Source organism: Streptomyces sp. CNH287 (genome assembly GCF_000424825.1).
This window is the reverse complement of the sequence record NZ_AUKQ01000017.1, coordinates 1-57,671: the sequence shown is the minus strand read 5'-3', so window position 1 is coordinate 57,671 and position 57,671 is coordinate 1. Positions and strand designations below refer to the sequence as shown.

The 57,671-nt window shown below is 72.3% G+C and carries 48 protein-coding genes and 2 rRNA genes; 19 read left to right on the top strand and 31 right to left on the bottom strand.

Annotation, left to right across the window (positions count from 1 at the left end):
* Positions 1-23 precede the first annotated feature (23 nt).
* The gene (locus H299_RS0118345; RefSeq protein WP_037759587.1) at positions 24-1,904 is read left to right on the top strand and encodes a CoA transferase; all 1,881 of its coding nucleotides are present in this window, start codon (positions 24-26) and stop codon (positions 1,902-1,904) included.
* Positions 1,901-3,613 (top strand): class I adenylate-forming enzyme family protein, encoded by a 1,713-nt coding sequence (locus H299_RS0118340; protein ID WP_027749581.1) that lies wholly within the window; start codon positions 1,901-1,903, stop codon positions 3,611-3,613. The genes H299_RS0118345 and H299_RS0118340 overlap by 4 nt, the downstream gene beginning before the upstream one ends.
* A 142-nt stretch (positions 3,614-3,755) precedes the next feature.
* Here H299_RS0118340 and H299_RS0118335 read toward each other — a convergent pair whose 3' ends face one another.
* The 7 genes from H299_RS0118335 to H299_RS0118305 all read right to left on the bottom strand — a co-directional run bounded on the left by H299_RS0118335 (position 3,756) and on the right by H299_RS0118305 (position 10,013).
* The gene (locus tag H299_RS0118335) at positions 3,756-4,568 is read right to left on the bottom strand and encodes a metal ABC transporter solute-binding protein, Zn/Mn family (RefSeq protein ID WP_027749580.1); all 813 of its coding nucleotides are present in this window, start codon (positions 4,566-4,568) and stop codon (positions 3,756-3,758) included.
* Positions 4,526-5,395 (bottom strand): metal ABC transporter permease, encoded by an 870-nt coding sequence (locus H299_RS0118330; RefSeq protein ID WP_027749579.1) that lies wholly within the window; start codon positions 5,393-5,395, stop codon positions 4,526-4,528. Before H299_RS0118330 ends, H299_RS0118335 begins: the two co-directional genes overlap by 43 nt.
* The gene (locus tag H299_RS0118325) at positions 5,392-6,027 is read right to left on the bottom strand and encodes an ABC transporter ATP-binding protein (protein ID WP_027749578.1); all 636 of its coding nucleotides are present in this window, start codon (positions 6,025-6,027) and stop codon (positions 5,392-5,394) included. Before H299_RS0118325 ends, H299_RS0118330 begins: the two co-directional genes overlap by 4 nt.
* A 103-nt stretch (positions 6,028-6,130) precedes the next feature.
* Positions 6,131-6,643, bottom strand: a complete 513-nt coding sequence (locus tag H299_RS0118320) for a copper chaperone PCu(A)C (RefSeq protein ID WP_027749577.1) — start codon at positions 6,641-6,643, stop codon at positions 6,131-6,133.
* Positions 6,640-8,952: a heavy metal translocating P-type ATPase gene (locus H299_RS0118315; protein WP_027749576.1), complete on the bottom strand. Its 2,313-nt coding sequence runs from the start codon at positions 8,950-8,952 to the stop codon at positions 6,640-6,642. Before H299_RS0118315 ends, H299_RS0118320 begins: the two co-directional genes overlap by 4 nt.
* Positions 8,952-9,131 carry a hypothetical protein gene (locus H299_RS34900; RefSeq protein WP_051262608.1) on the bottom strand — a complete coding sequence of 60 codons (180 nt, stop codon included), beginning with the start codon at positions 9,129-9,131 and terminating at the stop codon, positions 8,952-8,954. Before H299_RS34900 ends, H299_RS0118315 begins: the two co-directional genes overlap by 1 nt.
* A gap of 84 nt (positions 9,132-9,215) precedes the next feature.
* Positions 9,216-10,013 (bottom strand): SAM-dependent methyltransferase, encoded by a 798-nt coding sequence (locus H299_RS0118305; protein ID WP_027749575.1) that lies wholly within the window; start codon positions 10,011-10,013, stop codon positions 9,216-9,218.
* 503 nt (positions 10,014-10,516) lie between these two features.
* Between H299_RS0118305 and H299_RS34895 the strand changes: the two genes are divergently transcribed.
* The 4 genes from H299_RS34895 to H299_RS0118290 all read left to right on the top strand — a co-directional run bounded on the left by H299_RS34895 (position 10,517) and on the right by H299_RS0118290 (position 12,529).
* On the top strand, positions 10,517-10,885 hold the full coding sequence (locus H299_RS34895) for a peptidase inhibitor family I36 protein (protein WP_037759585.1): 369 nt from the start codon (positions 10,517-10,519) through the stop codon (positions 10,883-10,885).
* 204 nt (positions 10,886-11,089) lie between these two features.
* Positions 11,090-11,743, top strand: coding sequence for a hypothetical protein (locus H299_RS34890; protein WP_158692351.1), 654 nt, complete (start codon positions 11,090-11,092; stop codon positions 11,741-11,743).
* A 25-nt stretch (positions 11,744-11,768) separates the two neighbouring features.
* Positions 11,769-12,017 carry a hypothetical protein gene (locus H299_RS37645; RefSeq protein WP_051262606.1) on the top strand — a complete coding sequence of 83 codons (249 nt, stop codon included), beginning with the start codon at positions 11,769-11,771 and terminating at the stop codon, positions 12,015-12,017.
* A gap of 104 nt (positions 12,018-12,121) precedes the next feature.
* Positions 12,122-12,529, top strand: a complete 408-nt coding sequence (locus tag H299_RS0118290; protein ID WP_027749574.1) for a peptidase inhibitor family I36 protein — start codon at positions 12,122-12,124, stop codon at positions 12,527-12,529.
* 114 nt (positions 12,530-12,643) lie between these two features.
* Here the strand turns inward: H299_RS0118290 and H299_RS34885 are convergent, their stop codons facing one another.
* Both H299_RS34885 and H299_RS34880 read right to left on the bottom strand, forming a co-directional pair.
* Positions 12,644-13,648, bottom strand: a complete 1,005-nt coding sequence (locus H299_RS34885; RefSeq protein WP_037759583.1) for a hypothetical protein — start codon at positions 13,646-13,648, stop codon at positions 12,644-12,646.
* Between the two features lie 232 nt (positions 13,649-13,880).
* Complete coding sequence (locus H299_RS34880; protein WP_051262605.1) at positions 13,881-15,614, bottom strand: BCCT family transporter; 1,734 nt, start codon at positions 15,612-15,614, stop codon at positions 13,881-13,883.
* Positions 15,615-15,924: 310 nt separating this feature from the next.
* On the opposite strand from H299_RS34880, the gene H299_RS0118275 reads away from it, so the two are divergent.
* The 5 genes from H299_RS0118275 (at position 15,925) to H299_RS0118250 (ending at position 21,174) form a co-directional block, all read left to right on the top strand.
* Positions 15,925-16,260 carry a YnfA family protein gene (locus H299_RS0118275; RefSeq protein WP_027749573.1) on the top strand — a complete coding sequence of 112 codons (336 nt, stop codon included), beginning with the start codon at positions 15,925-15,927 and terminating at the stop codon, positions 16,258-16,260.
* Positions 16,261-16,283: 23 nt separating this feature from the next.
* Positions 16,284-17,045, top strand: a complete 762-nt coding sequence (locus H299_RS0118270) for an SDR family oxidoreductase (RefSeq protein WP_027749572.1) — start codon at positions 16,284-16,286, stop codon at positions 17,043-17,045.
* Positions 17,046-17,894: 849 nt separating this feature from the next.
* Positions 17,895-18,812 carry a hypothetical protein gene (locus tag H299_RS0118260; RefSeq protein WP_027749571.1) on the top strand — a complete coding sequence of 306 codons (918 nt, stop codon included), beginning with the start codon at positions 17,895-17,897 and terminating at the stop codon, positions 18,810-18,812.
* Between the two features lie 171 nt (positions 18,813-18,983).
* Positions 18,984-19,670, top strand: coding sequence for a DUF3558 domain-containing protein (locus H299_RS0118255; protein WP_027749570.1), 687 nt, complete (start codon positions 18,984-18,986; stop codon positions 19,668-19,670).
* 115 nt (positions 19,671-19,785) lie between these two features.
* Positions 19,786-21,174: a DUF2637 domain-containing protein gene (locus H299_RS0118250; protein ID WP_027749569.1), complete on the top strand. Its 1,389-nt coding sequence runs from the start codon at positions 19,786-19,788 to the stop codon at positions 21,172-21,174.
* A gap of 14 nt (positions 21,175-21,188) precedes the next feature.
* Here H299_RS0118250 and H299_RS0118245 read toward each other — a convergent pair whose 3' ends face one another.
* Together H299_RS0118245 and lysS are read right to left on the bottom strand one after the other, a co-directional pair.
* Positions 21,189-23,477, bottom strand: a complete 2,289-nt coding sequence (locus H299_RS0118245) for a protein kinase domain-containing protein (protein ID WP_158692350.1) — start codon at positions 23,475-23,477, stop codon at positions 21,189-21,191.
* Positions 23,478-23,618: 141 nt separating this feature from the next.
* Entirely contained in the window at positions 23,619-25,379 is a 1,761-nt protein-coding gene (lysS, locus tag H299_RS0118240; protein ID WP_027749567.1) for a lysine--tRNA ligase, read from the bottom strand.
* A gap of 170 nt (positions 25,380-25,549) precedes the next feature.
* Here lysS and argS point away from each other — a divergent pair, with 170 nt between their 5' ends.
* Complete coding sequence (argS, locus tag H299_RS0118235) at positions 25,550-27,325, top strand: arginine--tRNA ligase (RefSeq protein WP_027749566.1); 1,776 nt, start codon at positions 25,550-25,552, stop codon at positions 27,323-27,325.
* 90 nt (positions 27,326-27,415) lie between these two features.
* On the opposite strand, the gene H299_RS0118230 is transcribed toward argS, so the two are convergent.
* Entirely contained in the window at positions 27,416-27,880 is a 465-nt protein-coding gene (locus H299_RS0118230) for a cupin domain-containing protein (RefSeq protein WP_027749565.1), read from the bottom strand.
* Between the two features lie 153 nt (positions 27,881-28,033).
* Entirely contained in the window at positions 28,034-29,242 is a 1,209-nt protein-coding gene (locus tag H299_RS0118225; protein ID WP_199782467.1) for a low temperature requirement protein A, read from the bottom strand.
* A 289-nt stretch (positions 29,243-29,531) separates the two neighbouring features.
* Between H299_RS0118225 and H299_RS0118220 the strand changes: the two genes are divergently transcribed.
* On the top strand, positions 29,532-31,046 hold the full coding sequence (locus H299_RS0118220) for an FAD-binding protein (protein WP_027749563.1): 1,515 nt from the start codon (positions 29,532-29,534) through the stop codon (positions 31,044-31,046).
* 6 nt (positions 31,047-31,052) lie between these two features.
* Here the strand turns inward: H299_RS0118220 and H299_RS34875 are convergent, their stop codons facing one another.
* From H299_RS34875 to H299_RS0118205, 3 genes are all read right to left on the bottom strand, one after another.
* Positions 31,053-35,510 carry an aKG-HExxH-type peptide beta-hydroxylase gene (locus H299_RS34875; RefSeq protein ID WP_158692349.1) on the bottom strand — a complete coding sequence of 1,486 codons (4,458 nt, stop codon included), beginning with the start codon at positions 35,508-35,510 and terminating at the stop codon, positions 31,053-31,055.
* Between the two features lie 119 nt (positions 35,511-35,629).
* Positions 35,630-36,112 (bottom strand): hypothetical protein, encoded by a 483-nt coding sequence (locus H299_RS0118210; RefSeq protein ID WP_027749562.1) that lies wholly within the window; start codon positions 36,110-36,112, stop codon positions 35,630-35,632.
* A gap of 132 nt (positions 36,113-36,244) precedes the next feature.
* Complete coding sequence (locus H299_RS0118205; RefSeq protein ID WP_027749561.1) at positions 36,245-37,162, bottom strand: LysR family transcriptional regulator; 918 nt, start codon at positions 37,160-37,162, stop codon at positions 36,245-36,247.
* Positions 37,163-37,262: 100 nt separating this feature from the next.
* Here H299_RS0118205 and H299_RS0118200 point away from each other — a divergent pair, with 100 nt between their 5' ends.
* Positions 37,263-38,270, top strand: coding sequence for an MDR family NADP-dependent oxidoreductase (locus tag H299_RS0118200; protein WP_027749560.1), 1,008 nt, complete (start codon positions 37,263-37,265; stop codon positions 38,268-38,270).
* A 45-nt stretch (positions 38,271-38,315) separates the two neighbouring features.
* Here H299_RS0118200 and H299_RS0118195 read toward each other — a convergent pair whose 3' ends face one another.
* On the bottom strand, positions 38,316-39,392 hold the full coding sequence (locus tag H299_RS0118195) for an FAD-dependent monooxygenase (RefSeq protein WP_027749559.1): 1,077 nt from the start codon (positions 39,390-39,392) through the stop codon (positions 38,316-38,318).
* Between the two features lie 107 nt (positions 39,393-39,499).
* On the opposite strand from H299_RS0118195, the gene H299_RS0118190 reads away from it, so the two are divergent.
* The gene (locus tag H299_RS0118190; protein ID WP_027749558.1) at positions 39,500-40,072 is read left to right on the top strand and encodes a TetR family transcriptional regulator; all 573 of its coding nucleotides are present in this window, start codon (positions 39,500-39,502) and stop codon (positions 40,070-40,072) included.
* 62 nt (positions 40,073-40,134) lie between these two features.
* Positions 40,135-41,115 carry a pyridoxal-phosphate dependent enzyme gene (locus H299_RS0118185; RefSeq protein WP_027749557.1) on the top strand — a complete coding sequence of 327 codons (981 nt, stop codon included), beginning with the start codon at positions 40,135-40,137 and terminating at the stop codon, positions 41,113-41,115.
* 50 nt (positions 41,116-41,165) lie between these two features.
* On the opposite strand, the gene hemB is transcribed toward H299_RS0118185, so the two are convergent.
* The 6 genes from hemB to H299_RS0118155 form a co-directional block, all read right to left on the bottom strand.
* A complete protein-coding gene (hemB, locus tag H299_RS0118180) occupies positions 41,166-42,200 on the bottom strand; it encodes a porphobilinogen synthase (RefSeq protein ID WP_051262602.1) in 1,035 nt (344 codons plus the stop codon).
* Entirely contained in the window at positions 42,197-43,915 is a 1,719-nt protein-coding gene (locus H299_RS0118175) for a bifunctional uroporphyrinogen-III C-methyltransferase/uroporphyrinogen-III synthase (protein ID WP_027749555.1), read from the bottom strand. Before H299_RS0118175 ends, hemB begins: the two co-directional genes overlap by 4 nt.
* Positions 43,912-44,907: a hydroxymethylbilane synthase gene (hemC, locus tag H299_RS0118170; protein ID WP_027749554.1), complete on the bottom strand. Its 996-nt coding sequence runs from the start codon at positions 44,905-44,907 to the stop codon at positions 43,912-43,914. The genes H299_RS0118175 and hemC overlap by 4 nt, the downstream gene beginning before the upstream one ends.
* Entirely contained in the window at positions 44,904-46,301 is a 1,398-nt protein-coding gene (locus H299_RS0118165; protein WP_027749553.1) for a glutamyl-tRNA reductase, read from the bottom strand. Before H299_RS0118165 ends, hemC begins: the two co-directional genes overlap by 4 nt.
* On the bottom strand, positions 46,298-47,161 hold the full coding sequence (locus H299_RS0118160) for a redox-sensing transcriptional repressor Rex (RefSeq protein ID WP_027749552.1): 864 nt from the start codon (positions 47,159-47,161) through the stop codon (positions 46,298-46,300). The genes H299_RS0118165 and H299_RS0118160 overlap by 4 nt, the downstream gene beginning before the upstream one ends.
* Before the next feature lie 262 nt (positions 47,162-47,423).
* Positions 47,424-47,660: a glutaredoxin family protein gene (locus tag H299_RS0118155; protein WP_027749551.1), complete on the bottom strand. Its 237-nt coding sequence runs from the start codon at positions 47,658-47,660 to the stop codon at positions 47,424-47,426.
* A 139-nt stretch (positions 47,661-47,799) separates the two neighbouring features.
* On the opposite strand from H299_RS0118155, the gene H299_RS0118150 reads away from it, so the two are divergent.
* The 3 genes from H299_RS0118150 to H299_RS0118140 all read left to right on the top strand — a co-directional run bounded on the left by H299_RS0118150 (position 47,800) and on the right by H299_RS0118140 (position 51,662).
* Positions 47,800-48,798: an HAD-IB family hydrolase gene (locus H299_RS0118150; protein ID WP_027749550.1), complete on the top strand. Its 999-nt coding sequence runs from the start codon at positions 47,800-47,802 to the stop codon at positions 48,796-48,798.
* Between the two features lie 469 nt (positions 48,799-49,267).
* Positions 49,268-50,074 carry an ECF subfamily RNA polymerase sigma factor, BldN family gene (locus H299_RS0118145; protein WP_027749549.1) on the top strand — a complete coding sequence of 269 codons (807 nt, stop codon included), beginning with the start codon at positions 49,268-49,270 and terminating at the stop codon, positions 50,072-50,074.
* Between the two features lie 202 nt (positions 50,075-50,276).
* Positions 50,277-51,662 carry a DUF5667 domain-containing protein gene (locus H299_RS0118140; RefSeq protein ID WP_027749548.1) on the top strand — a complete coding sequence of 462 codons (1,386 nt, stop codon included), beginning with the start codon at positions 50,277-50,279 and terminating at the stop codon, positions 51,660-51,662.
* Between the two features lie 84 nt (positions 51,663-51,746).
* On the opposite strand, the gene H299_RS0118135 is transcribed toward H299_RS0118140, so the two are convergent.
* The 8 genes from H299_RS0118135 to H299_RS0118105 all read right to left on the bottom strand — a co-directional run.
* The gene (locus H299_RS0118135; protein ID WP_027749547.1) at positions 51,747-52,790 is read right to left on the bottom strand and encodes a lysophospholipid acyltransferase family protein; all 1,044 of its coding nucleotides are present in this window, start codon (positions 52,788-52,790) and stop codon (positions 51,747-51,749) included.
* A complete protein-coding gene (locus tag H299_RS34870) occupies positions 52,783-53,916 on the bottom strand; it encodes an NAD-dependent epimerase/dehydratase family protein (RefSeq protein WP_078512846.1) in 1,134 nt (377 codons plus the stop codon). Before H299_RS34870 ends, H299_RS0118135 begins: the two co-directional genes overlap by 8 nt.
* Before the next feature lie 115 nt (positions 53,917-54,031).
* Positions 54,032-54,130, bottom strand: a complete 99-nt coding sequence (locus H299_RS38445; RefSeq protein WP_003948845.1) for a 30S ribosomal protein bS22 — start codon at positions 54,128-54,130, stop codon at positions 54,032-54,034.
* Positions 54,131-54,425: 295 nt separating this feature from the next.
* Positions 54,426-54,635, bottom strand: coding sequence for a helix-turn-helix domain-containing protein (locus H299_RS0118125; protein ID WP_027749546.1), 210 nt, complete (start codon positions 54,633-54,635; stop codon positions 54,426-54,428).
* 681 nt (positions 54,636-55,316) lie between these two features.
* Positions 55,317-56,498 (bottom strand): acetoin utilization protein AcuC, encoded by a 1,182-nt coding sequence (locus H299_RS0118120; RefSeq protein ID WP_027749545.1) that lies wholly within the window; start codon positions 56,496-56,498, stop codon positions 55,317-55,319.
* A gap of 49 nt (positions 56,499-56,547) precedes the next feature.
* The gene (locus tag H299_RS0118115) at positions 56,548-57,195 is read right to left on the bottom strand and encodes an HAD family hydrolase (protein WP_027749544.1); all 648 of its coding nucleotides are present in this window, start codon (positions 57,193-57,195) and stop codon (positions 56,548-56,550) included.
* A 134-nt stretch (positions 57,196-57,329) separates the two neighbouring features.
* A 5S ribosomal RNA gene (gene rrf / locus H299_RS0118110) occupies positions 57,330-57,446 on the bottom strand.
* Between the two features lie 111 nt (positions 57,447-57,557).
* Positions 57,558-57,671, bottom strand: a 23S ribosomal RNA gene (locus tag H299_RS0118105); the annotation flags it as partial.

The following is a 57,671-nucleotide window of genomic DNA, read 5'->3' as shown; positions in this document are numbered from 1 at the left end:
GCGCTTCGGGAAAGGAAAGAGGCATGGCACTACCAGCCATACCGGTCTCACCAGCCACCACATCAGCAAGACGGCCACTCGACGGGCTGCGCCTGGAAGCCTCCGGTGCGCCGGGGCCCGGTGGCGGACTCGTCACGGAGCACCTGCGGCTCCTCGGTGCGGAGGGGGACACCGAGGAGGACGCCGAGGGGAACGCCGAGGGCGGCGGGCACACCGGCGGCCGTATCGCGCTCTGCGGGCCGGAGTACCCCAAGATCACCGTCCGCACGAGCTGGGTCGACGGCCCGGGCCTCGGCGGGCCAGTCGCCGACGAGGCGACCGTCCAGGCGGCCGCCGGCATCATGGCCGTGCACGGCCGCCGCGACGGCACCCCGCGCGGACTGGCCGCCGACTACGCGGCCACCGCCACCGGCGTCCTGGCCGTCCAGGCGCTGCTCGCCGGACTCCTCGCGCAGGCGCGCGGCGGTCAGGTCACCAGCGCCGAGGTCAGCGCCGAACGGGCCGGCCTGCTGGCCGTCTCGCAGTATCTGGCCGCCGCCGGGGCGGAGGAGGCCGAGGCCGCCGAACTCTCCCCGGGCGGACCGCCGTTCACCTCCGCCGACGGGACCGCCTTCGAGCTGGAGACGCTCGACCCGGGCGCGTGGGCAGCGTTCTGGCAGGCCCTGGGCACCCCGGGAGAGGCGGTACGGCGTGGCTGGCGCCCCTTCCAGTTCCGCTACGCCACGGCCTGCGCGCCCTTCCCCCAGGCACTGCACGAGACCACTCGGGCCCACAGTTGGGAGCGCATCCGGGACGCGGCCCGCTCCGCCGGTGCCCAGGTGTGCCCGCTGCACACGCTCACCGCGCGGGCCACCGAGCACGACGGGGCCCCGCCCTGGACCCTGAGCACGCACGGCACCGCGTACGCCGCCGCGCACGCCGCCCCCAAGGCCCCCTCGGCGGCCCCGACCCCCGCGACCCCGCTGGCCGGACTGACCGTTCTGGAGGCGGGCCGCCGGATTCAGGCACCGCTCACCGCGCACCTGCTGGGCCTGCTCGGTGCGGAGGTGGTGCGCATCGAGCCGCCCGGCGGAGATCCGCTGCGCGGCATGCCGCCCTCCTGCTCGGGCGTCTCGGCACGCTGGCTCGCGCTCAACCGGGGCAAGAAGGCCGTCGAGGTGGACATCAAGTCCGCGGCGGATCGCGTACGGCTGCGCGCGATGGCGGCCGGCGCCGACGTCTTCCTGCACAACTGGGCGCCCGGCAAGGCCGCCGAACTGGGCCTGGACCACGTGCACCTGGCCGCCGTCAACCCCGCGCTCGTCTACGCGTACACCAGCGGCTGGGCCGGGCGGCTGCCCGGAGCGCCGATGGGCACCGACTTCATGGTGCAGGCCCGCACCGGGGTCGGCGAGGCCGTGCGGCCCACAGGCGAGCCCCCCGCACCGTCCCTGATGACGCTGCTCGACGTGCTCGGCGGGCTCCTCGGGACCGAGGCCGTCCTCGCGGGGCTGCTGCTGCGGGAGCGCACGGGATGCGGAGTCCGGGTGGACTCGTCCCTGCTCGGCGCCGCCGACGTGCTCACCGCACCCGCCCGAAGGCGCGCCGCCCAGGGGCTCGACCCGCGGCGCCCGGCGGGGTTCCGCCGGCCGCTGCCCACGGCCGACGGCTGGATCGCCCTGCCGGACGATGCGGAGCCTCCCTCCGACCTCCCCGGCATCCCCGACCTTCCCGGCATCCCCGACCTCCCCGGCATCCCCGACCTCCGCCAACTGCCCACGGCACAGGCGCTGGAACGGCTGCGCGGGCGCGGCCTGTCCGCCGTGCCGGTCGTCACCGACCTCGCCGACCTGCTCTCCACCGGCTCGATCAGCCGCGACGCCCACGGCGCCCCCGCCGTACCCGCCCCTTGGAGATTCGCATGACCCTCGCCCTGCACGACCTGCTGCCCGCCACCCTGCGCCGTACCTGGGCCGTGGAGGGAACCTGCCCCGACCTGGACCTCTACAGCCTCTACCGCGCCCACCAGATCGCCGACCCGCACCGCACGGCGGTCCTCGACGCCAAGGGGAAGCTCTGCTACACCGCGCTGGACCGCAAGGCCCGATGTCTGGCCGCCGGGCTGCTGGGCCTCGGCGTACGCCCCGGTGACGTGGTCGGCGTCCAGCTGCCCGACAACCGCAACGCCGTCATCGCGGACCTGGCGCTGGCCGCCCTGGGCGCCGTCGCGCTGCCCTTCCCGGTGGGACGGGGCGCGCGCGAGGCGGCCTCGCTGCTGGGCAGATCGGAGGCCGCCGCGGTGATCGCGGCGGCCGAGCACCGGGGCAGCATGCCCGCGGCCGAACTGCTGGCGCATGCCGGGGAACTGCCCGCGCTGCGTACGGTGGTGGCCGCGGGGCGGGCGGGAACGGCACCCGCGGGTGCCGTCGCGTTCTCGGACCTGCTGCGCACGGACCCCAAGACGTTCGTCCCGGCCCGCCCCGACCCCGACACCGCCGCCCGCATCCTGGTCTCCTCCGGGTCCGAGGCCGAACCGAAGATGGTGGCCTACTCGCACAACGCGCTGGCCGGCGGCCGGGGCAACTTCCTCGGCTCCCTGATACCGGACGGGCGCCCGCCGCGCTGCCTCTTCCTCGTGCCGCTGGCCTCGGCGTTCGGCAGCAACGGGACCTCCGTCGCGCTCGCACGGCACGGCGGAACGCTGGTCCTGCTCGACCACTTCACCCCACAGGCCGCGCTGGAGGCGCTCGCCGAGCACGAGCCGGACCACGTCCTGGGCGTGCCGACCATGATCCGGATGATGCTGGACTCCCTCGCACAAGGCCCTCCCCGCCCGTTCGCGCCGCCCACGGCCCTGGTCGTGGGCGGTTCGCCGCTGGACGAGGCCACCGCGGCGGAGGCGCGCCGTGCGTTCGGCTGTCCGGTCGTGCACCTCTACGGCTCCGCCGACGGCGTCAACTGCCACACGGGGCTGGCCGGCGGCACCCCCGGCGGTGCCGGGCTGCCGGGCATCGCCGCCGGTCACCCCGACCCCCGGGTCACCGACATACGGATCGCCGCCCCCGGCACCCGTGAACTGGAGGAGGTGCCCCGGGGCACGGTCGGCGAGATCGTCGCCCTCGGTCCGATGTCCCCGCTGTGCTACGTCGCCGCTCCCGACCTCGACGCCCGCTACCGCACGGCGGAGGGCTGGGTCCGCACCGGTGACCTCGGGCTCATCGGCGAGGACGGCACGCTCCGGGTCGTGGGGCGGCTCAAGGACGTGGTGATACGGGGCGGGGAGAACATCAGCCCGGCCGCGGTGGAGATCGGGCTGGCGACGCATCCCGGCGTGCGGGACGTGGTGTGCGTCGGGGTGCCCGACCCGCTGATGGGCCAGCGGCTCGCGGCCTGCGTCGTGGCCCGGGGCGAGGCCGCGCCCACCCTGGCCGAGCTGTGCGCCCACCTGGAGACCCGAGGTCTGGAGCGGCGCCGGCACCCCGAGCGGCTGCTGGTGCTGGACGAGCTGCCCCTGACCCCGGCCGGCAAGCCGGACAGGGCGGCACTGCGGGCACGGTGCGCGCCGGGGGGCACGGACGGCTCCAGGGGCGAAGCCGAGGTCGGGGAGCAGCAGCCCCTGGCTCCGGCCGGCTGAACCACCGAAAGGGGGAGGGGCCGCCCAGCAGCACCAGGCGGCCCTTCGCAGCACGGCGGACCTTCCGTGTGCTCCGGCCCTCGCGGCTCCGGCCCTCGCGGCTCCGGCGCTCCCGGCTCCGGCGCTCCCGGCGACCGCGGGCTCAGGAGGCGGCCATCGCCTTCTCCACCGCCGTCGCCGCGTCCTTGTACACGGACAGCAGATCCAGGTCCTCGGCCGGGTAGTTGACGATGTCCACCTGCCGCGCGCCCGAGCCGGGCAGCACCTTGCCGGACGTCATGTGCACGTTTTCGAGCACCAGCTGCGGCTTCTTCGCGGAGAGGTCGGACAGCTGCCCGGCCGTCACCGCCTCGGGTCCGTAGGTGCCGACCACGTCCGCACCGGCCAGCTTCGCCGACCACTCGCTGAAGACCTGCGAAACGACGGTGGGTGGCTTGCCGTTCGGCCACGCCTTCTTGAGGCCCTTGTGCAGCTTGCCGTACTCGGTCTCGAACGTGGTGATCCACCTGGCGGCGGCGTCCTCGGTGCCGAACATCTCGCCCAGGCGCGTCACCTCGGCCTTGACCTTGGCCGCGTCGTTGTCCAGGGCGACCTCGACGAGTTCGGCGCCGGACCCGGCAGCCTCCTTGAACTTCGCCGCGTACGGCTCGAACGGCGCGTACAGCACGTAGTCGGCGTCCGCCACAGCCGCCAGGTCGGAGGGCTTGGGGTCGTAGTCGGGGGCGTGCTGCACCGACCCCACGACGACCCGCACGTCCTCGGCACCGGCGGCCTTGGCGAAGGCGCCCTCCCAGCTGGTCGTGGCGACCACGACCGGCCCGGCGCCCTTCTCCCCCGGCTTCGACCCGGACGAGGAGGAAGACGACTCTCCGCCGCAGCCGGCGGCCGTCAGCACGAGGACCGTACCGGCGCTCAGTGCGACGAGGGGAGTGCAGCGGGCTCGGATGCGCGCCATGAGGTGATTCTCCGTTCGGGGACGAGATGGGCGGCGAGGACGACCGCACCGGCGGTGAGGACGAGGACGGGGCCGGGCGGCCAGTCGAAGCGGAGCGCGACCAGGAATCCGGTCAGATTCACGACGACGCCGATACAGACCGCCCAGAGGGTGATGGACAGCAGCGAGCGGCCCAGTCGCCGGGCGGCGAGAGCGGGCAGGAGCGTCAGCGCGTCGACGAGCAGCGCGCCGGTGAGCTTGATGGCTCCCGCGACCGACACCGCGACCAGGACCAGCAGCACGAGGGTGAGCCGCTCGACGCGCACACCGGAGGTCAGGGCGAGTTCACGGTCGTAGAGGAGGAGGGCGATGTCCCTGCGGCGCCACCAGAACAGGCCGGGCACGACGACGGCCAGGGCGGCCAGCAGCCACAGGTCGGCGGTGCCGACCGAGAGGACGGACCCCCACAGCAGCGCGAACGCACCGGCCGCGTTCACGCCGGAGACGGCGAGCAGCAGCAGCGCACCCGCGATCGCCAGGCTCATCAGCAGGCCCATCGCGCCGGACAGCCCGTCCGGGGTGCGCGCCAGGGGGGCGACTCCGGCCCCGGCCAGTGCGCACGCCACCAGCGCGCACACCATCGGGTCGAGGCCGGTCAGCATGCCCACGGCGATGCCCAGCAGCGCCACGTGCATCATCGCGAAGCGCACCGGCATGATGTCGAGGCCGACGATGACGACACCGATCACGGGCAGCCCGACGGCCGCGATCAGCAGGGCGAGGCCCGCGCGCCGGACCGGCACGAGCTGGAGCAGCTCGCCGACGTCGGCAGCGGCCAGCGTGTTCACCGGACCTCCCGGAGCCGGCCCGCGGCCATCTCCAGCACCCGTTCGCAGCGCTCGGCCAGGGCCCGGTCGTGCGTGACGACCACGACGGTCACCGGCAGCGCGAGCAGGAGGTCGGCCGCCTCCTCCTGCCCGGCGAAGTCGAGGGCGGCGGTGGGCTCGTCGGCGAGGAGCACACCCGCGCCGGCGGCCACGCAGCCGACCGCCCGCGCCAGGTGCATCCGCTGGAGCTGTCCGCCGGAGAGCGTGTGCAAGGGCCGGCCGGCGAGGTGCCCGACGCCGATGCGCGACGCGGCCTCCGCAGCCGCGGCGCGGGCACCGCTGCTGGCCAGCAGTTCGCCGCCCAGCAGCGGGAACCGGCCGGTCGCCGGCTTCTGCGGAATCCACGCGCACGCGCGCCGCCGCCGCGCCCATTCGGCCGCGCTGCCGGTGTCCCGGCCGCCCACCAGGATGCGGCCCGTGACGTGCCGGTGCAGCCCCAGAACGGCCCGCAGCAGCGTGGTCTTGCCCGATCCGTTGGTGCCGGTCAGCGCCACCCGCTGCCCGGGTGCGATGTCCAGGTCGACGTCACGCACGGCCTCCACCCGGCCGTGCCGGCACCCGACGGCGGACATCCGTACGTCCAGCCCTGCCATGCCACCTCCCTGCCTCGCCACAGCAGTCGGACGGAGGGGGCGGTCGGTTCCCGGCCGGGCGCGGATTTCGCGCTCGGGGCACCGCAGGTTCCCGGTGGCGCCCCTACGAGGCCGGCTGCACCACCACGGCGCTCACCTCGATCGGCCCGCTGCGCTCGAAGTGCAGGGTGAAGGGCACCCGGTCGCCCAACTGCCACCGGGAGCGGGCCCGCAGCGTCACGTCCACGCCGTGCGGCGACATCAGCAGCTCGCCTTCGGCGGGGACGGTGACGTACTCCACGGTCTCCTTGGTGGCCGCTCCCCTGCCGACCGTGCGATGGCGGCTGAGGGCGGCGGGGCCGCTCGACGCCGCGGACGTCACCCGTACGAGCCGGTCGTCGGCGCCGCCGGAATTGAGCACCACGAAGAACGCGGCGGTGTTCCCGGTGTCGCCGTACGGCAGGAAGACCCGCGCGTCCGTGACGTTGAGGCGGGCCGGAGTTCCCGCGTTGCCGGCGCCGGCCCAGGCGGTGAGGCCGCCGAGCGCGACACCGCACGCGAGGACGGGGGCGAGCGCGGCGAGCAGCGTGTCGCTGAGCCGCCGCCGAGTGGGGCGCCAGGGGCGTTGTCCGGTCATCGGGCACGCCCCCGGGCCGGGGGCGACGGCTGCCAGGCGCGCAGTCCCAGGCTGTTGCCCACCACGAGCACCGAACTGAGCGACATGGCCGCCGCCGCGAGCATCGGGGTGAGCAGGCCCACCATGGCGAGCGGCACGGTGACCACGTTGTACCCGAAGGCCCACGCCAGGTTGACGCGGATCGTGACCAGCGTGCGCCGGGCGAGCCGGACCGCGTCCGCCAGAGCCTCGATGTCACCGCGCACCAGCGTCACGTCGGCGGCGCCGATGGCCACGTCGGTGCCGGTCCCCATGGCGATCCCGAGGTCGGCACCGGCCAGCGCCGCCGCGTCGTTGACCCCGTCCCCGACGACCGCGACCCGGCGGCCCCGCTTCCGCAGTTCCGCCACGAGGCCGGCCTTGTCCTCGGGAGTGCAGCGGGCGTGCACCTCCGCCACGCCCAGGGCCGCCGCTACGGCCCGCGCCGGCGCCTCCCGGTCGCCGGTGGCGAGCACCGGCCGCACACCGAGCCGCCGCAGCCGGTCCACGGCACGGTAGCTCCCGGGTCTGACGACGTCCCCCACCTCGATCAGAGCCTCGGCCACCCCGTCCACCCGTACCAGCACCGGCGTGTGCGCGGCTTCCTCGGCCGCCGCCAGCGCGTCGGCCAGCGCGGGGGGCAACGCGCCGTCGGGCGCGCGCACTTCGACGAGCCGGTGCTCCACCCGGCCGCGTACGCCCTGCCCCGGCACGGCGGTGAAGCCGGCGACCTCGGGCAGCGGCTGCTGCGGCAGTACGCGCCGCGCGTGCGCGGTGATCGCCCGGCCGAGGGGGTGCTCCGACCCCTGCTCCACGGCTCCGGCCAGCCGCAGCACGGCCTCCTGCTCCGCACCACCTGGCTTCCCCGCACGGCCCGGCACCGTCGTGATCCGGGCGACGCTCATCAGCCCGGTGGTGAGGGTGCCGGTCTTGTCCAGCACGACGGTGTCGAGGTGGTGAAGTCCTTCCAGCGCCTGCGGTCCGCTGACCAGCACGCCCAGTTGGGCGCCGCGACCGGTCGCGGCCAGCAGCGCCGTCGGTGTCGCCAGCCCCAGCGCACAGGGGCACGCCACCACCAGCACCGCGACGCTGGCGGTGACGGCGGCCTGCGCGTCGGCACCGGCGCCCAGCCAGAACCCGAGGGTGGTGAGGGCCAGGGCCAGCACGACCGGGACGAACACCCCGGCCACCGCGTCGGCCAGCCGCTGGGCCGACGCCTTCCCGGCCTGCGCCTCGGTCACGAGCCGGGTGATCCGGGCCAGCTGCGTGTCGGCGCCCACGGTCGTGGCGCGTACCAGCAGCAGCCCGCCCGCGTTGACGGCTCCGCCGACCACCGGTGCGCCGGGCCGCACCTCGACCGGCTCGCTCTCCCCGGAGATCACCGACAGATCCAGCGCTGAGACGCCCTCCACCACCTGCCCGTCCGTGGCGACCCGCTCCCCGGGCCGCACGACGAACACCTGCCCGACACGCAGTTCTCCGAGGGGAACCAGCCGCTCGGTCCCCTCCTCGCGTACGGCCACCTCCTTGGCGGCGAGCCCGGCCAGCGACCGCAGCGCCGCTCCGGTCCCGCGCCGCGCCCGCCCTTCCAGGAGCCGGCCGGCCAGCACGAACAGCGGGACCGCGACGGCCGCTTCCAGGTAGACGTGCGCCATGCCGTCCGAGGCCGAGGGCAGCAGGCTGAACTCCATCCGCATCCCCGGGTCGCCGGCACCCCCGAGGAAGAGCGCGTACGCCGACCAGGCGAAGGACGCCGCCACGCCCAGCGACACCAGGGTGTCCATCGTCGCCGCCGAGTGCCGCAGCCCGCGCAGGGCCCGCGCGTGGAACGGCCACGCGCCCCACACGGCGACCGGCGCGGCCAGCACGAAGCACAGCCACTGCCAGTTGCGGAACTGCCACGCGGGCACCATCGACAAGGCGAGCACCGGTACCGCCAGCAGCGCCGTGATCAGCAGCCGGTCCCGTTCGGCCCGGTCGGCCTCGGCCTCGGACTCTGCCTCCGCCTCCGCCTCGCCGCCGCCCGCCCGCTCCCGCCCGTCCGCCCCGGGCGGTTCGGGAAGAGCGGCCGTGTAGCCGGCCCGTTCGACGGTCGCGACGAGTTCGCCGGGGCTGATCTGCGGCGGGTGCGTCACCCGCGCGCGCCCGGTGGCGAGATTGACGGTCGCGGTGACCTCGTCCAGCCGGGACAGCCTCTTCTCCACACGCGTCACGCAGGCGGCGCAGGTCATCCCGCCGACGGTCAGATCTGTCGTCACCAGGGAGGTCGCGGGCGCCTGTCCCCCGCCCATCAGTGGCCGTCCCCGTGCGTGCCGTCCGTGTCGCCGCCTCCGCCGGGGGCCCGGTCGGTGTCGTGCATGCCGGGTGCCACCGGGTCGACGGCGGCGCCGACGGCGTACGACGCCGCGAAGATCAGCACCAGCAACAGGAGGAAGCCGCAGAGCGCGGGCGGGGGCAGCAGATTCCGCATGTCTGAGCAGTCGGCCCCGGCCCGTATCGAGTTCCAGGCCTCACGGGTGACCCACGTCACACATCGCGCGTCAGGCGCGGCGCGTCACGGCTTGCGTGCGACGGCACCCCAGCCGGCCCGGTCCGTGGTGCGCCCGGTGGTCGCGTCCGGCCGCCAGTTGGGCCAGGACACCATGCCGGGCTCGACGAGGTCGAGGCCGTCGAAGAAGGCGATCGTCTGCTCCGGCTCGCGGAAGATGTAGGGGATCGCGCCGGAGTTGTTGTACTCCTCCTGCACGGCCCGGTGTTCCTCGTCGGAGGCGGTGGAGTGGCTCAGCGCCAGGAAGCTGCCCGAGGGGAGCCGGTCCATCAGGCGGTGGACGAGCGACAGCGCGTCGTCCCAGTCCACGATGTGCCCCAGCACGTCGTTGATCACCACGGCGACGGGCTGGTCCATGTCGAGGGTACGGGCGGCACCCTCCAGCACGACGTCCGTGTCGCGCATGTCCGCCTGCACGTAGTCCGTGGCCCCCTCCGGCGTACTGGTGAGCAGCACGTGGACGTGCAGCAGCACCAGCGGGTCGTGGTCGACGTACACCACGCGGCAGTCGGGGGCGATGCGCTGGGCGACCTCGTGGGTGTTGTCGACCGTGGGCAGCCCGGCACCCAGGTCGAGGAACTGCCGGACCCCCGCGTCCCGCGCCAGGTAACTGACCGTGCGCCGCAGGAAGTCGCGCGACTCGCGGGCGAAAGTCTCGATCAGCGGGTACTTGCCGCGGTACGCGTCGCCCGCCGCCTGGTCCGCGGGGAAGTGGTCCTTGCCGCCCAGCCAGTAGTTCCACACGCGAGCGGAGTGCGCCACCTTGGTGTTGATACCGGGGGGCAGTTGAGGTGTGTCCGTCATGGTCGTTCCTCTCACGGGCGTGCGAGACGGGTACGGCGGCGCGGTCGCATCCTAACGCTTGGCATCCGCGGCATCACGCAACGGTCGTTTTCCCGGCGGGAGTTGCCCCACGCGGGGATTTCGGGACCGCTGCGCGACGGACCGGACACGCCTGGTGCACCGGCACCCTGAGAGGGAGTCAGCCGTGGCGGGCACCGGTGGATTCACCCGGCCTCCAGATATGTACACCCCTCCCCCATAGTGCTTTAATTTGCGCGTGTGACGGAGACTTCTACCGTAACTCCCTGCTATTGGGTGCTATCAACCTGAATGGTTTTCACATAGCAAACAGAAGGATACGCTCAGTGAGCAGAAGGACCGCCGACGTGCTCGGCACGCCCTCCCCAGGAGCGGCGACGAGCACGTGAGCAGCCCGGCGAGTGCGAACCGTCCGGAAATCCTGGCAATTCAGCACGTCCTCATGAGAAAAGATGATCTGAATGAATCGTCGAGTCGCAGGTGCCGTGGGTGCACTCTCGCTGGGATTCGTCGCAGTACTGGGTTTCGGTTCCGCAGCCCAGGCCGGGGAAAGCCGTTCAGCCGCCGACGTGACGACGAAGCACGACGGTTGCCTCGCGGGCGATTTCTGCCTCTACCAGCACGATGACTACAACGGCACGAAGTTTGCGACCGGCCTGGACCAGAGGAACCTGGCCTACGCCGGATTCGACAACACCGCCAGCTCGATGATCAACAGGACCCCGGACCAGGTGGAGCTGTTCCAGCTCAGTGGCTACACCGGCAGCCGCTACGTCGCACGGGGAAGCAGCTACGACAGCGACTTCACCGACAACGGCTTCGACAACAAGGCCAGTTCGCTGCGTTTCCGGTAACACCACCACACCCCCCGCCTCCCTGGTGGCAGCGGCGGCTGCCATGGCGATCCGTCCGGATGGGGCGGGCGATCGTCGGCGTCGGGGAGGGGCGGGGTACAGGGACGGGCGCCGTCGACGGCGCCCGTCCCGCCCGGTGCGGCACCGAGGGGGTGCCGCACCGCGCGCCCGTCCGGCGGGCGTTCTTCTTGAGGGAGGGTCACCGTGTCTGTTCGTTCGAGGGCTGCCGCCACGCTGGTTCTGGCCTGCGTGGTCACCGGCTGCTCGGGCTCGGCCGACGGCACTTCCGCCTCCGGCTCCTCGCCTCAGGCGCGGCCGTCGAAGGCGGTTGGGCCCACCGGCCCGGTGCCTCTCCCGGGCGAGGAGGCGAAACGGATCAGCGTGCCGCTGGACCGCTACGACCCCTCGCCCCGTGACATGGAGGTCATCAGCGCCGCCGAGGACATACTGACCCGGCGGTGCATGAAAGACGCGGGCCTGGACTGGAAGCTGGCGCCCCGGTCCGCCGCGCCGGACGCGGAGCCGCGCAACCGGCGCCGCTACGGAGTCGTCGAGCCGGAGATCGCCCAGGTGTACGGCTACCACCTGCCCGCCGACCGTCCCTCGGTCGCCAAGCGCTCGGCGGCCATGAAGGCGCGGGAGAAAGGGCTGGACGCGGCCGAGAAGAAGGCGGCCTTCGGCTCCGGGAAGGAACTGGGCGGCTGCGTGGGGAAGGCCAAGGACGCGCTGCTGGCGGACGTGCCGCCGGACGCGGACTTCGCACTCCTGAACGGGACCATCGGCAACACCTACGAGCAGTCCATGAAGGACCCGGCCGTGGTGCGGGTCTTCCGGGCCTGGAGCGCCTGCATGAAGTAAGGACGGCTACCGCTACCCCGATCCGATGCAGGCCATCCAGGACGAGCGGTGGCTGAAGGACGAGCGCGTCACCGCTTCCGAGACACGGCAGGCCGTCGCGGACGTGCGCTGCAAGAAGAAGACAGATCTGGTCGCGGTCTGGAACACGGTCGAGAACCGCGTCCAGCGGAAGGCGGTCAAGGCCGAGCACGACGCCTTCGAGACGCTGGACCAGGCACAGCGGGCCTGGATGGACGCTGCCCACCGGGTGCTCGGCACACAAGACGCGGACTGAACACCCGAACCGAAGACGTACCGCGCCGGGTCGAGCACCGCCCCGCCCGGCGCGGGCGAGTCACCGCACACGCTCAACAGAGACACGACGAAGGATGGGTTCACATGAAGCGCAAGATAGCCGGGGCGCTGGGCGCCCTGTCACTGGGCGGCGTCGCCCTGCTGGGTGCCGGTTCGGGCGCGCAGGCCGCGGACTCGGCGAAGGGCGGTGCTACGGCCGCCGGAGGGTTCCAGACCACGGCCACCTGCACGTCCATGCACCTGTGCCTCTACCAGCACGACAACTTCGGCGGCAGCAAGATAGAGATCGACTGGAATATCGACGTGCCGAAGCTCTCGGCGCGCGGCTTCGACAACAAGGCCAGCTCGATGGCGAACCTGACCAGCCTCCGGCCGGTGCTGTACCAGCTCGACGGCTACGCGGGTATCCGCTACACGGCCAGGGAGAGCAGCACGGACAAGGACTTCACGAACAACAACTTCGACAACCGGGCCAGCTCGATGCACTGGTGACACTCGATGCACCGGTGACAACGTGCGGTCCGCACACCGCGCGAGGGCCCCTGCCGTCATGTGCGTCCTGATGTGCGTCCTGACGCCAGGGGCCCTCGCGCGCTCCGCCTCCGTTCAGTGCTGGTGCTCGCCGCCCTCCGCGGGCCGCTCGGCCTCGCTCCCGGTCTTGCCCTCCGACGGCGCACCGGCGCCGCCCGCGGTGACCGTGAAGGCCGCCGTGCGCACCTTGCCCTCGTGCTTGAAGTCGAGGAAGAGCCGGTAGCTGCCCTCGCTCGGCGCGGTGGCGCTGAAGGACACCTCGGGACCGGGCCGCACGGAGTCGTCACCGATCTCGCCGTCGGGGTGCACGTGCAGGTAGGCGAGGTCCGCGTTCCGGAGGGCGACCAGGTGGCCGTACGCCCCGAGGTAGGGCTCCAGGTCGGTGACGGGACGGCCGTCCTTGCTCACCTTCAGCGAGAGCTTCCCGGACTCGCCCGCGCGCAGTCCGCCGTCGAGGGTGACCGTGTAGCCCTCCGTCCGGGCCGTCCGGTCCGGCTTGGGGAGCGCCTTGGGCCGGTAGTCGCCGACGACCGCGAGGTCGGCGCCCAGGGTGAGGTTCTCGGCGCCCTTCACCTTCGGGGTGAAGTCGGCGAAGAGGCGGTAGTCGCCGGCCCGCGGCAGCTTGGTGCGGATGCTCCAGGTGCCGTCGTCCGCCCGCGTGGGGTGCAGGTGCCGGTAGGTGTTCAGATCGCGGGAGGCGAGGATGAGGTGCAGCTCCTTGCCGTGCTCCTCCTTGTATGCGGTGACGCTGCGGCCCTGCTGGTCGAGGACGCGGAAGCGCAGCGGGCCGCGCTCGTCCGCCTTCGCCGTACGGGTCTCCAGGTCGAGCCGGTAGCCGCCCTCGGCGACCTGGAGGCCGCCGGGGAGGTCGGCGGGCGCCTTCGGGTCCGGCCCGGCCGCGGGGCTCTGGTGGCCCGCCTGGCGATCCCGGCCCTCGCCGCCGTCGCCGCCGTCCTCGTGGCCGCCGTGCCGGGCGGGCTCCGCGCTGACCGGGTCCACGCCGTTGCCCACGCCGTACGCCGCGCCGAAGGCGGCGGCGAGCGCGGCGGTGAACGCTGCGATTTTCAGGCCGTTGTTCATGGCAGTCCTCCCTTGGCGGCAGCCCGCCCGGCGGGCGGCCCAACACCGTGAACTATACCCCCATGGGGTATCCACCACGCAAGTCGGCGCCACTGCCCGGGCCCGCCCGACCCGACCCGACCCGGCCCGGGACAACGGAAAGCGCCCCGTGACGGCCGGTGGCCGTGCCGGGGCGCTTCCCGTGGACGGAGCGGAGCGGGCCTGGTCGCCTCGGACCGTACCCGCCCGTGCGTTACTCCTTCTTCGTCTTGACCGTGACCGTCGTGCCTTCGGCGGCACCCGCCGCGTCGGCCTCGTTGCGCGCGTCCGCGACCGAGACGTCGTTGCCCGGGCCGATGCGGATCTCGAAGTCGCCGTCGTACTTCTCGTGACCGGCGATGACCGCCATCTCGACGGCCTCCTCGCCCCGCTCACCGCGCAGGATGAGCGAGTCGCGGCGCAGGTCGCGCATGAGCGCCACACACAGCCCGATCATGACCAGCATGAACGGCACCGCCACCAGGATGGTGAGGTTCTTGAGGCCGGTGAGCGCGTCGGCCCCGCCGTCCCCGATGAGCAGCATGATCGCGGCGACCGCACCGGTGAGGACACCCCAGAAGATGACCACCGTGCGGCTCGGCTCCATGGTGCCCTTCTGCGAGAGCGTGCCCATGACGATCGAGGCCGCGTCCGCGCCGGAGACGAAGAAGATGCCGACCAGGATCATGACGATCAGGCAGGTCACGCTGGCGATCGGGTACTCGCGCAGCATCGCGAAGAGCTGGCCCTCGGCCGTCGACTCGTCGGTCAGCTTCGCACCCTCGGACTCCAGCCGCATCGCGGTGCCGCCGAAGATGGCGAACCAGACCAGGCTGACCACGCTGGGCACCAGGATGACGCCGCCGACGAACTGGCGGATCGTACGGCCCCGGCTGATGCGGGCGATGAACATGCCGACGAAGGGCGTCCAGGAGATCCACCACGCCCAGTAGAAGACCGTCCAGCCCGACAGCCACTCGGCGATGTCCTTACCGCTGCTGGCCTCCGTACGCGAGGCCATCTGCGGCAGGTCGCCGAAGAAGGAGCCGACCGAGGTCGGCAGGAGGTCGAGGATCACCACGGTCGGGCCGACCAGGAAGACGAAGACCACCAGCAGTGCCGCCAGCACCATGTTGATGTTCGAGAGCCACTGGATTCCCTTGGCCACACCGGACACCGCGGAGGCGATGAAGGCGCAGGTCAGGATGGCGATGATCGTCACCAGTATGCCGGTGCCCACATCGCTCATCCAGTCCAGCTCTTCGACGCCGCTGCCGATCTGCAGGGCGCCCAGACCGAGCGACGCGGCGGTGCCGAAGAGGGTCGCGAGGATGGCCAGGATGTCGATGGCACGGCCGCTGCCGCCGTTGGCGTGCTTCTCGCCGATGAGCGGTGTGAACACGGCGCTGATCGTCTGGCGACGGCCCCGGCGGAAGGTGCTGTACGCGATGGCCAGACCGACCACCGCGTAGATCGCCCACGGGTGCAGCGTCCAGTGGAAGAGCGTGGTGGACATCGCCCCTTCCATCTTGGCCCCGGAGTCCGCGGGGTCCGTGCCGGGCGGCGGAGAGGTGTAGTGCGTGAGCGGCTCGTTCACGCCGTAGAACATCAGACCGATGCCCATGCCCGCACTGAACATCATCGCGACCCAGGAGACGGTCTTGAACTCCGGCTTCTCACCCTCCTTACCGAGGGTGATCTTTCCGTAGCGGCTGAACGCCAGCCACAATGCGAAGATCACGAAGCCCGACGCGGCGAGCACGAAGGCCCAGCCGCCGTTCTCCATGACACTGCTCAGCATTGTCGAGGAGGCGTCCTCGAGGGAGTCCGTCGCCAGTGCACCCCACAGGATGAACGCCAGCGTCAGCCCTGCGGCGACCCCGAAAACCACTTTGTCCGTCTGAGGCACCCGTGGCGTGTGTGGGCTGACTGGATCATCGGCCAACAATGAGTCACCTCTGTTTTCCCTTTCCTCCCGTTTATCCGGCACTATCCCGACCTTTCCTTCAATTCTTATATGGAGATGGACCCTCTGAGCCGCTACCCGACTTCACCGAACACATGCGCTGTTTTCGTCACCCCGCAGGCGGGTGAGGCCGGACGGTACTTCGGAGAATCACACCTTCCTTTTTCGGGTCCTTAAGGCGCTATTGTCCTGATTATCACAGGAGGGCAGCGCCCAGCGACGATAGTGCCGTCCACGCGAGACCCCAAACCGGACGCGGCCCCGGCACGCCCCCAAGCACTACGCTGCCCTCGTGCTCGTCACCCGCTCCATCGCCCTCTTCGTCCTCGCCGCGCTGCTGGAGATCGGCGGCGCCTGGCTTGTCTGGCAGGGCGTCCGCGAGCACCGGGGCTGGGCCTGGGCCGGTGCCGGAGCCCTCGCCCTGAGCGCGTACGGCTTCGTGGCCACCCTTCAGCCGGACGCCCACTTCGGCCGCATCCTGGCGGCGTACGGCGGCGTGTTCGTGGCCGGTTCGCTGGCCTGGGCCATGGTCGCCGACGGCTTCCGGCCGGACCGCTGGGACGTGGCGGGGGCGCTGCTCTGCCTGGCGGGCGTCGCGCTGATCATGTACGCGCCGCGCGGCGGCTGAGCGGCCCCGCGTACGCTGCCCGCATGACCCCTCGCACCGCAGTCATCACCGGCGCCAGCAGTGGTATCGGCGCCGCCACCGCACGCCGGCTGGCCGCCTCCGGCTTCCGCGTCGTGCTCACCGCCCGCCGGGCGGACCGTATCGACGCGCTCGCCGCCGAACTGGCCGGGGCCGGGCACGAGGCCGTGCCGCACGTCCTGGACGTCACCGACCGGGCCGCCGTGGACGCCTTCGCCGCCGGGCTCGACCGCTGCGACCTCCTGGTCAACAACGCGGGCGGCGCCCTGGGCACCGACCCGGTCAGCACCGCGGACCCCGCCGACTGGCAGCGCATGTACGAGGTCAACGTGCTCGGCGTGCTCCACATGACCCAGGCCCTGCTGCCCGCCCTGGAGGCCTCCCCCTCCGGCGAGGGCACCGTCGTCGTGCTCACCTCGACCGCCGGGCACGGCACGTACGAGGGCGGCGGCGGCTACGCCGCGGCCAAGCACGGCGCCCACGTGCTGACCGAGACGCTGCGCCTGGAGCTGTCCGGCAAGCCGGTGCGGATCGTGGAGATCGCCCCCGGCATGGTGAAGACCGACGAGTTCGCGCTCAACCGCTTCCGCGGCGACAGCGCGAAGGCGGCCAAGGTCTACGAGGGGGTGGCCGAGCCGCTGACCGCCGACGACGTCGCCGACACCATCGACTGGGCGGTGACCCGGCCGCCCCACGTGAACGTGGACCTGCTCGTCCTGCGCCCGCGCGCGCAGGCGTCCAACACCAAGGTGCACCGCGAGGGTTGAGCGCGCCCCGAGGGTGACGCCCAGGCCCCGTGGCCGGCGGGGCGGTCGACGCGCGCCCGAGGGCGCTCCGTTTCCCTCTCACGCTCACCATTTCGGGTGACCGCACCCGCTCTCACAGTCGAACTCCGACGAGGGGTTCGACGATGCCGTCATGACCTTCATGAACCTGGAAGAGCCGAGCTACGCCTACATGTTCGGTTTCCTCCAGATGGACGGGCACCTGTCGGCCGGACCCGGGCACAAAGGGCGTCTGGCCGTCGAGATCACCCACGCCGACATCGCCGTCCTGCGCGAGTTCCAGTGCCTGACTCCGCACTACAGCAGCATCAGCGAGCGCACACGGTCCACGAACTTCTCCGTTTCCCACCGGTCGGCCGTCTGGTCCGTCACGGGTCGGGGCTTCCCCTTCCTCGGCCTCACTTCCGCGAGCACCGCCATGGCGGCGTACTTCTGCTTCTACGGAAGGCAGATCACCGGCTTCGAGAGAACCCCGCAACGGCGGCAGCCGAGCTGCGGCGGTCCGTCCACGGCTGCCAACTGCGCCTCCGGCGGCTCCGCACAGGCCGGTCCCGCCCTGCCACTGAGAACCCCTGAGGGGAGGGGCGGTCGGTCAGCTTGCCAGGAGCGCCCGCCCACTCCGTCAGGCTTCAGGGGACATCCCACTCAACTCCCCCTGCCTGAAAAGAACATTTCGCACCGCCGACGCGTCGAACACCAGCAAAAGGAAAAGCTGGACTTTGCGCAACATATCCGTCCCTGGACCGGACGGCTGTGCGGTACGTGCGATAGACATTGTGTTCCGTTGTCCCCCAGTGACAGCAACACGTTTTCGAACCCCAGGAGGCATCGGTGCGGCGGAGGGCAAGGACGTGCGTCACCAGCGCCGTGCTGGCGGTGACACTGGCCGGGGGCCTGAGCGCCTGCACCGGCTCCTCGGACTCCGGCGGCGACGGCGACACCAAGTCCGGCGGCACCAGCGCCTCACCCGCGCCCGCCCCGCCCGGCAAGTACCGCACGCTGCCGGAGCCGTGCGGCGCGGTGAGCCAGGACACCATCAAGGCGATGCTGCCCGGCGCGGCCGGCGCCGAGGGCGACTCCGGCGAGACCTCGGGCGAGGGCTCCACCGAGGGCCCGTACGCGGGCGAGGCGTCGGAGACCTACGACACGGACCGGCGCGCGGGCTGCGCCTGGGAGGGCGCGACGAGCCTCGGCCGCCGCCATCTCGCGGTGGACTTCGAACGCGTGGTCTCCTACGACCCGCAGATCAGCGACGACGAGCGGACCGAGCTGCTCTACATCGAGCGGGCGGACGACGCCGGGATCGACCTCGACGCACCGGCGCCGGAAGAGTCGGAGAGCACGGAGGACCCGGCGGAGACGGAGGACGGGGAGGACGGGCAGAGCCCGGGCCCCGAGGGTGAGAAAAACGACACGGCACCCGACTCCGGCTCCGGCTCCGGAGGCGGCGGGACGGACGAGCCGGGCGATTCCGCGTCCCCCTCCCCCTCGGCCGAGCCCGCACTCCCCTCCCGTAACCTCGACGGCATCGGTGAGGCCGCCTTCCTCGACGACAAGCTGGTCACCGCAGAGAGCGGCCGAGCCACCCACCGGGACATCACCCTCGTCTTCCGGACGGAGAACGTACTCGTGAGCATCGAGTACACCCACTCGGTCACCGACGAGCGGCGTACACCGGAGAGCAACGAACTCCAGGAGCAGGCGCAGAACCTCGCCCGGCAACTGGTCGGGAAGATCCACGACAACTGAGCCCCCGGGCGCCGGGGCAGGGAACGGATTCGTCCGCACGGCCCCTCGGGGCCGCGTACCGTGCCTCCCGGAGTCACCTACCCCGAGCAGTGCGGGGTGCACGCGCCCCCACCGGGCACCGAGCACTGCGCCTGGGCGCCGAGAGCCCAGAACACCGGAAGCGAAGGAACCATGCACCGATTCGACCCGCGTCTGACCCGGATGATCGCCTGCGCAGCCGTAGCCGTACCCGTGCTGCTGGTGACCGGCTGTTCCTCGGGCTCCGACGACGGCGGCGAGGACGACGCGGCCAGCCCCAGCCCCAAGCCGTCGCCGACGGTGGCGCCCGCGAAGTTCAAGGAGCTTCCCGACCCGTGCAAGACCCTCTCGAAGGGCACGGTCAAGGATGTGGTGCCCAACGCCGAGCACGCAAAGGGCAAGAACCTCACCTCCACGGACACCCAGAGCTACGGCTCCTGCCTGTGGAGCGGCGGCCACGGGGAGAACAACGCGAACTACCGCTCCTTGACGGTCTCCCTCAAGCGCTACGAGTCCGCCCCCACGCTCGGGTCCGGCGACAAGCAGGCGAAGGGTTACCTCGAGAAGGAGGTGAGCGCGGTCGCCTCCGACAAGGACAACACGAAGCCCACGGACGAGCAGGTCCCCGGCCTCGGCCAGCAGGCGGTCTCGGTCGGCTACGAGGTGACCAAGAAGAAGCAGGACTTCCGGGTCAACACGACCATCGCGCGCAACCACAACGTCGTGGTCACCGTCGAGTACGAGGGCACCGGCTTCGAGGGCGCGAAGCTGCCCAGCGCGGACGACCTGCGCAAGAAGGCGGAAAAGGCGGCGAAGGAGACCCTGGCGGCCGTCAAGTGACGAACCGGGTCACCGGCTGACGGTCCGGCATACCCGCCGGGCTCCCGGCCCCCGGAAGCCCGGCGGGTGTGCCAGGCTGGGCGCCGCCCGTTGCCGAGTGGTGGGGACAAGTCCAGTGCAGGCCGTACAGCTGACCCGTACGCACCGAATACTGATCGGCGTCGTCATCGCCGGAGCCGTCGTGATCGCTGCGATCGGCTTCGCCGGGTCGTACGCCGCCGTACGCGACCTCGCCGAGGAGAAGGAGTTCGGCAGCTTCGCGCCCTTCTTCCCGATCGGCATCGACGCGGGCATCGTCGTGCTCCTCTCGCTCGACCTGCTGCTCACCTGGATTCGCATCCCCTTCCCGCTGCTGCGGCAGACCGCCTGGCTGCTGACCGCCGCCACCATCGCCTTCAACGGCGCCGCCGCCTGGCCCGACCCGCTCGGGGTCGGCATGCACGCGGTCATCCCGATCCTCTTCGTCGTCGCCGTCGAGGCCGCCCGGCACGCCATCGGGCGGATCGCCGACATCACGGCCGACAAGCACATGGAAGGCGTCCGCCTCTCCCGGTGGCTGCTCGCCTTCCCCTCCACCTTCCGGCTCTGGCGGCGGATGAAGCTGTGGGAGCTGCGCTCCTACGACCAGGTGATCCGGATGGAGCAGGACCGGCTCGTCTACGAGGCCCGGCTGCGCGCCCGCTACGGGCGCGGCTGGAAGCGCAAGGCGCCGGTCGAGGCGCTGATGCCGCTGCGGCTCGTACGGTACGGGGTGCCGCTCGCGGAGACCGGCGCGGCGGGTCTGGCCGCGGCGGGGATCAAGCCGCCTCCGGTACCGGCCGTGGGGGCGGGCCCGGCCGGAGCGGCGGCCGGACCCGTACCGCTGCCCAGCGGGCCGGAGCTGACCCCGGCGGAGGCGGCGGGGACCGGCCCGCAGGCACAGCCGCAGGCACAGCCGCAGCCGGGTTCTGTGCCGGGTGACGGAGTCGCGGGAGCGGCGGTCACCGACGCCGCACCCGTGCGCCTGGGCAAGCCGGCCGGCGGCTACCCGCCTGTCAGAGTGCCCGTAGGGCCCGGCCATGACCGCCACCTGGGCGAAGGCCCGGGCGCCGTCGAGGTGTCCCGCAACGGCCATCACCCCCCGGGCGGGGCAGCGGCTGCGGCCCCGGCGCCGCCCGCCCGGTACACGCAGCAGCAGCGGCTCTTCCTGGAGCCCGAGCCGATGCCGGAGCCGGTACCCGAGACGGTGCCCGAGCCCGAACGGACGCCCGAACCCGACCCCGAGCCCGACGAACCCCTCGGCATCCCCGACGGCGTCCCCCGCGAGGAGGTCTACTTCCGCGCCTACCGCGACTACGCCGCGACCCAGTCCCGCTTCCCCAACGCCCGCCAGCTCGCCCGCACCCTGCACGAGGACTTCGGAGTCACCAACACCGGCGGCGGGCTGCTCAGCGAGGCGTACCTGCGCACCTACCTGCACGAGCTGCGCGAGCGGTTCAACACGGAGATGGGCCTGGCGGGCTGACCCGCCGGGCGGGCTCACCTTCCCCGAAGGGCCTTTCGCGCCGCTTTCGTCGGCGCGGCTCCATAGAGCCGCTTGAGTTCGCGTGCCACCGCCTCGCGGATGGCGGCAGCGCCTTCCAGGCGGCTGAGCTCCCTGCACTCCATGATCGTCAGGTGGTCCTCCGGGCCCTCCCTGCGCGCGACGTCGCGGATGAGCCGCTGTCTGATTTCCGCGGCCCCTCGGAGGTCACCGGCCCGCTCGGTGCTCCGGGCGAGGGAGTTGCGCGCGTTGAATACCTCGTTGCTGTCCTCGCCGTGGACGCGGGCGAGATCGGGGATCAGTTCCTCCCACAGCCTCACCTCCTCAGCCCCCGGTGCCCAGAGGGACTGCTCCGCCAGTTCGCGGCGGGCGCCGAGGGTATCGGCGTGGTCCGTGCCGTAGACACGGGTGAGGTCGGCGACGAGCGCGCGCCAGCACGCGGCGGACCGGCCTGCGCCGCCGCAGGAACTCTGCGCTCGGGCCAGATTCCGGCGGGCGTCCAGGGTGTCCGGAGCATCGGGGCCATGTACCCGCCCCAGTTCGGGGACGAGATCGGCCCACAGTTGCGCGACGGCGAACTTCCCCATCCGTCTGCCACTCGCGACAGCGAGCTCCTCGCGCGCGGCGAGCGTCCGGGAGTGCGCCGGGGCTTCGGTGAGATCCGGCAGGAGCTCCCGCCACAGCCGCACGCCCGCGCCGGGCTGATCGTCGTCGATGTACTGCTGGAGCTGCCGCACCGCGTACGCGGCCAGCCGGCTGTCCGGGCCACCGAGACGCGTCGCGTCAGGGATGAGCCCGATCCAGACCGCCGCGGCTTCATCGTGTTCACCACTGTCCCGGGCGGCTTCGGCGAGTTCCTTGCGCGCGTCGAGAGCCCGCGCGTCCTCCCCGCCGTACGAGCGGACGAGATCGGCGGCCAGCTCGCGGCTCTGGTCCATCGACCCCTTCGTGTCCCCCTGCCGGGCGAGGGCGGCGATGAGCTTGGCTCGGGCTTCGAATGCCTGTGTGCTGGCCGGGCCGTATACGCTCACCAGCGCGACGGTCAATTCCTTCCGCAGCTCGACCACTTGAGGGGCAGCCCCGGACCGGTCGAGGCAGTTGGCGAGCTCCTGGCGGGCGAGCAGGGCGTCAGCGCTGTCGGCGCCCAGCTCCCCGGTCAGCTCGGAGATCACTTCCTGGAGAAGGTCCACCGCAGCGGCGTCCTTCCGGTAGCCCTTCCCGGCCTCCTCGGCGACCCGCAGGGCCCGCTGGAGACGGGCGGCGAGCGCGCCGGTCGCACGCCGCCCGGGGGACGGTCCGGCGGCTGGAGCCGTTTCGAGAGCCGGGGCCGTTTCGACGACCGGGGCCGTTTCGACGACCGGGGCCGTTTCGACGGCCGGGGCCTCCCGCAGGGTGGGGGTCCACACGCGGCGTGCCGCCCGCTCCGCACCGACAGGTGGCGCGCCCGGAGTGGGGAAAGCGTCGGCCAGGGCGAGGAGTCGGCCGCGGACTTCCGCGGCGCGGCTCGGCCGGTCGTCCGGAGCCTTCGCCAGCAGTTGGAGTACCAGGGCGTCCAGTGCCGGTGGAATGCCGGGCCGCAGGCTGCTCGGCGGGCGCGGCGCCTCGTGCACCTGCCGGTACATCACCGGCAGGTGATCGAGATCCTCCGGGAAGAGGCTTTCTCCCGTGAGCATGGCGAACAGCAGGCAGCCCAGCGCGTAGAGGTCCGTTCGGCCGTCGACCGCCGCGCCCGTGCACTGCTCGGGCGCCATGTACTGGGCGGTGCCGATGAGCCGCCCGGCGGTCAGATCCGTACCGGGTGCGGCATCCGTGCGGGTCACTCGGACGATGCCGAAGTCGACCAGCTTCACCAGCCCATGGGTGATCATGATGTTCGCCGGCTTGAGATCACGGTGGACGATGCGCACGTCCGGTGCGTGCAGGGCTTCCAGCGCGTGCGCGACCTGCGCGGCCCAGTGCAGTGCCTGCCGCGGCTCCGGGATGCCGTCGGCAGCCATCAGCTCGCTCAGGGACCGGCCCGGCACGAGCTGCATGACCACGTACTCCGTGGGCCGGCCGTCGACCCTTGTGCTGTTGTGGTCATGCACCGCCACGATGTGCGGGTGCACCAGCCGCCCAGCGGCCCTGGCCTCCCGGCTCAGCCGGGAGGCCATCTCCTCGCTCCCGCCGTCGCGGACGAGCTTGACGGCCACCGGACGGTCCATGGAGCGGTCCAACGCTGCCCAGACGTCGCCCATCCCGCCGCCGCCCAGTCTCCTGAGCAGCTCGTACCGGTCATCAAGCACCACCCCTGCCTGCACACATGCCCCCCATGCTCAACCCGTCGTCCGCGCTGCTGCCCGCCGGCCCGCTGGCTGTCGTCTACCGGACCGGGCGAAGGATGCCCGGAAAAACCCGGCCGAACCTGCCCGGCAGCGGAGCCCCCGTCACGCCCCCAGCAGCTTGCGCACCCGGTCCGCGCCCACCGCGAGCAGCAGCGTCGGCAGCCGGGGCCCGGTGTCACGGCTGACCAGCAGCTGGTAGAGCAGCACGAAGAAGGAGCGCTGCGCGACCTTGAGTTCGGGTGTCGGCTTGGCGTCCGGCGCGAGGCCGGAGCGTACCTTCGGCACGCCGTACACCAGCGCGGTGAGCCCTTCGAGCGACCAGTGCTCGTCCAGCCCGTCGAGCAGCAGCCGCAGTGACGCGCGCTGTTCGGCGCCGAGTCCGGCGAGCAGTTCCTCGTCCGGCGTCTCCCGCACGCGGGTGCGCTGGTCCTCGGGCACCTGGGTGGAGATCCAGCGCTCGGCGCGGTCCAGCCGGGGCCGGGTCTCCGCCAGCGAGCGGACCGGGTCGGCCGGGTCCAGCTCGCTGAGGATGCGCAGCGTCTGCTCCTCGGCGCCCGCCGTGATGTCGGCGACCGAGGCGAGCGTACGGAAGGGCAGCGGGCGCGGCGTGCCGGGCAGCGGTCCGGCGGCGGTGCTGGAGGCGCGCAGGTGCGCGGCGATGTCGGCGGGCTGCGCGGCTCCGTCGGCGATCTTGCGGACCAGGGCGTCCCACTCGTCGTAGGTGCGCTGGATCTCCTGGTCGAAGGCGACCTTGAAGGCCTGGTTCGGCCTGCGGCGCGCGTACAGCCAGCGCAGCAGCGGCACCTCCATGATCTCCAGCGCGTCGGCCGGGGTGGGCACGCCGCCCTTGGAGCTGGACATCTTGGCCATGCCGCTGATGCCCACGAAGGCGTACATGGGGCCGATGGGCTGGATGCCGCCGAAGATCTCGCGCACCAGTTGCCCGCCGACCACGAAGGACGAGCCGGGCGACTGGTGGTCGACTCCGCTGGGCTCGAAGGTCACGCCCTCGTACGCCCAGCGCATCGGCCAGTCGACCTTCCACACCAGCTTGCCGCGGCGATGCTCGCTCAGCAGCACCGTCTCGCGGTGGCCGCACCGGCACTCGTACGACAGCTCGGTGCTCTCGTCGTCGTAGGCGGTGACGGTGGTCAGGTCCCGGTCGCACGCGGTGCAGTAGGGCTTGTACGGGTAGTAAGCGCTGCCGCCCGAGCCGTCGTCCTCGGCCGCCGCGCCGGAGCCCTCGGCCGCCTCGACCTCCGCAGCGTCCTTCGGCTTCTGCTGCTTGCCCTTCTGCCCCTGCTGCCCCGGCTGCTTGGCGCCGGTGGCCTCCAGCGTGCGGTAGCGGTCCAGTACGGCGTCGATACGGGCCCGCTCGCGCATCGCGAAGAGGACCTGCTCGCGGTACTCCCCCGAGGTGTACATCCGCGTCTGGCTGATCCCGCGGTACTCCACACCCAGCTCGGCGAGCGAGTCCTCCATCGCGGCCTTGAAGTGCTCGCCCCAGCTGGCGTACGGGCTGCCGTGCGGCGCCGGGACGGAGGTCAGCGGCTTGCCGAGGTGCTCGCTCCAGGAGTCGTCCGCCCCCGCGACGCCGGCGGGGACCTTGCGGAACCGGTCGTAGTCGTCCCAGGAGATCAGGTGCTCGCACGGGACGCCGCGCCGCTTGATCTCGTCGGCGACCAGGTGCGGGACCATCACCTCGCGCAGGTTTCCCAGGTGGATCGGCCCGGACGGGCTGAGCCCCGACGCGCACACCACCTTCACCGGCTCCGCTTTCCCCTCGGCGCGGCGCTCCGCTTCGGCGATGACGTCATCGGCGATACGGGAGACCCAGTCGGCCTCGGGGGTGGTGTCCGCCACGTCCGGCACTTCCTTCTCTTTCCTCGCCGCCCCGCTGATCGGGCCGAGCGGCTGGCTGAGCGGTCTGACAGCCCCATTCTCCCATTCCGAAAACGCCTGGACGCCCCGTGGGATACTGGCGGAATCCTTTGCGCGCACCCGCGCCCGCCCGACGGAACGGTTAGCTCTTCATGACCTCGGTCCCTTCCCTCGCCGCCACGGTCCACCAGCGCCTCGCGGACGCCCTCTCGGCCGCCGTGCCGGAGGCCGCCGCCGCCGACCCGCTGCTGCGCCGAAGCGACCGGGCGGACTTCCAGGCGAACGGCATGCTCGCGCTCGCCAAGAAGCTGGGGGGCAACCCGCGCGAGCTGGCGGCGCGCGTCGTGGAGGCGCTGCCCGCGGGCACCGGGATCGAGTCCGTCGAGGTGTCCGGCCCCGGCTTCCTCAACATCACGCTCGCCGACGAGGCGATCATGCGGACGCTGGCCGCGCGCGCCGACGACGACCGGCTCGGTGTGCCGTACGCGCAGCACCCCGGGGTGACGGTCATCGACTACTCGCAGCCCAACGTGGCCAAGGAGATGCACGTCGGCCACCTGCGCTCCACGGTCATCGGGGACGCGGTGACGCAGATCCTGGAGCACCGGGGCGAGCGGGTGATCCGGCGGCACCACATCGGGGACTGGGGCACCCAGTTCGGCATGCTCATCCAGTACCTGATCGAGCACCCGCACGAGCTGGACCACGCCTCCGACGCGGCGGCCGGGGGGAGCGGCGAGGCGGCGATGGCCCGCCTCAACCGGCTCTACAAGGCCTCGCGGACGCGCTTCGACTCCGACGAGGAGTTCAAGGCGCGCGCCCGCGACCGGGTCGTGGACCTCCAGGCCGGCGACGCGCGGACGCGGGAGCTGTGGCACAAGATCGTCGACGAGTCGAAGATCTACTTCCGGGACGTCTACGCGCAGCTGGACGTCGAGATCCGGGACGCGGACGTCGTCGGCGAGAGCGCCTACAACGACGAACTCCAGCAGGTCGTGAAGGACCTGGAGGAGTCCGGTGTCGCGGTGCGCTCCGAGGGCGCGCTGTGCGTGTTCTTCGACGACGTCAAGGGCCCGGACGGCAAGCCGACCCCGCTGATCGTGCAGAAGTCCAACGGCGGCTTCGGCTACGCGGCGACGGACCTGGCGGCCGTCCGCGACCGCATCGGCGTCCTGCACGCCGACACCCTGCTCTACGTGGTGGACGCGCGGCAGGCCCTGCACTTCCGGATGGTCTTCGAGACCGCCCGCCGGGCGGGCTGGCTGCCCGAGGGCGTGGCGCGGCAGCTGCCGTTCGGCACGGTGCTGGGCAAGGACGGCAAGCCGTTCAAGACACGTGAGGGCGAGACCGTCCGGCTGGTCGACCTGCTGGACGAGGCGGTGGAGCGGGCGGCGGCCGTCGTGCGCGAGAAGAGCGGGAACCTGGGCCTGACCGAGGCGCAGATCCAGGAGCGGGCCACCGAGGTGGGCATCGGCGCGGTCAAGTACGCCGACCTGTCCAACTCCCTGACCCGGGACTACGTCTTCGACCTGGACCGGATGGTCTCCCTCAACGGGGACACCAGCGTCTACCTCCAGTACGCGTACGCCCGTACGCGGTCCATCCGGCGCAAGGCCGGGGAGGCCGCGCGGCCCGTGGCGCACCCCGAGCTGGCGCTGGCTCCGGCCGAGCGGGCGCTCGGGCTGCACCTGGACGCCTTCGCGGACACCCTGGCCGAGGCGGCGGAGGCGTACGAGCCGCACAAGCTGGCGGCGTACCTGTACCAGCTGGCGTCGCTGTTCACGGCCTTCTACGACAAGTGCCCGGTGCTGAAGGCGGAGGGCGGGCAGGTGCAGACGGAGAACCGGCTGTTCCTGTGCGAGCTGACGGCCCGCACGCTGCGCCAGGGCATGGCGCTGCTGGGCATCCGCACTCCCGCGGAGCTGTGAGCGCCGTGCGCCCCTGACCCGGCCGGGCCGAGGCGGTCCGGCCGGTGCCGTCCAGCCCGGCCGGGACGGAGCGGGGCGCGCGGCAGGCTCTCAGGCGGGCGGCGGGCCGTCCAGGATCACGAGGCCGTACCTGGCCAGGAGGTCGGCGTGCTCCGCGTCGCGGCGCGCGTCGGCGGGTCCGACGGACCGGAAGTAGCCCTCGACGGCGCCGGGGTTGTTGATGACGAGGACCTCCGCGGCCGACGTCACCGGCTCGAAGGTGTGCGGGACGAGACGGGGGCCGTAGGCGTACGCGCCGGCCTCGGCTTCGTGCACCTCGCAGGTGTCGAGCGAGGTCGAGCCGACCCAGAACCGGACGCGGCCGGAGAGCACCACCCAGCTCTCGTCCTCCCGGCTGTGGGTGTGCAGGGGCGGTGCGTCCCCGCGGCGCATGGTGAAGCGCAGGACGGTGGCCGCTCCGCCGGTCTCGGCGGACGTCACGACCTGCTCGTGCGTGGTGTCGTAGTAGCGGTAGGCCGTGCCGTCGCCCGGGTTCCGTATGAGGGCACTGCTCATGTCAGGTTCTCCCCATCCCCTTTCCCGGCGGGCGGTCCGAGGCGGCTGCCGTCGCACCGGGAGAATTTAGTTGACGATTCAATCATTACATCGCGCGGAGAGGCCCCGCCAGAGACGGCGGACACCTTGGCCGGATCTGCCCGCTCCGCCGCGTCAGTGGGCGTGCCGAATCCGGTCGCGGTCCTCGGCCAGGCGCGCAGTCTCGAACGCCACCAGCCCGGCCATCGCCACCGCGAGCACCGCGAGCGTGGCCACCGCCGGGATGTGCGGCCCGATCAGCAGCAGCGGCAGCAGGGCGACGGCCAGCACCCCCCGCGCCGCGTTCAGCACCCGCAGGACCCGCCAGACGAACAGGACGTGCGCCAGCAGATACAGTGTCACGCCGCAGACCAGCGCGATCAGGGGAACGCCCGTCAGCGCGTCGGCGAGGTCGTGGTGCGCGGTGTCCCCGACGTACTCCAGCACCTTCTTCAGCCCCAGCGCGAGCAGCACCACGCCACCGATCAGCGGCAGGTGCAGATAGCTGTACGCGTCCCGCGCCAGCCGTGGCCGCTCCGCCTCCGAGGCAGCCGCGAAGGCCTGTTCGACCAGCAGCGAGGTCACGTCGAAGTACGCCCACCACAGGGCGGAGGCCAGCACCAGACCGAGCACGGCGGCGCCGACGATCGGCCAGGAGATGGGGTGTTCGGCCATCCCCACGCCGATCGCCACGATCGACTCCCCCAGCGCGATGATCAGGATGAGCCCGTGCCGCTCGGCGAAGTGCCCGGCCGAGCGGATGCGCCAGCCGCGCGCGCCGCCCAGCCAGTTGCCCAGGTAGTCGCAGGCCAGCGCGGCCCCCCACAGCGCCGTCTGCGCGTCGCCCCGGTTCTCCGCCGCGATCAGCAGCAGCACCGTCGCCGACAGCATGGCGGGCGAGAACCGCAGCAGCTGCCCGCGGAGCCCCGGGTCCCCGGCGGCGACGAACCAGAACAGCAGCAGGTGCACGGCGCGGAAGAGGAAGTAGCAGACGGCGACGACCACCGGCCCGTCCACGCCGCCCGGGGCGTCGTCGAACGCCTCCGGGATGGCCAGGGCCAGCACGAACATCACGGTCATCCCGGTGAGCATCGCCAGCCGGGCGGCTCCCTCGTCCGCGCGCACCACGTTGCCCAGCCACGAGTAGCACACCCAGCTCCACCACAGCAGCCCGAAGATCAGCGCCCCGCGCAGCACCCCGTGCCAGGTCAGGTCCTCGGCCATGAACGCGGTGACGCCCGTCAGCGCGAACACGAACACCAGGTCGAAGAAGAGCTCCAGCGGGGTCACCCCGCCGCCCTCGTACTGCTCCTCGAAGCGCTTCAGCCCACGGGTCCCGTTCACGGCGATAGCGTGACATACGGTACGGATCGGCGACGCGGGGCGCGTCCGGCCGAGCGGCGGGTCACCGGCGGGCGGGCGGCAGAGGGGGGCAGCCGGGGGGGCAGAGGGGCGACGGGCGGGACGCGCGGCTGTCGGCCGAACCGGTGGCCGCCGCTGGCGTACGGATGACCCGCGAGCCGACCCCGGCGCGCTCGCCCGTGCGAGCCGCGCCGCTGCGTAGCGTGCCAGGCGCCGCCACGGCCCCCGCCAACGGCCCCCACCGCGTCCCGCCCGCCGAGAGGACTCCCGCATGCCCCCGCAGCCGACCCGCCGCACCGCCCTGCACGGCCTCGCCGGTCTCGCGGGGGCCGCCGGACTCGCGGCGGCCTCCACCGCGGTGACCGGCTTCCACCCGGCGACCCGCGCCTGGGCCACCGACCGCGGCACCGACGGCCCCCGGCCGCCCGCCCGGCTCGCGGACCTCCCGCCGCTGGACGGGACGCTGCGCACCGACGACGCCGCCCTCGCCGCCGCGGCCGACGACTACGGCCACCTCGTCCACCGGACGCCGTGGGCCGTGCTGCGGCCCGGCTCGGTCGACGACGTGGTCGCGATGGTCCGCTTCTGCGGCCGCCACGGGATTCCCGTCGCGCCGCGCGGCCAGGGCCACATGACGCACGGCCAGGCACAGACCGAGGCGGGCCTCGTCATCGAGACCACCCCCTTCGCGCACATCGGCCCCGTGCGGCGGGGCACGGTGACGGTCGGCGCGGGCGCCAAGTGGAGCGAGGTCACCCGGGCCACGCTCGCGTCGCACGGGCTGACCCCGCCCGTCTTCACCGACTACCTCGAACTCTCCGTCGGCGGCACCCTCTCCGTCGGCGGGATCGGCGGCCAGACCCACCGGCACGGCGCCCAGACGGACACGGTGACCGCGCTCCAGGTGGTGACCGGGGCGGGCGAACTCGTGCACTGCTCACCCACCCGGCACGCCGGCCTCTTCGACGCGGTCCGCGCGGGCCTCGGGCAGTGCGCGATCATCGTCGGCGCCACCCTCCGCCTCGTCCGCGCGCCCCGCACCGTACGGCACTACCTGCTGCCGTACGCGGACCTGGGCACCTTCCTGGCCGACCAGCGCCGCCTGGTCGAAGAGCGCCGCTTCAGCTACGTCGAGGGACAGGTGGCGCCCGACGGGTCCGGCGCGTACCGCAGCTACTTCATCGAGGCCGTCGCCTACGGGCCGCCCGCCGGGCCGGTCCCCGACGACGCCCGGCTGCTGCGCGGCCTGCGCCACGACCCGGGCGGCACGCAGATCCAGGACCTGGACTACTACGACTTCCTGGACCGGCTCGGCCCCGTCATCGCCGGGCAGCGCGCCGCGGGCACCTGGGACTACGCGCACCCGTGGCTCAACCTGCTGCTGCCCGGCACGGCGGTGCGGCCCCTGGCGGAGGACTTCCTCGCCCGCCTCACCCCGGAGGACGTCGGGCCGGGCGGCGTCGTCCTCCTCTACCCGCTGCAACGCGAGCGCCTGCGCACGAAACTGCTGCGCGTACCCGACGACCCGGCCCCCTACCTGCTCGCCGTCCTCCGCGCCTGCGAGCCGGACGACACGGCCACCGTGCGGCGCCTCCTGGCGGCCAACCGCCAGGCGTACGAGACGGTGCGCAACCGGGGCGGCAAGCAGTACCCGGTCGGCTCCGTTCCCTTCCACCGCCGGGACTGGCGCGACCACTACGGCCGCACGTGGCCGCTCGTAGCCACAGCACGGCGCCGCTTCGACCCGCACGGCATCCTCACCCCGGGCCAGCGGATCTTCGTCTAGGCCCGGTCAGCCCTCGCCTGTCCGCGGAAGGCCGGGCAGGTCGCCCGTACCGTCCCGAGCACCGATCCACGCCGCCAGGGCGACCGGGTCCGGCAGCGTGCCCGTGGCAGCTGAGATATGGGCATGGACGGCTCGGACGACCTCCGGTCGGTGAGTCAGCGCTCGTGCGGCCATGACTGGGTCGGGCATCTCGGACAAGCCCGCAGCACTCGGCCTGCGCAGAGCAAGGCCAAGTCGCGCCCAAGGTTCCTCCCGACGCGGCCACCGCATCACCTGGCCGACGGACAGATCAATCGCGGTGCCGAGATCACCGAGAATGCGCGCCCGGTCGGCGGCATCGATCCCGCCTTCGAGGACGCCACGGAGCAGTGGATCGACCGCTGCGCGACAAAGCATTGACGTGTAGGCGTGTAGCCGGGCGGTAGCGCCGTCACGGTAGAGATCGCCGCCGAAGTTCGAGCGGGGCGGACGGGACGCTCCGGACGCCCAGGCTTCGGCCAGCTCGGCGACGGCCGCGGCGTCCGGTGACAGGTAGTGCAACCGCCAGCGACAGCGGTGGGCCACGACAGCCTCGACGGCGAGGGTCGCCACGTCGTCGGGCACGGCCGGATGATCCGTCCAGGTCGTGGCACTGTCCCCCATCATGGCGACGAACTCACCCCCTGCGGTCGTGAGCCGAGGGGATGAACGCAATACCTCGTAGGCATCCCAGGTCTGCGTACGCCAGTGGACCAGCTGGAACTGGGCCCGTCGCCGCACCTCGTCATCGTCGGCCTCATGGGTGAGCCGCCGCCAGAAGTCGACCACGCCGAAGTAGGCGAAGACGCCGTGGAAGTAGCCGTACAAGGGACGCGGGTCATCACGCCATGGGGCGTAGAACAACTCGCCGGTTCCCTCCTCCACCTCGTCCCCGTCCTCGTCGAACAGGTTGTGGGAGTCCATGACCGCGTTCAGCTTCATGTGCCGGAACTCGTGGACGAGGGAGGCCGCGAAGTCGACATGGCCGGGTGGTTCGGTGATCACTGCGCCGCCGAACGCCTCACTGGACGACACCGAGAACACGGAGCCACTTCGCGTCTTCGACCGGGGCGTGACAGCGGTGAGGGCCATCGCGAGCGCCTTTGCCTGCCGACGGTCAACTCGCCTCAGCAGGGCACCCGCGTGTCGAGTCAGACGCTGCCAGTCGTCGACCTCGGACAGCTCCAGGCGGCGTGGCGCCACCGGCCCGGCCGTTTCCCGATGAGGGTCCAGGTCGTCGAGGACGAAGGCGAATCCGCCGTCGCCGGAAAGAGTGGTCACCCGCCGAACCGGGAGCCATCCGTCGGGGGAGGAGTCGCCCGACGCCGGAAGCCGCACCCGAGCATCCACTGCGCTGATCACGACGGTGTCGCCGGCGGCTTCGACACGGGCGGTGGCGCTCCTGGCCGAGCGCAGGTCAGCGGCGCCCAGCGTGGGTAGATAGGCGAAACCTTCGCGCAGTGGGACGGGGAGGGAGAACGTGAGACCTGCTCTGACGGCCGCCGCCGCCGCAATGGAGTGCACATGAGAAAGGTCCGTCATCGGCGGGACAGGTGACGTCTGCGACATCTGAGGAAGAGCAAACAGGACTTGCAGGTTTCGGCTCATCCAGCGGCCGACAGCCGGATGAAGCAGAACTTCAGCAACCGCCTTGGGGTCAGCTCGATGGGCAGCCAGAAGAAGGCTCCGGACGGGACCGGCTTGCAGCGGCACATCCGAAGCGTGGATCGCCAACGCTTCCATCTGATGGAGGAGTTCCCCCAGTGCGAGCGTGCGCACACCTAGCTGTTGATTGCGCAGAGACGAGATCAGGGCCCTGTTCTCCCTGCCCATGGCCAGCTTGCGCACGGCGCCCTTGTCGATGGTGAGAGGCAGCGTCGTGTGCTCGAACAGCTCTGGTCCGGTCTCGCTGCGAGGCGCAGGACGATAAGTGCGGGGGACCCACCCACCACCTGACACCCCCGCCTCGTCTGATGAATCGCCACCTCGGGATTGACGCGGCAGGGCGAACCGCGCTACCAGCCGGGCCGACGCCGTCGGTTGGGCCTGTAACCCCTGGCCGCAGAGAGCTTCCTCGAAGGAGAACCCCGTCAGATCGGCCACACCGGTCGACGGACCATCCTGGTTGTCCACTGGTTCGTCCATGTACGTGTCTCCTCGTGGTGCTTTCGCACCGCCGGGGCCAACGGACGCCCCACCAGGGTCCGTCACAGCAGGCAAAGGAGCGCCCTCCCGATCGAGTTCGGTGAGCACCGCCGCGAGATTGGCTGCGCAGACCGCGACATGGGGGTGGTGCTCGCCAAGACGTCGCCTGACGGCCTCCAGCACGACGCGGAAGTGGTCCGCGGCGAGTTCGGGGCGTCCGAGCAGGTGCCACACCGTCGCGAGTTCGTGCTGGGCAGCGAGGGCATTCGGATGGTTCGGCCCGAACTGGCGCTTCCAAATCTCCCAGACGTCAGTGAACTCTTCCTTCGCCCGTTCCAGCAGAGTCGGATCGGACTCGTGGTCCCGCACGGTCCGGGCACGTTCGTGCCGGGCGAGGAGCACAAGGGGGTGATCGGCTGCCAACGCGGCGAGGGCATCCCGCACGACGTCCTCGGCGAGGCGCTCCGCTTCCGCAGCCCGTCCTGCCTCACGCAGCGTGCGCACGAGATCGGCGCCGACAGTGAGAGTGTCCGAGTCGCCGTCACCGGCGATGCTCCGGGTCCGCCGATAGACGTCACCCAACTCGGTGGCGGCCTCCTGGAGATGGCCTCTTCTGTATGCGAGCAAGGCCAGTTCATGGCGGATTCGCAGAATGCCACGTGGATCGGACTGCGAGTCACGCAATCGCATGGCGAGTGACGCACGCAGTTCGGCCTCGGCTTCCTCGTACCGCCCAAGGATGCGTAGCGTGCGCGCCCGACCGGAGCGGGCCGAGGGCACGAAGGGATGCCCTTCCGGCAAGCCACGCTCTCCCCGCCTGATCAGTTCCTGGTAGAGCGCATCCGATTCCCTCAAATCGCCGTTGAGGCGCAGCGCCCAGGCGAGGTCGAGCTGGACTGCGATCTTCGCGGGGTGGTCGTCACCAGGCAGCCGCTCCCTCGCGGCACCGACGGAGCTCAGCTCGGAGATGGCCTCACCGTACATACCCAGGTAGATGTAGTACCGCCCCACACGAGCCGCGGGCTCTGTGGCTGCCATGACCACACCCGCGTCCACGGCGACACTGTGCTCGCATGCGGCAAGCAGGGTGCGGGCGGAGACACAGTGTGGCGCGAAAGCCCACCACAGCGGCCAGTCAGCCTGCCTGCCCTCCTCCAGGGAATGGGTACTCCGTCGCAGAAGGGCCGTGACGAGGCCGAGTATCTGCGGTGTTCGTGCGGTGAAGTCGACATGGACCCTGCTGGCCGCACGAACCAGCGGATGAATGGTGAGCCATCTCGTCGGCGACCTGCGGTGCATGTCCGGGGCGTCCCGCACTGCTTCGATGTTGATCAACTTCAGCCCGGCCAGACCGCGTAGTGCCGCATGGAGCCGTGTCTGCGACGCGTCGGGGAAGAGACCGCTGTCAGCAAGTGATCTCGGATGGAGAAGCTCCTGGTACGGAATGGGAGCCGGCCCAAGGGCGGAAAGCAGCCGCAGAAGCGGACGGGCCAGATCGCTTCCTTGCCGGTGCAACAGGTCGAGGGACAGTTCCCACGTGCTCATCAGCGTACGTCGTGCCCGCTCGTCCGGGCCCAGATCCATGTCCGGATCCGAGGTCACGTCGGCCAGACGTGCACCGAGCGTGCGACGGTAGGCCGTGAACGTAGCCGGTGTCGAAGGCGACGGCCAAGGATCCTCCAGCGCCCGCGCCAGATACGAACCAGCGAGGTCGATGGCGAGCGGCAGCCCCCCTAGGTCATCTGCGAGTTCCCTGGCCTCCTGGACCGTCCCCGCCCGCGGCGCCAAGTCGAGCAGCACGTCAGCACCGTCCTCGCTGGAGAGCAGATCGACACCGACCATCCGGACCCAGCGCCCCCACCTTTCGGGACGTGACTCACGGCTGGTGATCAGCACGGTTCCCCAGGGACGGGCGGGTGGTCGCAGCCAGCCGAGGCCGTCTGCCGCACGGGTGTCTTCCGCTGCGAGCACAGCCGGGTCGTCAACGTTGTCGAGGACCAGCAGCCAGGGAGTAGCGAGACTGTCGAGGTGCTTCCACAGCACATCCGCCGGGTGAGCCCCGATGAAGTCGGCAGCGCGTGCACCCAAGGAGAAAGCCACGGATCGCAGAGCCGAAGACAGGCTTTCGGCGTCCGTTCCGGAAACCCACCACACCCGTGTTGAGGCCGCCGTGAGCTGGTGGGCCGTCTCCAGCGCGACGGAGGTCTTGCCGCACCCACCCATCCCTGCGAGCAGCCGGACCCCCGGCAACCCCCGCTCTCCAACGGCACGCCGGGTTGCGGACTCGGTCAGTTCAGCCACCAGGCTGTCGCGACCTCTCAGCCGGTCAGACGCCACCCTGCGCTGCGGCACCGCCAGGGGGACAGACACTTCTGTGTACGGAGACTGCGCGAACGAGGGGCTTGCGTAGGCCGGTCCGTTCAGCCCTGGGACGGAGCCGGCTTCGAAGGGGAGCTGACATGCATTCCTCCACTCACGTTGATCACGCCAGCAGAGACGGACCCGTTGTCGGCCCGGAAGAGGGGGTCACCCTCGATGGCCGAGCCCGCAGCCCCGGCGGTTGCACCGCCGTGCGGCACAGATCTCCCCAGTACGCCACGCAATCGCTCCGCAGCCTGTTCCCGCTGCGCCCCGTCAAGTGCCTCAAACGCCGCTTCGAAGCGATCCTGCCAGGCGGCCACCTGGCGGATTCGGACGCGCTCCGCCTCGGTCGGCTCGGCAGTCCGCATGGCGATCGCCGTCTGCTCCAGCCGCTCCAGCTCCGCCCGCTCACGCTCCTCATCACCCCCACCGAACCAGTGTGCAGCGGCCTCACGCACCCCTCCCCAGGCGTCCGTACCGGCTGCCGCCACCACCGCCGTCCCACCTGAAGCCGCCAACGCCAACAGCACTTGGTCGAGCATCCTGCCCCCCTTCGCCGTGAACCCTTTACGACGATAGCGACGAAGAGCGGGACAACGTCAGCGAACTGACAGAATCACGACGACGTGAGGCGGGGCTTCCCCCGCCGTCAGACCCGCCCCGGAACCGGTTGGTCAGCCCGTACGGGTGGGGGCGGGTGTGCCCGGGGGAAGCGCGGCGCGCAGTTCACGCACCAGGGCGCGCACGGCAGCGGACCGGGCCAGCTCCGGCGTGGTGACGTAACCGACCTCGCGCGTCGGGCGCGCGGGTCCGAGGTCGCTGATCCCGACCGACTCCCCCGCGTCCGCCAGCGAGAGCGCGGGCATGATCGCCATCCCGTGCCCCCCGCTCACCAGGGACAGCACCGCCCCGTCGTCCTCGGCCTCGACCGTCGCCGCCGGAATCCAGTCCTGGGCGGCCCACCAGTCGCGGGTGTACGAGGAGCAGTGCTCGGGCCAGTCGACCAGCGGCAGCGAGCGCGGGGCGGCGTGGCCCGCCGGATGCGCCAGGGCGTACGGCTCCACCAGGAGCGCGGCCGTGACGAGGCCGGGCGGCAGCGGCGTGGAGCCGCCGAGCGTGGCGATGGCCACGTCGGCCTTCCCCGCGGCCACTTCACCCGCGGTGCCGGGGCCCACCTCGCGGACGATCCGCACCTGCGGCTCAAGCTGCGGATGCCGGGCGCGCAGCCGCTCCAGCACCGGGGGCAGCAGGTGGAGGGCCGCGCTGCGGAACGCCGCGATCCGCAGCGGCCCCTCCACCGCGTCGGGCCGGGCCGCGCCGCGCGCCTCGGCGGCGAGGACTTCCAGCAGCCGCAGGACGCGGCGGGCGTACGCGGCGGCCTGCGCCCCGGCAGCGGTCGGGCGGGCGCCCGTACGGCCGCGGTCGAAGAGGACGGCGCCGATCTTGCGCTCGCTGCCCCGCACCGAGTGGGAGACCGCGGACTGGGTCAGCCCGAGCCGCTGCGCGGCGGCCGAGAAGCCGCCGGAGTCGGCGACCGCCACCAGGACCCGCAGCTCGTGCGGCGCGAGATCGGCGTCTGTCGTACCGGCCACGGGGCGCTCACCTCCATGTATGAGAACTGCTCATGCAAGAGTACGTCGCATGAGCCCCACGGGCTGCCCACGGGCCGGCGCCCGTCCTAGCGTTCCGTCCATGAACGAGACCGCGCTCACCGTGTACCAGACCGCCCGGCCCCACGGCTTCCCGACCGCCGGGCACTTCGCCTTCGCCGAGTCCGCACTCCCCGAACCCCCGCCCGGCGGCGCGCTCGTGGAGAACCTCTACTGGTCCGTCGACCCCTACCACCGCGAGCTGATGGACGACGTGCCCGGCGCCTTCGCGCTCGGCCGCCCCCTGGAGGGGCGCACCATCGGGCGGGTCGTCGCCTCACGCACGGACCAGCTGGCCGAGGGCGAGATCGTCTTCCACCGGCACGGCTGGCGCACCCACGCCCTGGTCACCCCCGACGAGATCCGGCGCCTGCCCGCGCTCGAGGGCGTGCCCCTGTCCGCGCACCTGAGCCTCCTCGGCGGCACCGGGCTGACCGCGTACGTGGCCCTGACCCGGATCGCCCGGCTCCAGGAGGGCGAGGACCTGTTCGTGTCGGGCGCCGGCGGCGGGGTCGGCACCGCGACCGCGCGGTTCGCCCGGCTGCTGGGCGCCGGGCGGCTCGTGGGCAGCGCGGGCTCGGCGGCGAAGGCCGCACACCTGGTGCGGGAGGTGGGGTACGACGCCGTCTTCGACTACCACGACGGGCCCGCCGACGAGCTGCTCGGCAAGGCCGCACCCGGCGGCTTCGACGTGTTCGTCGACAACGTCGGCGGCGAGCAGCTGGCCGCCGCGGTGGGCGGGCTGCGCGAGTTCGGGCGGATCGTCCGCGTCGGCACCATGAGCGAGTACAACACCCCGAACCCATCCGCGCCGCGCATCAACCACTCCGAAGTGGTGGAGAAGAGCCTCCGCATGGAGGGGTTCCTGGTCCGCAACTACCAGGATGTGCAGGAGGAGTTGTACGAGTTCGCCGTGCCGCATCTGCACAGCGGGCGGCTCGCGCTGGACGAGACGGTGGTCGACGGGTTCGAGCACATCGTGGACGCGTTCCTGGGCATGCTGCGCGGGGAGAACACCGGGAAGATCATCGTGCGGAGCGACGCGCGCTGACGGCAGTGTCCGTGCCCGTGACCGCACCCGTGCCCGCCGTCCACGTCACCCCGGCGGCGGGCCCGCCGCCAGGGCAAGCCGGACCACCGCGTTGCGCAGGGGCGCCATGCCCGGGGTGTGCACCGCCCGGTTGAGCAACCGCGCGCCGCGCGCCATGCGCTGGGTCGGGCGACGGCGCAACGCGTCGTACGCCGCCAGCGCGTCCGCGACCGCCCGGTGCGTGGTCAGCTCGCGGGCCAGCGCGACGCCGTCGACCAGCGCCTCGCACGCGCCGCGCCCCAGGTCGGGGGTCATGGCGTGGGCGGCGTCGCCGATGAGGGCGATGCGTCCGCTGACGTAGCTGGGCAGCGGCCGGGCGAGGTCGTGCAGGTCGTGCCGCAGCACCTCGGCGCCGCCGTCCTTGCCGAGTTCGTCCAGTACGCGGCGTACGCCGGGGTGCCAGTCGCCGAAGCGGGCGCGCAGCACGGCGAGTTCGCCGCCGGGGGCCGGGGCGTGCGCGGGGGCGCGGACGCAGGCGAACCAGTTGGTGCGGCCCACCGCGTGCGGGGTGGTGCCGAAACGCGCCGCGGTGCTCCAGGTCTCCTCGACGCGGGAGGTGTCCCCGTCGACCGTGCCGCGCCAGCAGGTGACGCCCGTGTACCGGGTGCCGTACTCGTCACCGAACAGCAGCGTGCGGGACCGGCTGTGCAGTCCGTCGGCGGCGATCACCACGTCATGGCCGGTCAGCCGGCGTATGTCGGAGACCGGCGCGCCGAAGCGGATCACGCCGTCCGCCAGCAGCGGGGCGGCGAGCGTGCGGAGCAGGGGTGCACGGGAGATCAGGTGCACGGTGTCGCCCGTCCGCCGCTTCATCCGGGCGACGTCGACATCCGCGATGCGGCTGCCGTCGGCCCGCACGATCCCGCCGCCGGACTGGGCCCGGCCCAGGCTGCGGACGGTGTCGCCGAGCCCGAGGGCGTCGAGCGCCTGGAGCGCGGTGGGCCAGATGCCGAGGGCGGTGCCGGTCTCCGGCAGCCCGTCGGCACGCTCGCGCACCTCGACGTCCCAGCCGTGTGCGCGCAGGTGAAGGGCGGCGGCGAGCCCGCCGATGCCGCCGCCGACGATGATCGCTGAATGAGCCATGCCCGTAGGGTACTATTTTTATAGTGCTCGCGGAGAAGCAGGCTGCCGACCCCGCGCGGACCCCGACGAAGCGACGAACCACAGACCGGAACGCGAGGAGTGCGCCGATGCCCGGCAGACGCGAGGAGGCCCTGGACGCGGCGGTCGAGGTGCTGGGCAGCGGCGGACTGCGCAGACTGACCCACCAGGCGGTGGACCAGGCCGCAGGCGTGCCGGCGGGCACCACGTCCAACCACTTCCGCACCCGGGACGCCCTGATCGACGGCGTCGTCGCCCACCTGGAGGCCCTCGACCACCGCGACTGGGAGGCGTTCGCGGGCCCGTGGGCGGCGGAGCCGGACGCGGACGCCCTCGCGGCGGCCCTCGCCCGCATCGTCCTGCACCTCCTCGGGCCGGGCCGCGCCCGGACCAGCGCCCGGTACGCACTGCTGCTGGAGGGCATCACCCGGCCCTCCGTACGCGCACCGCTCACGCGCGGCCGGAACGCGCTGACCGTGTGGGGCGCGGAGTGGCTGCGGGAGCTGGGGTCACCTGCGCCCGTGGCGCACTGCCGGAGCCTGTTCGACTACCTGGACGGGCTGATGCTGCACCAGATCGGCATGCCGGAGGAGCCGTTCGACCCGGAGCCCGCGATCCGCACCGTCCTCACCGCCTTCCTGCCCGCCCCGGGGCGGGCCTGAGGCACGGGCGGGACACCTCCCGCCCGGACCACCCCACCCAAACCCCCCGAGGGAGCCCGCCCATGACGCAATCCGCACCACCCGTCACCCTGGACGACGTCCGCGAGGCCGCCGCGCGGCTCAAGGGCGTCGCACACCGTACGCCCGTGCTGCGCTCACGCACCCTGGACGAACTCGTGGGCGCTCAGGTCTTCCTCAAGTGCGAGAACTTCCAGCGCATCGGCGCGTTCAAGTTCCGCGGCGCCTACAACGCCGCCTCCCGGCTGTCCCCGGAGCAGCTGGCCAGGGGCGTCGCCGCGTACTCCTCGGGCAACCACGCACAGGCCGTCGCACTCGCCGCGCGGGAGCTGGGCAGCACGGCCGTCATCCTGATGCCCGAGGACACCCCCCGCTCCAAGCGGGAGGCCACCGCCGGGTACGGCGCGGAGGTCGTCACCTACGACCGCTACACCGGCGACCGGGCCGCCCTCGGCGCGGCCCTGGCCCAGGAGCGCGGCCTGGCGCTCATCCCGCCGTACGAGCACCCGCACGTGATCGCCGGACAGGGCACCGCCGCCCTGGAACTGGTCGAGGAGGCGGGCGAACTCGACGCGCTGGTGGTACCGGTCGGCGGCGGCGGACTCATCGCCGGGAGCGCCACGGCCGTGAAGGGGCTGCGGGAGGGTATCCGCGTGATCGGTGTCGAGCCGGAGTCGGGGGACGACACCAAGCGGTCCCTGGAGGCGGGCGCACGCGTCTCCGTCCCCGTCCCGCGCACCATCGCGGACGGCCAGGCCATCAACACGCCGGGCGAGCTGACCTTCTCGGTCAACCGGCGACTGGTCGACGGGATCGCGCTCGTCAGCGACGACGAGATCCGCGGGGCGATGCGGCTGGCCTTCGAACGCCTCAAGATCGTGGTCGAACCCAGCGGGGCGACGGGCCTGGCGGCGCTGCTCTCCGGACGGGTCGACCGGGCCGGGGCGACTCCGCCTCGCATCGGCGTCATCCTCTCCGGCGGCAACATCGCGACGGACCGCTTCGCGCAGCTCTGCGCGCGCTGACCCCGGTGGGGCCCGCCCCGTCCCGGGGCCGGGCCCGCCGCGGGTCCGCGTCAGCGCGCCTCGCGCTGGAGGAAGCCCGCCGCCTCCGTCGCCCAGTAGGTGAGGATCATGCCGGCGCCCGCCCGCTTGAAGCTGGTCAGGGTCTCCAGGATGGCGCGCTCGCGCTCGATCCAGCCCTTCTCCGCGGCGGCCTCCAGCATCGCGTACTCGCCGGAGATCTGGTAGACGCCGACCGGCACCCGCGCGTGCTGCGCGACCTCGCGCAGCACGTCGAGGTAGGGCAGACCCGGCTTGACCATCACCATGTCCGCGCCCTCGGCCACGTCCAGCTCGAGTTCACGCAGCGCCTCGCGCGCGTTGGGCGGGTCCTGCTGGTAGGTCTTGCGGTCGCCTTGGAGGGAGGAGCCGACGGCCTCCCGGAAGGGGCCGTAGAAGGCCGAGGTGTACTTGACGGTGTACGCGAAGAGCGACACGTCCTGGTGCCCCGCCTCGTCCAGCGCGGCGCGTACGTGGCCGACCTGGCCGTCCATCATGCCGCTGGGGCCCAGCATGTGGGCGCCGGCGTCGGCCTGAACGCGGGCCATCTCGGCGTAGCGCACGAGCGTCGCGTCGTTGTCCACCCGGCCGCGCGCGTCCAGGACGCCGCAGTGCCCGTGATCGGTGAACTCGTCCAGGCACAGGTCGGACATGATCACCAGGTCGTCGCCGACCTCCGCGCGCACGTCCCGCAGGGCGCGCTGGAGGATGCCGTCCGGGTCGGTCCCCTGGGAGCCGGTCGCGTCCTTCTTCTCCTCCTCCGGGACGCCGTAGAGCATGATGCCCGACACGCCCGCCGCCACGGCCTCCACGGCCGCCTTGCGCAGCGTGTCACGGGTGTGCTGGACGACGCCCGGCATGGCGGCGACCGGCACCGGCTCGCTGATCCCCTCCCGCACGAAGGCGGGCAGGATCAGGTCGGCCGGATGCACCCGGTGCTCGGCGACCATGCGCCGCAGCGCGGCCGTGGTGCGCAGCCGCCGGGGGCGGACGGCGGGAAAGCCGCCGCCCGTACGGCTGCCCGTGTCGCTGCCTGCGATGCCGCTCATGAGGAACGCGCCCTTCGCCTCGTCGGCCGCTTCTCGCTCGGCCGCTTCACCACGTCACCCGCCGCGACCGCCTCGGCCCGGCGCTTCTGCCCGAACTCGGCCAGCGCCTCCGCGAGTCTGTGCACCGACGGCTCCGGCGAGAGCACGTCCACCCGCAGCCCGTGCTCCTCCGCCGTCTTGGCGGTGGCCGGGCCGATGCACGCGATGACGGTGACGTTGTGCGGCTTGCCCGCGATGCCGACCAGGTTGCGCACCGTGCTCGACGAGGTGAAGAGCACCGCGTCGAAGCCCCCGCCCTTGATCGCCTCACGGGTCTCGGCGGGCGGCGGCGAGGCGCGTACGGTCCGGTACGCGGTGACGTCGTCCACCTCCCAGCCCAGCTCGATCAGACCGGCGACCAGCGTCTCCGTGGCGATGTCGGCGCGCGGCAGGAAAACCCGGTCGATCGGGTCGAAGACCGGGTCGTAGGGCGGCCAGTCCTCCAGCAGCCCGGCGGCCGACTGCTCACCGCTGGGCACGAGGTCCGGCTTGACGCCGAAGTCGACCAGCGCCCCGGCCGTCTGCTCGCCGACCGCCGCGACCTTGATCCCGGCGAAGGCCCGCGCGTCGAGCCCGTACTCCTCGAACTTCTCGCGCACCGCCTTGACCGCGTTGAGCGAGGTGAAGGCGATCCACTCGTACCTGCCGGTGACCAGGCCCTTGACCGCGCGCTCCATCTGCTGCGGGGTGCGCGGCGGCTCCACGGCGATGGTCGGCACCTCGGCGGGCACCGCGCCGTACGAGCGCAGCTGTTCGGAGAGCGAGGCGGCCTGCTCCCTGGTGCGCGGCACCAGGACCTGCCAGCCGAAGAGCGGCTTGGACTCGAACCAGGCCAGCTGATCGCGCTGGGCGGGCGCGCTGCGCTCGCCGACGACGGCTATGACCGGCTGCCCGCCGTCGCCCGAGGGCAGCACCTTGGCCGCCTTCAGGGTCTGCGCGATGGAGCCGAGCGTCGCCGTCCAGGTGCGCTGCCGGGTGGTCGTACCGGCCAGGGTGACGGTGAGCGGGGTGTCCGGCTTGCGGCCGGCCGCCACCAGTTCCCCGGCGGCGCCGGCCACGGTCTCCAGCGTGGTGGAGACGACCACCGTCGCGTCGCTCGCGCCGGTCTCCGTCCAGCATCTGTTGTCGGCGGTACGCGCGTCGATGAAACGGACGTCCGTACCGTGCCCGTCGCGCAGCGGCACTCCGGCGTAAGCGGGCACGCCCACGGCCGTGGCCACACCGGGCACGACCTCGAAGGTGATGCCCTCGGCGACGCACGCGAGCATCTCCTCGGCGGCGTCCGCGTCGAGCCCGGGATCACCCGCGACCGCACGGACGACCCGCTTGCCGCTGCGTGCGGCCGTCATGACAATATTTGCCCAATCACCAGCGCTGGTGGGGGCAGTTGGGACAGTTGTGCTCTCGTCGGTGAGTGTCGCTTCGCTGCGCGCTGCCCCGGACACCCCGGTCAGCGGTGTGTCCACACCGGCTCGCGTGTGGGGGCGCACGATCTCGTGCACCTGCGGGTCGGCGACCAGCACATCAGCCCGCGCGAGCGCCTCCACGGCGCGCAGGGTCAGCAGTCCCGGGTCTCCGGGCCCGGCACCGAGGAAGGTGACGTGCCCGTGGGCACCGTAGAGGTGGTGAGTCGTCGAGGACTGCGTCGTCGACGACCGGGCGGCGGTGGGGCTCAAAGTGCTCGCTCCCCCATCAGACCGGCCGCGCCCTTGGCGAGCATCTCGTCGGCGAGTTCACGGCCCAGTCGCACGGACTGGGACACGGCTTCGACGGCGGACGCCGGAACGGGACCGGTGGTGGACAGCTGCACCAGCGTCGAGCCGTCGGTCGTGCCGACGACGCCACGCAGGCGCATTTCGGTGGCAGCCTGCCCGTCGACCAACAGGTCGGCCAGCGCCCCCACAGGTGCGCTGCAGCCGGCCTCCAGGGCGGCGAGCAGGGTTCGCTCAGCGGTCACGGCGGCCCGTGTGTACGGGTCGTCGAGCCCGGCGAGCTGGGCGGCCAGATGCGTGTCGGTCGCCACGCACTCGACCGCCAGTGCCCCCTGGCCGGGGGCGGGCAGCATTGCGTCCGGGGTGATCAGCTCAGTGGCTTCGTCGATCCGGCCGATACGGTTCAGCCCGGCGGCGGCGAGGACGATCGCGTCGAACTCACCGGAGCGCACGTACCCGATCCGCGTCTCGATATTCCCACGAATGGGCACGGTGTCCACCTCGGCGCCGAGCGAGCGGGCCCAGGCGTTGAGCTGCGCCGTGCGGCGCGGGGAGCCCGTACCGATGCGCGGCGGGCTCGCGGCGGTGCGCACCAGGCGCTCGAAATCCAGGCCGTCACGGGCTATCAGGGCATCGCGCGGGTCCTCGCGGCGGGGCACGGCGGCCAGCGCCAACTCGGGCGGCTGCGTGGTCGGCAGGTCCTTGAGCGAGTGCACGGCGAGGTCAATCTCACCTCGCACGAGCGCGTCGCGCAGCGCCGAGACGAAGACCCCGGTGCCGCCGATACTGGCCAGTTCCGCGCGGCTGGTGTCGCCGTAGGTGGTGACGCCGACGAGTTCGACGGGCCGGCCGGTGGCGCGGCGCACCTGCTCGGCCACCAGGCCGGACTGCGCCATGGCCAGCGTGCTGCGGCGGGTGCCCAGGCGGAGGGCTGTGGTGCTGCTGGGGGTGCTCATGGCCGCTCCTGTTCCGGGTTGCTGACAGCCGCGACGGCCTGCGGGTCGAGGTCGAACAGCTCGCGCAGCGCGTCGGCGTAACCGGCACCGCCGGGCTCTCCCGCGAGCTGCTTGACCCGTACGGTCGGCGCGTGCAGCAGTTTGTCGACGACGCGGCGCACGGTCTGCGTGATCTCGGCGAGCTGCTTCTCGTCGAGGCCGCGCAGCCTCCCTTCGAGCCGCGCCATCTCGCCGACCACCACGTCGGAGGCCATGGCGCGCAGGGCGACCACGGTGGGCGTGATGGTCGCGGCACGCTGGGCGGCCCCGAACGCGGCCACTTCGTCCGCGACGATACCCCGCACCGCGTCGACGTCGGCAGCCATCGGGGCGTCCGCGGACGCCTCCGCCAGCGATTCGATGTCGACGAGGCGGACGCCGTCGAGGCCGTGCGCGGCGGCGTCGATGTCGCGGGGCATGGCGAGGTCGAGCAGGGCGACGGGCGCGCGGGCGCGCTCGGCGGGGTGCTCGTACGTGTGCTCGGTGGCGCGCTCCCGTGCGGGCGCATCGCGCGTAGCGAGGGCGTCGCGCAGCATGTCGGCGGTCAGCACGGTGCCGGTGGCGCCCGTGCAGGAGACGACGAGGTCGGCGTGGGGCAGTTCGGCGGGCACGTCCTCGACCGGGACGGCGCGGGCGGCGGGGCCGCCGCCGCCCTCGGCGAGGCCGGAGGCGAGGCGCCGCGCGCGGGACAGGGTCCGGTTGGCGATCACCAGTTCGGTCGCACCGCAGCGCACGAGGGTCGTCGCGGCCAGCGAGGACATCGATCCGGCGCCGATCACCAGCACCCGCTTGCCCGCCACCCAGCCGGCCACGTCGCCGCCGCCGGTGCGGGCCGCGAGGGTCTCCAGCCCGACCGTGACCAGCGACTGCCCGGCCCGGTCGATGGCGGTCTCCGAATGCGCCCGCTTCCCGACGCGCAGGGCCTGCTGGAAGAGGTCGTTCAGCAGCCGCCCGGCGGTGTGCTCCTCCTGGGCGACGGCGAGCGCGTCCTTGATCTGGCCGAGGATCTGCCCCTCGCCGACGACCATCGAGTCCAGCCCGCAGGACACCGAGAAGAGGTGGTGCACGGCCCGGTCCTCGTAGTGCACGTAGAGGTAGGGCGTCAGCTCGTCCAGGCCGACGCCGCTGTGCCGGACCAGCAGGGTGGACAGGTCGGCGACACCGGCGTGGAACTTGTCCACGTCGGCGTACAGCTCGATGCGGTTGCACGTGGAGAGCACCGCTGCCTCGCTGACGGACTCGGTGCCCACCGCGTCCTGGAGCAGCTTGCCGCGCAGGCCGCTCTCCAGCGCGGCGCGCTCCAGCACGCTGACCGGCGCACTGCGGTGGCTCAGACCGACGACCAGGAGACTCATGCCGGCATCACGGCGGGCACGTCCCCGTCAGGTCCCGTCTCGGGGCGCTTCGCGGTGGCGGCGGCGGCCGGGCCGCCGGGCGGAGCCGTCCCGTGCGTCTTCGCGGACACCGGCCCCTTGACCGCCTTGGGCACCTCGGTCACCGTCGCGGCGGGCGGGGCGACGGGCGGCGCCGCCTCGTCGGCCGGGCTCTCCTCGCCCGCCTTGCGCTGCTCGTGGAACGCGAGGATCTGCAGCTCTATCGACAGGTCGACCTTCCGCACGTCCACACCCTCGGGCACGGAGAGCACGGTGGGCGCGAAATTGAGGATCGAGGTGATGCCCGCCGCCACGAGCCGCTCGCAGACCTGCTGCGCGGAGCCCGCCGGGGTGGCGATCACGCCGATGGAGACGCCGTTGTCCGAAACGATCTTCTCCAGCTCGTCCGTGTGCTGCACCGGGATGCCTGCGACGGGGCGGCCGGCCATCGTCGCGTCGGCGTCGATGAGCGCGGCGACCCGGAAGCCGCGGGAGGCGAAGCCGCCGTAGTTGGCGAGCGCGGCGCCGAGGTTGCCGATACCGACGATGACCACGGGCCAGTCCTGGGTCAGGCCCAGTTCACGGGAGATCTGGTAGACGAGGTACTCGACGTCGTAGCCGACGCCGCGGGTCCCGTACGAGCCGAGGTAGGAGAAGTCCTTGCGCAGCTTCGCCGAGTTGACCCCGGCGGCGGCGGCCAGTTCCTCGGACGAGACGGTGGGTACGGAGCGCTCGGAGAGCGCGGTGAGGGCGCGCAGGTACAGCGGGAGGCGCGCGACCGTGGCCTCGGGAATCCCTCGGCTCCGGGTCGTCGCCGGTCGGTGAGTTCGGCCAGTTGCCACGGTGCTCCTGCCGGTTGCGCGAAGCGGTGAGCGGTCGCACACCGCGCACGTCACTGCGCTCGCGCCCGGACCGCTCCGTCTCGCCCAGGCTATGCCTTTGTGAACGCGTGCACAAAGATGGTGTCCGCTTTGTCCGGTCAACGTGACCGGCGCCACACACACCAGGGGGGACACGCGTTCACACTCCTCACATGTACGCCCCCGGACGGCAAAACGACCTCGATGATAATCGAATTCCGGTCGAATCCGGACCGCGCCGAAGTCAGCCCGCGAGCGCCGCGCGCAGCCGATCCGGGTCGACCCGCCAGAAATCGTGCTGCTCACCGTCGATCAGCACCACCGGAATCTGCTCCCAGTAGGCGCGGTACAACTCCTGGTCCTGGTTGATGTCCTTCTCCTCCCACACGGCACCTGTCTCGGAACAGACCCTGGCGATGGTGTCCCGTGCCACCTCGCAGAGATGGCAGCCGGGCTTCGCGATCAACGTGACCTTCTTCATGCGGCCATTGTCCGCCCCCGCCCGCCGGCCGTGCCCCGCAGCCCGCGCTCCGCAGCCCGTACCGCCCGTACGCCGGCACGTCCCCCTCCCGTCGCCAGGCCGTAAGGGCGCAGGTGGGAGGACTGGTTATGCTCGCGGTATGGCCGTTCCGTCCTGGCTCACCCCCCGTAGGCGCTCCGCGACCGCGCGCAGCGTCCTGGCGGGCGAGGCCGCCGCGGAGGCGGCCCGCAAGCAGGAGGGCGCGCGGGCGGAGCAGGAGGCCCGGGAGGCTCGCGAGAAGAAGCAGTCGAGCGCGCGGGACGACGCCGACAGCGAGAGCGCGAGCGGCGGCGCCGACGGGGGGGCGCCCGGTTTCCCGGTCACCGGGGACACCAGGGCCGCCGCCTTCTTCGACCTGGACAACACCGTCATGCAGGGCGCCGCGCTCTTCCACTTCGGCCGCGGGCTCTACAAGCGCCAGTTCTTCAGCAAGCGCGAACTGGCGCGTTTCGCCTGGCAGCAGGCGTACTTCCGGCTCGCGGGTGCGGAGAACGCCGGGCACATGCAGGACGCACGGGACAGCGCCCTCTCCATCGTCAAGGGCCACCACGCCTCCGAACTGAACGCGATCGGCGAGGAGATCTACGACGAGTACATGGCCGGCCGGATCTGGCCGGGCACCCGCGCCCTCGCCCAGGCCCACCTGGACGCGGGCCAGAAGGTCTGGCTGGTGACCGCCGCCCCCGTCGAGACGGCGACGATCATCGCCCGGCGCCTCGGGCTGACCGGCGCGCTCGGCACCGTCGCCGAGTCCGTCGACGGCGTCTACACCGGCCGCCTGGTCGGCGAGCCGCTGCACGGCCCGGCCAAGGCGGAGGCCGTACGCGCGCTGGCCGCCGCCGAGCAGTTGGAACTGGAGCGCTGCGCCGCGTACAGCGACTCCGCGAACGACATCCCGATGCTGTCGCTCGTCGGATATCCGTATGCGATCAATCCTGACAGCCGCCTGCGCGCGCACGCCAGGGAAATGGGCTGGCGGTTGCGCGACTACCGCACCGGGCGAAAAGCGGTCAAGATCGGCATACCGGCCGCGGCGGGGGTCGGCGCGGCGGCGGGCGGCGCGGTGGCGGCCGTGGCACTGCAACGCCGTCGGCGCTGAGGGGGTTCACCCGCCGTGCACGGGGGGAGACCGACAGGTGTGACGTCCCCACCGCCCGCGCACCGCCCGCGCCGCCCGTCGTGCCACCGCCCCGCAGCAGCTCACCGCGCACACCCTGGCCCTTGGTGAACGCGCGGGGCACACGCGGGAGATAACCGGATTCGCGACGCCGGACCCGCCGCTCACCCCCACCTGCGCGCCGCCGGACGCGTGCGCTCGACTCGGCCATAAATCGTCACCGAATCGACAATCCACGGCGTCGAAACGATCAACACACCACACCTGTTCGAATTGCAATCGATCACCAACGCGTAACAGATCAAACGGAATCGGCAATTTCGACAACTAGGTGTAGCGCTCCCTGCACGAAGCGTTATTCTCCTCAGACGCATTCCGGTACCCACTCGTCCCAGCACCGGACGCAAGGTCCCGTTCTGCATGTGATGGAAGCTCTGCCTCTGGGAGTCCCGTGTACCCACACGTCGGGGTTGACACCTCGGGCCTGGCTACGCTGCGCACGACGGTCATCGACCAACTGCGCGCATTCGTCCCCACCGCGTACGCCGTCCCCGCCCTCGCCGCAGCCGCACCTGTCCCCGTACGCCCCTGCTACGCCCTGACCGACAGCACCACCAGTACCCGCACCACCGGGCGCCGCCCGCGCAGCGGCGCCGCCGGCACCTCCGGCAACGCGTCCGCAGGGCGGCGTCCCGCCGTCAGCGAGGCGGACGCGCGCCGCATGATGGACCTGGTCGAGCGCGCCCAGAGCGGCGAGGCCGACGCCTTCGGCTGCCTCTACGACCAGTACAGCGACACCGTCTACCGCTACATCTACTACCGCGTCGGCGGACGGGCCACGGCCGAGGACCTGACCAGTGAGACCTTCCTGCGCGCCCTGCGCCGGATCGGCACCTTCACCTGGCAGGGCCGCGACTTCGGCGCCTGGCTGGTCACCATCGCGCGCAACCTGGTCGCCGACCACTTCAAGTCCAGCCGCTTCCGCCTGGAAGTGACCACCGGAGAGATGCTCGACGCGAACGAGGTCGAACGCAGCCCCGAGGAATCGGTTCTCGAGACCCTCTCCAACGCCGCCCTGCTGGACGCCGTGCACCGGCTCAACCCGCAGCAGCAGGAGTGCGTCACGCTGCGCTTCCTCCAGGGCCTCACGGTGGCCGAGACCGCGCGCATCATGGGGAAGAACGAGGGTGCGATCAAGACCCTCCAGTACCGCGCCGTCCGCACGCTGGCCCGGCTGCTGCCCGACGACGCACGCTGACCACTGGTGACCGCACAGGCACCCCCGGTCACATCATCGTCACTCCGTAACCCGACTGGCTTTCCGCTCGTTGTGGGGATTGCAGGCTCCCCGCAGTCGTGCCGCGCTCCCTCCGTACGCCCCGCGTACGGCCGGGAGTCGGCCGCGGCACCTTCCCCTTGTCGCGGGGGGTCGACCGTGCTGACGAGAGGAGGTGCCGCCGGTGATCGGATCGGTGTCGACGAGCCGACGGGCACATGCCTTCGCCCAGGCCCTGGACGAGCACGGTCGCGAGCCCCACGGCTCCGCGACCGACGGGGCAACGGGTGGTGGCGCACCAGGTGGCAGGAGGCCAGGCGGCGGGACGGCCGGCGGTGAGGGTCCGCCAGGGCAAGGCTCACTGCTCGCCCTGGCGGACGGGCTCTGCACGCTGCCCCGGCCCGAGCTGGACGCGGAGGTCAAGGCCGTCCAACGGGCCCAGCTCATCGCGGCCATGGAGACCGCCTTCGCCGACGGCGCCTTCGCGGAGGGCGCCGCCCGCGCGGGCGCGGAGGGTGTGGTCCCCGAGCAACGCGCCCCCGGCGCGACCCGTGCCCCGCGCGCCAGCCGCGGCGCACACCGGGCGCCGCCACTGAGCGCGCTGAGCAGACTGCGCCCCAAATCCCGGCTGGGCAAGGGGATCGCGGCGGGCGGCCTCAGCGTCGGAGTGGCGGCCGGAGCCCTCGGCGGAGCCGCCGTGGCCAGTACGGACGCCCTCCCCGGCGACACCCTCTACGGCCTCAAGCGCGGCATGGAGGGCCTCCGGCTGGACCTCGCGGGCGGCGACGCCGACCGGGGGCAGGTCTACCTGGAGAACGCCTCCACCCGGCTCCGGGAAGCCCGCCGCCTGATGGAGCGCGGCCGTTCGGGCTCGCTGGACTACGAGTCGGTGAACGAGGTCCGCCGCACGCTGTCCGGCATGCGGCACGACGCGGCGGAGGGCCGCAGGCTGCTGACCGCCGCCTACGAGCGGGACGGCAAGATCGGCCGGATCGAGTCGCTGTCCGCCTTCTCCGAGGAGCACAAGCAGCGCTGGAGCCAGCTGCGCGAGCGGCTGCCCGCACAGCTCACCGAGGTCGGCGAGGAGGTGACGTCCGTCTTCGACGCCATAGAGGAGCAAGTCGGCCCGCTGCGCCCGCTGTTCGCCGCCCTGCCGCAGGACACCCCGCTGGAGGAGACGGCGCGCACCCAGCTGCGCGAGCGGCGCCCGGCCCTCTCGCCCCTGCCCTCCTCGCCCGCCGCCTCGTCCTCCACCACGCCCTCGGCGGACGCGCGGGCGAAGCCGGGCCCCGGCAGCCCGGGCCCCACCGGCACCGAGCCCTCCGAGCAAGGGCTGCTCGGCGGCGGCGGGCTCTTCGGCCCGCCGGCCGCGTCGCCGGAGGGCGAGCGGTCCGCCCCCGGCACCCGCCCCGGCGAGGGGGCGCCGGACCCAGGTGCGACCCCGCGCGCCCCCGGCGACAGCCCGGGCGCGCAGCCCGGCGGGACTCCGGCGCCCGGGCCGGACATCACGCTGCCCCCGCTGGTCCCGAACGTCCTGCCAGGGCTGGACGGAGAGCCGCAGGGCGGATGAGCCGGTGGGGACGGTACGGGCGCCGCCACGCCCGTACCGTCCCCACCTTCCGGCTCCGCGGCGGCACGGCTCCCGGGGGGCCGCTCAGAAGAAGACCGAGCGCCGCCGCACCAGCATCTCGTACAGCGTGTGCTGGATCGTCTCCCGGACCTGGTCGGTGAGGTGGAACATCAGCACCGGGTCCTCCGCCGCCTCCGGCGGATACCCCTCGGACGCCAGGGGCTCGCCGAACTGAATCGTCCACTTCGTCGGCAGCGGCACCGCACCGAGCGCCCCCAGCCAGGGGAACGTCGGCGTGATCGGGAAGTACGGCAGGCCCAGCAGCCGGGCCAGCGTCCGGGAGTTGCCGATCATGGGGTAGGTCTCCTCCGCCCCGACGATCGAGCACGGCACGATCGGCACGCCCGCCCGCAGCGCCGTCGAGACGAAACCGCCCCGCCCGAACCGCTGGAGCTTGTACCGCTCCGCGAAGGGCTTGCCGATGCCCTTGAAGCCCTCGGGCATCACCCCCACCACCTCGCCGGACTCCAGCAGGCGCTGCGCGTCCTCGGCGCACGCGAGCGTGTGCCCCGCCTTCCGGGCGAGTTCGCTGACCACCGGGAGGCGGAACACCAGGTCGGCGGCGAGCAGCCGCAGCGCACGCCCGGCGGGGTGGTGGTCGTGCACGGCGACCTGGAGCATCAGCGCGTCCAGCGGCAGGGTGCCGGAGTGGTTGGCCACCACCAACGCGCCGCCGGTGTCCGGGATGTGCTCCAGCCCGCGGACCTCGACCCGGAAGTAGTTCTCGTACACCGGGCGCAGCAGGGACATCAGCACCTGGTCGGTGAGTTCCTCGTCGTAGCCGAACTCGTCGACCTCGTACTCGCCGGTGAGCCGCCGCCGCAGGAACGCCAGCCCGCGCGCGGCGCGTTCCTCCCAGCCGGGTGCCGTGCCGCCGCCGGAGTCCGCCGCCGGGTCCGGGTCCAGGTCCGGCGAGGCTGCCTGGCCGTCCGCCTCGTCGCCCCGCCCCGGCCCCGCCGCGTCCGCCCCGTCCGCCGCGGCCCCGTCGTGCTGTTCCGGTACGGCGCCGCCGCGCGCACGGCGCCTGCGCCGGTCGTCGTCGAACGGGATCACCTTCGCGTCAGTCATGGCGTCCGGACTCCTTCCCCTGCGCCACCGGGCCCGCACGCCCGGCGGAACCCGCGCGCCGCGCCCCCGCGTACGGCGGATCGGCCAGCCGCGACAACCCGGTCAGCCCGGCCGCGACCCGGTCGACCGTACGCCCGACCAGCTCTGGCGGCAGCAGCCCCCGCCCGTACCCGCGGGCGAAGTCGACCAGCGTCCCGGCCGTGCTGAACTCCGGCTCGAAGCCGAGGAACTCGCGCATCCGCGCGGCCCGCACCACCCTGCCGTAGGTCAGCATCCTGATCTGCTCGGGGGAGAAATCCGTCAGGCCCGCCGAGCGCAGCACGGAGCCGCCCCAGCGGATCGCGGGCAGCAGCAGCGGCAGCGTCGGCCTGCCCAGCCGCCGCGCGCACTGCGACAGCAGCAGCACTCCCGCGCCGGCGATGTCGAACGTCCCCGCGTGGAACGTGCCACGCGCGGGCTCGCCGGACACCCGGCACAGCACCTCGACCGCGTCGCGCTCGTGCACGAACTGGAGCCTCGGATCATGGCCGAGCACCGTCGGCAGCACGGGCAGCGTGAAGTAGTCGCCCATCGGCGAGTCCACCGTGGGGCCCAGTACGTGCGCGAAGCGCAGCAGCGTCACCGCGACGTCCGGCCTGCGGCGGGCGAACGCCCGCACGTAACCCTCGACCTCCACCACATCCTTGGCGAAGCCGCCGCTCGGCAGCGCCTTGGCCTCGGTGTCCTCGTCGAGGACGGCGGGGTCGCGGGGCGCGGAACCGTAGACGCTCGTGCTCGACTTCACCACCAGCCGACGCACCCCCGGGGCCCGCTGGCAGGCGCCGAGCAGCTGCATCGTCCCGATGACGTTGGTCTCCTTGACGGAGGCCCGGCTGCCGCGCGGGGTCAGCGGGGTGCCGTGGATGTCCATGTGGACGACGGTGTCCACGCCGTGCTCGACCAGCACCTCACCGATGGCGGGCTGCCGGATGTCGGCCCGTACGAACCGCGCGCCGCCCAGCTGGTGCACGGGTGGCTGCACGTCCACGCCGATGACCCGGTCGACGCCGGGCTCCCGCTGCATCCGGCTGACGAAGTGGCCGCCGAGCTGCCGGGCGACTCCCGTGACGAGCACGACTCTGCCCACGTTCGCTCCCTCTCGCGGGCCGTGACCCGCGGCCCGATGAAACAGGACCGCCGCCCTCCCCCACGCACACCACGGTGCGGGACGGAGAGCGGCGGTCAACGAACAGCGCGCTCGCTCACTTCTTGTTGCGGCGCTGAACACGCGTGCGCTTGAGCAGCTTGCGGTGCTTCTTCTTCGCCATCCGCTTGCGCCGCTTTTTGATAACAGAGCCCACGACTACCCTCGCTCACGGATCATCCCCACAGGTGTGGGGAGAACTCATTTCGAATCACTCGGTGCGGGGCGTCCGAGCCCACACGACCTACATGGGGTCAGCCTACCCGTCACCGAGTGATGCTCGTAAACCGAGGTCCGACGCACGACCCTGCCGACCGTCCGCGATCAAGGACAGCTGGTGCCCGAGAGGAGCACGTAAGCCTCTCCAGGGCCTGTCTGGCAGTTCGCGTCGGATCAGGCCGGGAGCGTGCGTGCCGGGCGGGCCGGACCCGGCGGGAACTGTCAGACAGGCCCTAGGCGCTCTCCACCCCCACATACGAATCCTGGAGATACTCATGGACAGCCTGCTCTGGGACCCGGAAGGACCTGCCCACCCGGATCGCCGGCAGATGACCGCTGTGCACCAAGCGGTACACGGTCATCTTGGAAACGCGCATCACCGCGGCGACTTCCGCCACGGTCAAGAACACGACCTCGTTGAGAGGCCTCTCGCCAGCAGCCATGTCACACCTGACCTTCCGCACATGTCGGGCACCGGCTTCCCCTCCGGTGACTCCTGCTCGCATGTGCGCTCCTCCCCAGATTAGGGGCGGGTGATGCAAGTGAGGAAGAGGAGCAACGATCGGCCTCCTACTGTGACAGACGCTCCCGATTGAGTACATAGCGAGCAAGCGGACGGTAGCGGAGGTGACTCGGAGAGTCAGCACGGCGAGTGGCACAGGTGGGTGTCCGTCACCCTGCCGGCGACCTGTCCCGCCTTCGGCGCGCGACCCTGCCCGCTGCTCCGCTCCACTCCCGGCCACGCCTCTGACCTGCGACGCGGCCCTCGTCGGGCCCACTCGCCCGCAGCCTGGGAAGCCGGCGCCGAACGGCCTCGCGACAGGTCGGGCACGGTGGGCGTCGGCGACGGTGCGTGCCCGCGCGCACCCCCGCACCCGGCGCGGGCGGCCGGTCCCGACCCCGGATCGGCGCGACGCTCCGTACGCAGGAAAGGTTGTAGGGGCGTACTCCGAACCGGGTCGTTATGTCGATACGTTCCCCCTCCGCCGGTGCTAGTACCAGGCACGCAGCCGCCGACGACGCAGCGGGCAGTGCGGCGTAGACGCCGGGGAGCGGCAGGGGTTGGGGAACCGAGTGGGGAAAGGAGTTGAGCAGGGGGCGCGGGGGGAGTGGCAGAGCGGGGCTCAGGGAAGCAAGCCATGCGCCGGGTAGACCGCGCGCCGGGTCGCCAGCACCGCCTGGTCCAGCGCGTCGGCGGGGTCGTACCCCGACTCGCCCCACTTCTTCCACAGCGGCTCACCACCGTCCGTCATCCGCAGCGGCGGCACGGTCCGCCCCGTACGCGCGTACACCGCGTCCCGCCACTCGTCGGGGACCACGCTGCCCGGGTCGATCGGCGCACCCGCCGCGATGGCCACCAGATGCGTCCAACTGCGCGGCACCACGTCCACCACCGCGTATCCGCCGCCGCCCAGCGCCAGCCAGCGGCCGGCCGTCAGCTCGTGTGCCCAGCCGTGGCAGGCCTCGGCCGCCGAACGCTGCGCGTCGACGCTGACCGCGAGGTGCGCCAGCGGATCGTCCGCGTGCGTGTCCGCACCGTGCTGCGTGACCAGCACCTGCGGGGCGAACGACGCCAGCAGCTCCGGAACGACGCCGTGCAGCGCCCGCAGCCAGCCCGCGTCACCGGTGCCGGGGGGCAGCGCCACGTTCACCGCGGTGCCCTCCGCCTCGGGGCCGCCGCACTCCTGCGGCCAGCCGGTGCCGGGGAAGAGAGTGCGGGGGTGCTCGTGCAGCGAGACCGTGAGCACCCGGGGGTCGTTCCAGAAGGCCGCCTGCACGCCGTCGCCGTGGTGCACGTCCACATCGACGTACGCGACGCGCTCGGCGCCCAGCTCCAGCAGCCGGGCGATGGCGAGCGCGGGGTCGTTGTAGACGCAGAAACCGGCCGCCGAACCGGGCATGGCGTGGTGCAGCCCGCCGGCGAAGTTCACCCCGTGCAGCACGTCGCCCCGCCACACCGCCTCGGCCGCGGCCACCGACTGGCCCGCGATGAGCGCCGACGCCTCGTGGATGCCCGCGAACGCCGGATCGTCCTCGGTGCCCAGGCCGTACGAGCCGTCCGCCGAGGCGGGATCGGCGGACACGCGGCCGACGGCGTCGAGATAGTCCTGCCGGTGCACCAGGCGCAACGTGGACTGCCCGGCGGCCGAGGCCCGCACGATCTCCAACTCCGGCGCCCGGTCCAGCCCGTACGCCTCCACCAGGCGCATCGTCAGCGCGAGCCGGATGGGGTCCATGGGGTGTCCGGGACCGAAGTCATAGCCGGTGACCGCCTCGTCCCACATCACCCGCGCGCCGCCGCTCATGCCCGACACGGTACCTGCCCGCACACCCCTCGGAGGGCGGCGGGCAGGGTCAGCGGGCGAGCAGCGGGAGGAGTTCGCCCATGTCCGTGAACAGGGCGCTGGCCTGGGCAAGCTGCTCCCGAGGCGTCATCATCGCGTACCCGTACACGTCCATGCCCGCGGCGCGGGCCGCCTGGACGCCCAGCGGGCTGTCCTCGACCACCGCGCACCGCTCGGGGGACGTGCCCATCGCCCGGGCGGCGTGCAGGAACAGGTCGGGTGCGGGCTTGCCGTGGTCGACGTCCTGGGAGCTGAAGATCCGGGTGTCGTCGAAGTGGCCGGACAGGCCGGTCGTGTGCAGGGCCGCACGGATGCGCTCGTGCGTGCCGGAGGAGGCCAGGCAGTACGGGACGTCTTCGGCTGCCAGGGTGCGCAGCACGTCGGCGACGCCTGCCACCGGTTCGAGTTCGCGGCGGAAAGCGGAGACCGTCCGCTCGTGCAGGGTGCCGTTGAACTCCTCGGGCAGCTTGCGCCCGGTACGCTCCCCCGTCAGCTCGTGCACGCGCTGCACGCTGCCGCCCATGTAGTCGCGCAGGGAATCCTCGTAGGTGGTCGGGTGGCCCAACTCCGTGAGGTAGGCGGCAAGAACCCGATTGGCGATCGGCTCGCTGTCCACGAGAACACCGTCGTTGTCGAAGATGATCAGCTCATAGCCCATGGCGTCAGCCTAGGTCTTTCCCTGACCCGTGGTGGAGGAGGGAGCCGGCCTGGTGGGGGCTGGGGCAAGAGAGCAACGCAAAATGGGTGGGTTCCCGGAAACTAAGTTTCCGGGAACCCACCCATTCAATGATTGTTCGGCGGTGACCTACTCTCCCACACGCTCCCGCATGCAGTACCATCGGCGTAACAAGGCTTAGCTTCCGGGTTCGGAATGTAACCGGGCGTTTCCCTCACACTATGACCACCGAAACACGGTGAAACACACACCAGCAGCACCACACCACCCACCCCAAAAAACAGATAGCAGTGTGTGCCGGCTTGGTTGTGGTCTCAGAAACCACACAGTGGACGCGAACAACTGAGGACAAGCCCTCGGCCTATTAGTACCGGTCAACTCCACCCCTCACGAGGCTTCCATATCCGGCCTATCAACCCGGTCATCTACCGGGAGCCTTAACCCCACAAAGGAGGTGG

What these genes read in the sequence shown, in the direction of transcription:
- H299_RS0118345 (WP_037759587.1), top strand. Translation starts at nt 24, where the DNA reads ATGGCACTACCAGCCATACCGGTCTCACCAGCCACCACATCAGCAAGA.
- H299_RS0118340 (WP_027749581.1), top strand. Translation starts at nt 1,901, where the DNA reads ATGACCCTCGCCCTGCACGACCTGCTGCCCGCCACCCTGCGCCGTACC.
- H299_RS0118335 (WP_027749580.1), bottom strand. Translation starts at nt 4,568, where the DNA reads ATGGCGCGCATCCGAGCCCGCTGCACTCCCCTCGTCGCACTGAGCGCC.
- H299_RS0118325 (WP_027749578.1), bottom strand. Translation starts at nt 6,027, where the DNA reads ATGGCAGGGCTGGACGTACGGATGTCCGCCGTCGGGTGCCGGCACGGC.
- H299_RS0118320 (WP_027749577.1), bottom strand. Translation starts at nt 6,643, where the DNA reads ATGACCGGACAACGCCCCTGGCGCCCCACTCGGCGGCGGCTCAGCGAC.
- H299_RS0118315 (WP_027749576.1), bottom strand. Translation starts at nt 8,952, where the DNA reads ATGGGCGGGGGACAGGCGCCCGCGACCTCCCTGGTGACGACAGATCTG.
- H299_RS34900 (WP_051262608.1), bottom strand. Translation starts at nt 9,131, where the DNA reads ATGCGGAATCTGCTGCCCCCGCCCGCGCTCTGCGGCTTCCTCCTGTTG.
- H299_RS0118305 (WP_027749575.1), bottom strand. Translation starts at nt 10,013, where the DNA reads ATGACGGACACACCTCAACTGCCCCCCGGTATCAACACCAAGGTGGCG.
- H299_RS37645 (WP_051262606.1), top strand. Translation starts at nt 11,769, where the DNA reads ATGCAGGCCATCCAGGACGAGCGGTGGCTGAAGGACGAGCGCGTCACC.
- H299_RS0118290 (WP_027749574.1), top strand. Translation starts at nt 12,122, where the DNA reads ATGAAGCGCAAGATAGCCGGGGCGCTGGGCGCCCTGTCACTGGGCGGC.
- H299_RS34885 (WP_037759583.1), bottom strand. Translation starts at nt 13,648, where the DNA reads ATGAACAACGGCCTGAAAATCGCAGCGTTCACCGCCGCGCTCGCCGCC.
- H299_RS0118270 (WP_027749572.1), top strand. Translation starts at nt 16,284, where the DNA reads ATGACCCCTCGCACCGCAGTCATCACCGGCGCCAGCAGTGGTATCGGC.
- H299_RS0118255 (WP_027749570.1), top strand. Translation starts at nt 18,984, where the DNA reads ATGCACCGATTCGACCCGCGTCTGACCCGGATGATCGCCTGCGCAGCC.
- argS (WP_027749566.1), top strand. Translation starts at nt 25,550, where the DNA reads ATGACCTCGGTCCCTTCCCTCGCCGCCACGGTCCACCAGCGCCTCGCG.
- H299_RS0118230 (WP_027749565.1), bottom strand. Translation starts at nt 27,880, where the DNA reads ATGAGCAGTGCCCTCATACGGAACCCGGGCGACGGCACGGCCTACCGC.
- H299_RS0118220 (WP_027749563.1), top strand. Translation starts at nt 29,532, where the DNA reads ATGCCCCCGCAGCCGACCCGCCGCACCGCCCTGCACGGCCTCGCCGGT.
- H299_RS0118210 (WP_027749562.1), bottom strand. Translation starts at nt 36,112, where the DNA reads ATGCTCGACCAAGTGCTGTTGGCGTTGGCGGCTTCAGGTGGGACGGCG.
- H299_RS0118200 (WP_027749560.1), top strand. Translation starts at nt 37,263, where the DNA reads ATGAACGAGACCGCGCTCACCGTGTACCAGACCGCCCGGCCCCACGGC.
- H299_RS0118195 (WP_027749559.1), bottom strand. Translation starts at nt 39,392, where the DNA reads ATGGCTCATTCAGCGATCATCGTCGGCGGCGGCATCGGCGGGCTCGCC.
- H299_RS0118190 (WP_027749558.1), top strand. Translation starts at nt 39,500, where the DNA reads ATGCCCGGCAGACGCGAGGAGGCCCTGGACGCGGCGGTCGAGGTGCTG.
- H299_RS0118185 (WP_027749557.1), top strand. Translation starts at nt 40,135, where the DNA reads ATGACGCAATCCGCACCACCCGTCACCCTGGACGACGTCCGCGAGGCC.
- hemB (WP_051262602.1), bottom strand. Translation starts at nt 42,200, where the DNA reads ATGAGCGGCATCGCAGGCAGCGACACGGGCAGCCGTACGGGCGGCGGC.
- hemC (WP_027749554.1), bottom strand. Translation starts at nt 44,907, where the DNA reads ATGAGCACCCCCAGCAGCACCACAGCCCTCCGCCTGGGCACCCGCCGC.
- H299_RS0118165 (WP_027749553.1), bottom strand. Translation starts at nt 46,301, where the DNA reads ATGAGTCTCCTGGTCGTCGGTCTGAGCCACCGCAGTGCGCCGGTCAGC.
- H299_RS0118155 (WP_027749551.1), bottom strand. Translation starts at nt 47,660, where the DNA reads ATGAAGAAGGTCACGTTGATCGCGAAGCCCGGCTGCCATCTCTGCGAG.
- H299_RS0118150 (WP_027749550.1), top strand. Translation starts at nt 47,800, where the DNA reads ATGGCCGTTCCGTCCTGGCTCACCCCCCGTAGGCGCTCCGCGACCGCG.
- H299_RS0118135 (WP_027749547.1), bottom strand. Translation starts at nt 52,790, where the DNA reads ATGACTGACGCGAAGGTGATCCCGTTCGACGACGACCGGCGCAGGCGC.
- H299_RS0118125 (WP_027749546.1), bottom strand. Translation starts at nt 54,635, where the DNA reads ATGGCTGCTGGCGAGAGGCCTCTCAACGAGGTCGTGTTCTTGACCGTG.
- H299_RS0118120 (WP_027749545.1), bottom strand. Translation starts at nt 56,498, where the DNA reads ATGAGCGGCGGCGCGCGGGTGATGTGGGACGAGGCGGTCACCGGCTAT.
- H299_RS0118115 (WP_027749544.1), bottom strand. Translation starts at nt 57,195, where the DNA reads ATGGGCTATGAGCTGATCATCTTCGACAACGACGGTGTTCTCGTGGAC.